The sequence below is a fragment of the Sphingomonas sp. AC435 genome, from assembly GCF_979253005.1.
In genome coordinates, this window is record NZ_CEEDCJ010000005.1 from 169,801 (window position 1) to 227,094 (window position 57,294).

General features: G+C 67.5%; 48 protein-coding genes (2 of these 48 cut by a window edge). 22 read left to right on the forward strand and 26 right to left on the reverse strand.

Going from position 1 to position 57,294, the window contains the following annotated elements:
- Window positions 1-587 carry the 5' end (the start) of a dihydroorotase gene (locus tag AC0CH8_RS12155; protein WP_465240115.1) on the reverse strand. 766 nt of this gene lie to the left of the window's left edge, so 587 of the gene's 1,353 nt are visible here — the first part of the coding sequence; its start codon is at window positions 585-587; its stop codon lies beyond the left edge, outside the window.
- A gap of 56 nt (window positions 588-643) precedes the next feature.
- Here AC0CH8_RS12155 and ygfZ point away from each other — a divergent pair, with 56 nt between their 5' ends.
- A complete protein-coding gene (ygfZ, locus tag AC0CH8_RS12160; protein ID WP_465240116.1) occupies window positions 644-1,354 on the forward strand; it encodes a CAF17-like 4Fe-4S cluster assembly/insertion protein YgfZ in 711 nt (236 codons plus the stop codon).
- 56 nt (window positions 1,355-1,410) lie between these two features.
- On the opposite strand, the gene AC0CH8_RS12165 is transcribed toward ygfZ, so the two are convergent.
- From AC0CH8_RS12165 to xseA, 4 genes are all read right to left on the reverse strand, one after another.
- Window positions 1,411-4,590: a TonB-dependent receptor gene (locus AC0CH8_RS12165; protein ID WP_465240117.1), complete on the reverse strand. Its 3,180-nt coding sequence runs from the start codon at window positions 4,588-4,590 to the stop codon at window positions 1,411-1,413.
- A gap of 204 nt (window positions 4,591-4,794) precedes the next feature.
- Window positions 4,795-5,679: a M23 family metallopeptidase gene (locus AC0CH8_RS12170; protein ID WP_239474952.1), complete on the reverse strand. Its 885-nt coding sequence runs from the start codon at window positions 5,677-5,679 to the stop codon at window positions 4,795-4,797.
- Window positions 5,679-5,879: a DUF2093 domain-containing protein gene (locus AC0CH8_RS12175; protein WP_465240118.1), complete on the reverse strand. Its 201-nt coding sequence runs from the start codon at window positions 5,877-5,879 to the stop codon at window positions 5,679-5,681. Before AC0CH8_RS12175 ends, AC0CH8_RS12170 begins: the two co-directional genes overlap by 1 nt.
- Window positions 5,880-5,897: 18 nt before the next feature.
- Window positions 5,898-7,301, reverse strand: a complete 1,404-nt coding sequence (gene xseA / locus AC0CH8_RS12180) for an exodeoxyribonuclease VII large subunit (RefSeq protein ID WP_465240119.1) — start codon at window positions 7,299-7,301, stop codon at window positions 5,898-5,900.
- Here xseA and purD point away from each other — a divergent pair.
- The 3 genes from purD (at window position 7,300) to AC0CH8_RS12195 (ending at window position 11,274) form a co-directional block, all read left to right on the forward strand.
- Window positions 7,300-8,568, forward strand: a complete 1,269-nt coding sequence (gene purD, locus AC0CH8_RS12185; protein WP_465240120.1) for a phosphoribosylamine--glycine ligase — start codon at window positions 7,300-7,302, stop codon at window positions 8,566-8,568. The genes xseA and purD overlap by 2 nt on opposite strands.
- A gap of 69 nt (window positions 8,569-8,637) precedes the next feature.
- On the forward strand, window positions 8,638-10,422 hold the full coding sequence (locus AC0CH8_RS12190) for a vWA domain-containing protein (RefSeq protein WP_465240121.1): 1,785 nt from the start codon (window positions 8,638-8,640) through the stop codon (window positions 10,420-10,422).
- A gap of 57 nt (window positions 10,423-10,479) precedes the next feature.
- Complete coding sequence (locus tag AC0CH8_RS12195) at window positions 10,480-11,274, forward strand: hypothetical protein (RefSeq protein ID WP_465240122.1); 795 nt, start codon at window positions 10,480-10,482, stop codon at window positions 11,272-11,274.
- Between the two features lie 272 nt (window positions 11,275-11,546).
- On the opposite strand, the gene AC0CH8_RS12200 is transcribed toward AC0CH8_RS12195, so the two are convergent.
- Window positions 11,547-12,845: a hemolysin family protein gene (locus AC0CH8_RS12200; protein WP_465240123.1), complete on the reverse strand. Its 1,299-nt coding sequence runs from the start codon at window positions 12,843-12,845 to the stop codon at window positions 11,547-11,549.
- A 162-nt stretch (window positions 12,846-13,007) separates the two neighbouring features.
- Here AC0CH8_RS12200 and AC0CH8_RS12205 point away from each other — a divergent pair, with 162 nt between their 5' ends.
- Window positions 13,008-13,682, forward strand: a complete 675-nt coding sequence (locus AC0CH8_RS12205) for a YiaD family glycine zipper/OmpA-like lipoprotein (RefSeq protein ID WP_211534567.1) — start codon at window positions 13,008-13,010, stop codon at window positions 13,680-13,682.
- Window positions 13,683-13,969: 287 nt separating this feature from the next.
- Here the strand turns inward: AC0CH8_RS12205 and AC0CH8_RS12210 are convergent, their stop codons facing one another.
- Complete coding sequence (locus tag AC0CH8_RS12210; RefSeq protein ID WP_465240168.1) at window positions 13,970-14,398, reverse strand: nucleoside deaminase; 429 nt, start codon at window positions 14,396-14,398, stop codon at window positions 13,970-13,972.
- Between the two features lie 61 nt (window positions 14,399-14,459).
- Window positions 14,460-14,678 (reverse strand): hypothetical protein, encoded by a 219-nt coding sequence (locus AC0CH8_RS12215; protein ID WP_204200062.1) that lies wholly within the window; start codon window positions 14,676-14,678, stop codon window positions 14,460-14,462.
- Between the two features lie 156 nt (window positions 14,679-14,834).
- Here AC0CH8_RS12215 and rpmB point away from each other — a divergent pair, with 156 nt between their 5' ends.
- The gene (rpmB, locus tag AC0CH8_RS12220) at window positions 14,835-15,134 is read left to right on the forward strand and encodes a 50S ribosomal protein L28 (RefSeq protein WP_204200063.1); all 300 of its coding nucleotides are present in this window, start codon (window positions 14,835-14,837) and stop codon (window positions 15,132-15,134) included.
- 77 nt (window positions 15,135-15,211) lie between these two features.
- Here the strand turns inward: rpmB and AC0CH8_RS12225 are convergent, their stop codons facing one another.
- A complete protein-coding gene (locus AC0CH8_RS12225; protein ID WP_465240124.1) occupies window positions 15,212-16,261 on the reverse strand; it encodes an esterase-like activity of phytase family protein in 1,050 nt (349 codons plus the stop codon).
- A gap of 90 nt (window positions 16,262-16,351) precedes the next feature.
- Here AC0CH8_RS12225 and AC0CH8_RS12230 point away from each other — a divergent pair, with 90 nt between their 5' ends.
- Window positions 16,352-16,717 carry a glycine zipper 2TM domain-containing protein gene (locus AC0CH8_RS12230; RefSeq protein ID WP_204200065.1) on the forward strand — a complete coding sequence of 122 codons (366 nt, stop codon included), beginning with the start codon at window positions 16,352-16,354 and terminating at the stop codon, window positions 16,715-16,717.
- A 127-nt stretch (window positions 16,718-16,844) separates the two neighbouring features.
- Window positions 16,845-17,693, forward strand: coding sequence for a hypothetical protein (locus AC0CH8_RS12235; RefSeq protein WP_465240125.1), 849 nt, complete (start codon window positions 16,845-16,847; stop codon window positions 17,691-17,693).
- Between the two features lie 418 nt (window positions 17,694-18,111).
- Here AC0CH8_RS12235 and phbB read toward each other — a convergent pair whose 3' ends face one another.
- From phbB to AC0CH8_RS12255, 4 genes are all read right to left on the reverse strand, one after another.
- On the reverse strand, window positions 18,112-18,834 hold the full coding sequence (gene phbB, locus AC0CH8_RS12240) for an acetoacetyl-CoA reductase (protein ID WP_204200067.1): 723 nt from the start codon (window positions 18,832-18,834) through the stop codon (window positions 18,112-18,114).
- A 30-nt stretch (window positions 18,835-18,864) separates the two neighbouring features.
- Window positions 18,865-19,884, reverse strand: a complete 1,020-nt coding sequence (hemH, locus tag AC0CH8_RS12245) for a ferrochelatase (protein ID WP_465240126.1) — start codon at window positions 19,882-19,884, stop codon at window positions 18,865-18,867.
- A gap of 2 nt (window positions 19,885-19,886) precedes the next feature.
- A complete protein-coding gene (locus AC0CH8_RS12250) occupies window positions 19,887-22,070 on the reverse strand; it encodes a xanthine dehydrogenase family protein molybdopterin-binding subunit (RefSeq protein WP_465240127.1) in 2,184 nt (727 codons plus the stop codon).
- A 101-nt stretch (window positions 22,071-22,171) separates the two neighbouring features.
- A complete protein-coding gene (locus AC0CH8_RS12255) occupies window positions 22,172-23,860 on the reverse strand; it encodes a class I adenylate-forming enzyme family protein (protein WP_465240128.1) in 1,689 nt (562 codons plus the stop codon).
- A 65-nt stretch (window positions 23,861-23,925) separates the two neighbouring features.
- Between AC0CH8_RS12255 and lgt the strand changes: the two genes are divergently transcribed.
- From lgt to AC0CH8_RS12280, 5 genes are all read left to right on the forward strand, one after another.
- Window positions 23,926-24,810 (forward strand): prolipoprotein diacylglyceryl transferase, encoded by an 885-nt coding sequence (gene lgt, locus AC0CH8_RS12260; protein WP_465240129.1) that lies wholly within the window; start codon window positions 23,926-23,928, stop codon window positions 24,808-24,810.
- A gap of 78 nt (window positions 24,811-24,888) precedes the next feature.
- Window positions 24,889-25,860: a class I SAM-dependent methyltransferase gene (locus tag AC0CH8_RS12265; protein WP_465240169.1), complete on the forward strand. Its 972-nt coding sequence runs from the start codon at window positions 24,889-24,891 to the stop codon at window positions 25,858-25,860.
- Between the two features lies 1 nt (window position 25,861).
- Entirely contained in the window at window positions 25,862-26,368 is a 507-nt protein-coding gene (locus AC0CH8_RS12270; protein WP_465240130.1) for an N-acetyltransferase family protein, read from the forward strand.
- A gap of 8 nt (window positions 26,369-26,376) precedes the next feature.
- Complete coding sequence (gene pgeF / locus AC0CH8_RS12275) at window positions 26,377-27,135, forward strand: peptidoglycan editing factor PgeF (RefSeq protein WP_465240131.1); 759 nt, start codon at window positions 26,377-26,379, stop codon at window positions 27,133-27,135.
- Window positions 27,136-27,201: 66 nt separating this feature from the next.
- Window positions 27,202-28,533, forward strand: a complete 1,332-nt coding sequence (locus tag AC0CH8_RS12280) for a cystathionine gamma-synthase family protein (RefSeq protein ID WP_465240132.1) — start codon at window positions 27,202-27,204, stop codon at window positions 28,531-28,533.
- A gap of 44 nt (window positions 28,534-28,577) precedes the next feature.
- Here AC0CH8_RS12280 and AC0CH8_RS12285 read toward each other — a convergent pair whose 3' ends face one another.
- The 3 genes from AC0CH8_RS12285 to AC0CH8_RS12295 form a co-directional block, all read right to left on the reverse strand.
- On the reverse strand, window positions 28,578-29,996 hold the full coding sequence (locus AC0CH8_RS12285; protein WP_465240133.1) for a glycoside hydrolase family 125 protein: 1,419 nt from the start codon (window positions 29,994-29,996) through the stop codon (window positions 28,578-28,580).
- A 371-nt stretch (window positions 29,997-30,367) separates the two neighbouring features.
- On the reverse strand, window positions 30,368-32,815 hold the full coding sequence (locus AC0CH8_RS12290) for a glycoside hydrolase family 3 protein (RefSeq protein ID WP_465240134.1): 2,448 nt from the start codon (window positions 32,813-32,815) through the stop codon (window positions 30,368-30,370).
- 98 nt (window positions 32,816-32,913) lie between these two features.
- Window positions 32,914-33,939: a LacI family DNA-binding transcriptional regulator gene (locus AC0CH8_RS12295; RefSeq protein ID WP_465240135.1), complete on the reverse strand. Its 1,026-nt coding sequence runs from the start codon at window positions 33,937-33,939 to the stop codon at window positions 32,914-32,916.
- Between the two features lie 413 nt (window positions 33,940-34,352).
- Between AC0CH8_RS12295 and AC0CH8_RS12300 the strand changes: the two genes are divergently transcribed.
- Window positions 34,353-37,382, forward strand: coding sequence for a TonB-dependent receptor domain-containing protein (locus AC0CH8_RS12300; protein ID WP_465240136.1), 3,030 nt, complete (start codon window positions 34,353-34,355; stop codon window positions 37,380-37,382).
- A 63-nt stretch (window positions 37,383-37,445) separates the two neighbouring features.
- On the opposite strand, the gene AC0CH8_RS12305 is transcribed toward AC0CH8_RS12300, so the two are convergent.
- On the reverse strand, window positions 37,446-38,468 hold the full coding sequence (locus tag AC0CH8_RS12305; RefSeq protein WP_465240137.1) for a cupin domain-containing protein: 1,023 nt from the start codon (window positions 38,466-38,468) through the stop codon (window positions 37,446-37,448).
- A gap of 137 nt (window positions 38,469-38,605) precedes the next feature.
- On the opposite strand from AC0CH8_RS12305, the gene AC0CH8_RS12310 reads away from it, so the two are divergent.
- The 4 genes from AC0CH8_RS12310 to AC0CH8_RS12325 all read left to right on the forward strand — a co-directional run bounded on the left by AC0CH8_RS12310 (window position 38,606) and on the right by AC0CH8_RS12325 (window position 41,511).
- On the forward strand, window positions 38,606-39,070 hold the full coding sequence (locus AC0CH8_RS12310; RefSeq protein WP_465240138.1) for a hypothetical protein: 465 nt from the start codon (window positions 38,606-38,608) through the stop codon (window positions 39,068-39,070).
- A gap of 80 nt (window positions 39,071-39,150) precedes the next feature.
- Window positions 39,151-40,077 (forward strand): cupin domain-containing protein, encoded by a 927-nt coding sequence (locus AC0CH8_RS12315; protein ID WP_465240139.1) that lies wholly within the window; start codon window positions 39,151-39,153, stop codon window positions 40,075-40,077.
- A 20-nt stretch (window positions 40,078-40,097) separates the two neighbouring features.
- The gene (locus AC0CH8_RS12320) at window positions 40,098-40,514 is read left to right on the forward strand and encodes a 3'-5' exonuclease family protein (RefSeq protein ID WP_204200083.1); all 417 of its coding nucleotides are present in this window, start codon (window positions 40,098-40,100) and stop codon (window positions 40,512-40,514) included.
- Between the two features lie 16 nt (window positions 40,515-40,530).
- Complete coding sequence (locus tag AC0CH8_RS12325) at window positions 40,531-41,511, forward strand: SMP-30/gluconolactonase/LRE family protein (protein ID WP_465240140.1); 981 nt, start codon at window positions 40,531-40,533, stop codon at window positions 41,509-41,511.
- 1 nt (window position 41,512) lies between these two features.
- On the opposite strand, the gene AC0CH8_RS12330 is transcribed toward AC0CH8_RS12325, so the two are convergent.
- The 3 genes from AC0CH8_RS12330 to AC0CH8_RS12340 are packed head-to-tail and all read right to left on the reverse strand — an operon-like array spanning window position 41,513 to window position 44,290.
- Entirely contained in the window at window positions 41,513-42,040 is a 528-nt protein-coding gene (locus AC0CH8_RS12330; RefSeq protein WP_204200085.1) for a gamma carbonic anhydrase family protein, read from the reverse strand.
- Window positions 42,040-42,384: a c-type cytochrome gene (locus tag AC0CH8_RS12335; protein ID WP_465240141.1), complete on the reverse strand. Its 345-nt coding sequence runs from the start codon at window positions 42,382-42,384 to the stop codon at window positions 42,040-42,042. Before AC0CH8_RS12335 ends, AC0CH8_RS12330 begins: the two co-directional genes overlap by 1 nt.
- A gap of 10 nt (window positions 42,385-42,394) precedes the next feature.
- On the reverse strand, window positions 42,395-44,290 hold the full coding sequence (locus AC0CH8_RS12340; protein WP_465240170.1) for an outer membrane protein assembly factor BamB family protein: 1,896 nt from the start codon (window positions 44,288-44,290) through the stop codon (window positions 42,395-42,397).
- A 165-nt stretch (window positions 44,291-44,455) separates the two neighbouring features.
- Here AC0CH8_RS12340 and AC0CH8_RS12345 point away from each other — a divergent pair, with 165 nt between their 5' ends.
- Window positions 44,456-45,643, forward strand: coding sequence for a CaiB/BaiF CoA transferase family protein (locus tag AC0CH8_RS12345; RefSeq protein WP_465240142.1), 1,188 nt, complete (start codon window positions 44,456-44,458; stop codon window positions 45,641-45,643).
- Complete coding sequence (locus tag AC0CH8_RS12350; protein ID WP_465240143.1) at window positions 45,640-46,440, forward strand: enoyl-CoA hydratase; 801 nt, start codon at window positions 45,640-45,642, stop codon at window positions 46,438-46,440. The genes AC0CH8_RS12345 and AC0CH8_RS12350 overlap by 4 nt, the downstream gene beginning before the upstream one ends.
- 4 nt (window positions 46,441-46,444) lie before the next feature.
- Here AC0CH8_RS12350 and AC0CH8_RS12355 read toward each other — a convergent pair whose 3' ends face one another.
- From AC0CH8_RS12355 to AC0CH8_RS12365, 3 genes are read right to left on the reverse strand one after another with little or no spacing between them, the layout of a single operon-like run.
- Window positions 46,445-48,010: a glycoside hydrolase family 43 protein gene (locus tag AC0CH8_RS12355; RefSeq protein ID WP_465240144.1), complete on the reverse strand. Its 1,566-nt coding sequence runs from the start codon at window positions 48,008-48,010 to the stop codon at window positions 46,445-46,447.
- Complete coding sequence (locus AC0CH8_RS12360; protein WP_465240145.1) at window positions 48,007-49,059, reverse strand: alpha/beta hydrolase; 1,053 nt, start codon at window positions 49,057-49,059, stop codon at window positions 48,007-48,009. The genes AC0CH8_RS12355 and AC0CH8_RS12360 overlap by 4 nt, the downstream gene beginning before the upstream one ends.
- 12 nt (window positions 49,060-49,071) lie before the next feature.
- On the reverse strand, window positions 49,072-51,423 hold the full coding sequence (locus AC0CH8_RS12365; RefSeq protein WP_465240146.1) for a glycoside hydrolase family 95 protein: 2,352 nt from the start codon (window positions 51,421-51,423) through the stop codon (window positions 49,072-49,074).
- Window positions 51,424-51,699: 276 nt separating this feature from the next.
- Here AC0CH8_RS12365 and AC0CH8_RS12370 point away from each other — a divergent pair, with 276 nt between their 5' ends.
- Window positions 51,700-54,225 carry a glycoside hydrolase family 9 protein gene (locus AC0CH8_RS12370; RefSeq protein WP_465240147.1) on the forward strand — a complete coding sequence of 842 codons (2,526 nt, stop codon included), beginning with the start codon at window positions 51,700-51,702 and terminating at the stop codon, window positions 54,223-54,225.
- Window positions 54,222-55,859 (forward strand): glycoside hydrolase family 43 protein, encoded by a 1,638-nt coding sequence (locus AC0CH8_RS12375; protein WP_465240148.1) that lies wholly within the window; start codon window positions 54,222-54,224, stop codon window positions 55,857-55,859. The genes AC0CH8_RS12370 and AC0CH8_RS12375 overlap by 4 nt, the downstream gene beginning before the upstream one ends.
- 102 nt (window positions 55,860-55,961) lie before the next feature.
- Here AC0CH8_RS12375 and AC0CH8_RS12380 read toward each other — a convergent pair whose 3' ends face one another.
- The 3 genes in view from AC0CH8_RS12380 to AC0CH8_RS12390 are tightly spaced (at most 40 nt apart) and all read right to left on the reverse strand, a layout consistent with a single transcriptional unit that may run on beyond the window.
- A complete protein-coding gene (locus AC0CH8_RS12380; protein ID WP_465240171.1) occupies window positions 55,962-56,237 on the reverse strand; it encodes a hypothetical protein in 276 nt (91 codons plus the stop codon).
- Window positions 56,234-57,247, reverse strand: coding sequence for a chemotaxis protein CheB (locus AC0CH8_RS12385; protein WP_465240149.1), 1,014 nt, complete (start codon window positions 57,245-57,247; stop codon window positions 56,234-56,236). The genes AC0CH8_RS12380 and AC0CH8_RS12385 overlap by 4 nt, the downstream gene beginning before the upstream one ends.
- Window positions 57,248-57,287: 40 nt before the next feature.
- Window positions 57,288-57,294, reverse strand: partial view of a chemotaxis protein CheW gene (locus AC0CH8_RS12390; protein WP_204200097.1) — the end only. 434 nt of this gene lie beyond the right edge of the window; 7 of the gene's 441 nt are visible here — the last part of the coding sequence; the start codon falls outside the window, past its right edge; its stop codon occupies window positions 57,288-57,290.

Genomic DNA, 57,294 nt, shown 5'->3' on the forward strand with positions numbered 1-57,294 from the left:
GCCTGCATCCGCGCCTCGTCCTCGGCATGGATCGCGACGCGGCGGTGGCCGGATGCCAGCACATCGGCCAGCGACGAATCCTCGGACACCAGCAGATCGCCGGTCGATGCGCCCATGAAGATCTTGACGCCCGCCGTACCCGGCAGCCGCTCCAGCTCCGCGAGTTCGGCCGCATTGGCGTTGGTCGCGCCGACGTAAAAGGCATGATCGCACCACATCGCGCCGCCGGTCGAACCCGATCCGGGCGCTCCCGCCGCCCGCGCCAGCTTGTCGGCGATCGCCGCCGCGCTGTCGGTATTGGGTTTCGTATTGGGCATCTCGAACACCGCCGTGACGCCGCCCAGCACCGCGGCGCGGCTGCCGCTCGCCAGGTCTTCCTTGTGCGTCAGGCCGGGCTCGCGAAAATGCACCTGCGTGTCGATGACGCCCGGCAGCACGTCCAGCCCGGTGCAGTCGATCGTGCGCCCCGCATCGCCGATGCTGCCGATCGCCACGATGCGGCCGTTCGTCACGCCGACATCCACCCTGGCGGGGCCACCGGGCAGATGGACGGTGCCACCGGACAGCTTCAGGTCGATCGTCGCCATCGCGCGGGGCTCCTTCGGGTGTTTCGCTTGCGGTTGCGGCTCCCTACCTTGGCGCCATGACAGACACCACCCCGGGGATGCTGGAGGATCGCGCCGTGCTGCGCATCGCCGGCGACGACGTACGCGGTTTCCTGCAGGGACTCGTCACCAACGATGTCGCCGCGCTGGCGCCCGACCGACCGATCTGGGCGGGGCTGCTGACCCCGCAGGGCAAGGCGCTGTTCGACTTCATCCTATGGGACGGCGGCGAGGATACGGTCCTGATCGATTGCGAAGCGGCGCAAGCCGATGCTCTGTCGAAGCGCCTGACGATGTACCGCCTCCGCCGCGCGATCACGATCGAACGCTCCCCGCTGGCGGTGCACTGGTCCCCGGACGGCAGCCTCGGCGTCCCCGACCCCCGAGTGGCCGCGCTGGGCGGCCGCTGGCTCGGCGAGCCGGGCGAGCCGGCGCAGGGATGGTTGGCCCACCGCCTGTCGCTCGGCGTGACCGAAGGCGTCGCCGAACTCGGCAATGGCGATACGCTATGGTTGGAATGCAACGCCCGCGAGTGCAACGGCGTCAGCTTCACGAAGGGCTGCTACGTCGGCCAGGAAAACACGGCCCGCATGCACCACCGCGGCAAGGTCAACCGGCATCTGGTCGTGGTGCCCCTCGGCGAGGCCGGCGACCGGACGCGGATAGCGTATCCGGCGACGGGGGTGATGGTGGAGCATCGGCGGGTGGACGCTGTTGCGTCCCGGATCAGCCCCGGCGACGATGCTTAACTCGGCAAAAAAAGGGGCCGGCAAGCCGACCCCTTGTAAACGACTGAAGCTAGTTTTTAGAAGTTCACACCGAACTGCACGCGAACCGATCGCGGTGCCTGATAGCCGGTGATCGCGCGGTAATCGGCGCGCGGCGCACCGCCACCTGTTGTCCCGATTTCCTGATAGTCGAGTGCCTGCGACATGTTGAAGACGTTCAGCACCGATACTCGCAGGAAGCCATCGAACAAATCGGAAGGCACCTTCAAGGTAGCATCAAGGTTCAAATTATACAGCCACTCCGAATTGAACGCCGTGCCGCGGCGCACGATCTGACGCGGAGGCAGTACTTCACCTGGCGTCGCCGGATTGGTTCGAACCGAGCCATCGGAGTTCAGATTACAATAAGTCCCGTTCGCTCCATAGAAGAGCGACGCGTCCCGATCCCGGGAAGCCGGAACCGTTCCCAAACAGCCGAACTTACGAGGTGATACAATCTGGGCGTTTAGGCCAAGCGTAAGCCACTCGGTAGGAGCGTAGGACCCGAACAACTTGAAATTGTGAGCACGGTGATTCGGCGAGTAGCCGTACGTGCCGTCCGCCAGACCAGGAAGGTCGAAGTCGACGGTCGCACCGGTATCATCCTGACCGTTATCCGAACGAACGCCACCCTCGGTGTTTCCGACGTTAGAAGAGTAGGTGTACGAGAATTCGCCGCCCCACTTTCCGTCGAAGTCACGCTGAACCTGGAACGTCATTGCCCGGTAACGGCGCTGGGCCCGCGGATAACCCAAGGCCGCAGCCGACAACTCGACGGTGCGTAGGCTCGTCTCCCCGTTAACCGGATCGCTGAGAGTGACGACCGCGTTGTTACCGGGATTGATCAGAACGTACTGGTGAGTGCCGCTAAAGATGGACTGGCACGTACTGCCATCGGCATTCGCTCCGTTGAGGTTGTTGGCCGTGCAATAGGCCCGAACCGCCGGATCAACTGCTGAGTCTTCCAAGCTCGCATTGAGATCGCGCCATGTCCCGAAAACATTGAAACGGAACTTTCCGACCCGCCGCTCAAAGCCGATGATGTATTCGTCGACAGATTGCGACTCCAGGTTACCCGCAATGAGCGAGGTCGGGTCGCCCGGCTGCCCATCATTGCGGATCACACAGGACCCGGCCAATCCTTCCAGGCACGGCCGGCTGCCATCCGGGGTTAGCTGCGCGCCCAAGATCGGCTGATTGGCGGCAGTCAGCCCGCTGAAGCGGAACACCCGCTCTTGATCCAGTTCGGCGCCGCCCAACCGGTTGTTAGTGCTTGCTGCGATCGGAAGGAAGTAACGTCCGAACGAACCATAAACTTTCGTCGACCCGTCGCCGAGCGGATCGCCGCTCAGTCCCAGCCGTGGACCCCATTGATTGCCGGACCGATAATATGGCGTTCCATCGATCGTGCGATTGGTAAAACGATCATTACGCAAACCAGCTTGGACGTTAAGGCGGCTGTTGAACATCGACCACTCGTCCTGGATGTAAAACGCTTCGTTCGCGGAACGGAACGTTCCGCCGTTCCGGAAGAAGCGCACGACCGCATACTGCCCCGTCGTGATGCCATATTGATCGTCGGACGATCCATCGGCGAGAGTAACCTGTCCGATGCCATTGGCCTGGGTGACGATGTCCGACCGGAGGTTCTCCCGGTCATAGCCACCACGGACGTGATGCGACCCAAAGAGATTGAAGAACAGGTCCACGTCACCGCGATAGAATTCGCGCCTGTCGTAGTTGGTCTCCGAGTTTGCGATTGGGCTACCGATAGAGTTGTTCAGGCCTCCACGGGTATCGACCACACTTGACAAACTCGAGTCACTTGGCTCGGTCGTGTCCCGATCCTTGTTCTGGCCATATGCACCAGAAACTGTGATCCACGGGGCGAACGTTCCTGTGTATCGACCGACGTAGTTGATACCACCGGTGCGGAACACTGTCGTCGAGTCGTACGCGCCTGGGTCGTTCGTCGTAGGATTGTAACGGCGACCGCTTGCCGGGGTGCCAAATACATCGCGCGTAACCAAATTACGCGTGTCGAAGAACGTGCCTTCTAGGCGATGGCCGTCGGTAATGATGGCATCAACCTTAAACGCATAATACGGGCTGGACTGCTTCTCGCGAAAATACTGGCTGCCCACGATGGTCGGGTTCTGGAGCGTACCGCCACCCAAGGCCGTCACGGCCGTGGATGACGTCACGTTGCGGGCATTGTACAAACCGTAGAAGAACAGCCGGTCCTTGATGATCGGACCGGAGAGCTGAACTATTGTATCCTTCCGGTCGAACTCCCGCGCATCATTGTCGCGTACCAAAGTATTTGGAGAATTGCTGAGAAGATCATTCACCTCCCAGTTGAACGTGATCCCACCGTGGAACTCGTTCGATCCCGATTTTGATACGGCATTGATGATGCCACCGGTCGCGCGGCCAAACTCAGCCTGGAAGCCGCCGTTCTTGATTTCGACCGACTGGTAGAAATCGAAAGGAATCGTGACGGCACCCAAGCCGGTCCGAAAGTTCGTGACGTTGAGGCCGTTCACAAAGAACGCGTTCTCGGCCACGGAAGAACCCGATACGTTCGGCAGATTGCCGAATGCCGTATCGCCGGCCGTCGTTCCGGGCGATAGCTGAACGATGGAACTGATATCGCGGGCAACGGGCACCCGGGTTGCCAGTTCGCCCACGTTGATGACAGTACCCACCGTGTTGCGGCTAAAATCGGCGACCTGAACGCGGCCGGCCGTCACGATGATATCGCCGCCCGCCTCGGCACCTTCCGGCTGCAGCGTGAACTGGTTAGCGGCGCGCTGCAAGGTCAACTGAATGCCGGCTTCCGTATAGGACTGGAAGCCAGGGGCTGTGACTGTGAAGGTGTAGCTGCCTTGAGGCAGCTGCGCGACCCGGAAAGATCCGGAGGCGTCGGTTACGACGCTTCGCGTGAAACCCTGATCATCCGACCTGACCTCGATAGTCGCCCCGCCAATACCTTGGCCGCTTGTTCCCTGAACGCGGCCAGACGCTGTGACGTTCGTGTAATCTTGCGCCGCCGCCGGAGCAACCATGCCCACCGCGCCGACACCGGCGCCGAGCAGCGCCAGCGCGTGTAGCGCGGTACCGCCGCGCAGCATCTTGCGTGCGAAATCGAAATTGTTGGTCACGTGAAGCCATCCCCTTTGCTGCGACGGCAACGGCTGCTTTGCAGTCCGCGCCATGCCTGAGCGCTCCTCCCCGAACGCCTGTCGGCGCTGCGAATTGGAACATGAAGGGAAGATGACGGGACAAGTTGCCTTGTGTAAAGGCGGGCATTCACAATGGGTTCAAGTTTGAACGGTGGGTGTAACGTGAAAGCCACATCCACCTGCTACAGAGCCGGGTTTGCTGCCCATGCGGCGATCACGCCTGAAGAACCTGCCCGTTCAACGAGCAACGGGTGGCGGTGAGCCGGCGATCAGCAGCGGGTCGAGCTTGGCGCCCTGCCATTGCAGGCTCCAGTGAAGGTGCGGGCCGGTTGCACGGCCGGTAGCTCCCGACAGGCCGATCGGCTGACCCTGCCGCACGCGTTGTCCCACCGCGACATCAATCCGGGATAGATGCAGCAGCGCGCTGTTCAGGCCGGCACCGTGATCAAGCATCAGCAGATGCCCTTCCAGCGTGAAGGGTCGTGCCGCCGCCAAAATCACGACGCCGTCCGCCGGAGCGGTCACGACGGTGCCGGTGGGAACGGCGACATCCGCCCCGCCATGATAGCTGCCGGGCTTGCCCTGATACACGCGTTGGGCGCCGAACCGGCCCGACAGTCGCCCCGCCGCGGGCCAATGCAGATCCTGGCGCCAGCCTTTGGCGTCGGTGACCATCGCCCGCGCGGCGACGATCTGGGCGAGTTCGCCGGGTCGGAGTGCCGCGAACTCGGCGTCCGTCTTGCCGGCACGGTAAGGAGCGTCCACCCGTTCGATCGGCCAGTCGCGCGGTGCAACCGAGATGGGGCGCTCCATCCGGGTACCGTCCGGCGAAGTCAGCAGCAGCAGCGCCGCCGGTCCGGCATCGCGGTCGAACGCGATCAGGAACGCGCCGTCCGCGGCGACCGCCACCGGCCGACCGTCCAGCGTCAGTATACCGCCCAATGCGGTGCCACGCAGGATGCCGCCTTGCATGGCCTGTCCGCCGACCGTCAGGCGCGGCGCCGGCACCGGGGCTTGGGCGGACGGTGGCGTCGCGGGAGCGGGGTCTGGCTCGACGACGACCGGCGCGCCCACACACCCGGTCGATACGCCGACCAACATCGCGATACACCAAGTCCGCATCATTGCGGCGCAAGCGCCTCGCCGGCGATCGCCGCGGAGGCATAGGCAGCCTGCTCGCCCACGCTCCAATAGCGCAGGTCCTCCAACCGGATGCGAGCACCGGTCACCGCGCAGACGACGTGATCGCCCGGCGACAACACGCGGAAACCGTTCGCCATATAGTGGAGGCGCGCAGGCCGGTCGGTGTTGGACATCAGCATCTCAGGAGACTTTCCGGATCAGAGCAGCGTCGGCTGCGCATCGGGAGCGACATAGGCGCGGGTCCCACCGCGCTCAACCCGCGGGCGTGGTGCGGAGGGCGCACCATCCACCCGCGCATCGACCGCACCATCCCGGAAGCGCAGCGTCACCGCGCCGGCCGCCTTCGCCGCCGCGCTGGACGACAGGGTCGCACCGCCGTCGCTGGCGGTGATGCGGGCATAGCCGCGCTCCAGCACGTTATCGGGGTTGAGCGTCTGGACGAGCCGCCACGTCGCCGTCAGCCGGTCCCGCGCGGAGGCCACCTGCCGCTCCAGCACCGCTGGCCGCAACGCCCCGGCCGCCCGGTCGAGCGTACCCCGCGCCGCAACCACGCGCCGCTCCAATCCCCGGTCCAGCCGCTGCGCCGCATCGTCGGCGCGCTGCCGCTGAGGTCCGAGCAGCGCCTCCCGCTTCGGCAGCAGCCGCGCCAGTCCGTCCAGCCTCTGACGGCCATAGTCGACATAGCGGCGGGCGCAGCGCTCGATCCGCTGGTGGTGGCTGGCGACGGTCAGGCGCAGGTCGGCAATCACCGGCACCGCGATCTCCGCGGCTGCGGTCGGCGTCGGCGCGCGCAGGTCGGCGGCGTGATCGCACAGACTGGTATCGGTCTCGTGGCCGACCGCGGAGATGATCGGGATCGAACAGTCGGCGACGGCGCGGACCACGACCTCCTCGTTGAAGGCCCACAGGTCCTCGATCGAGCCGCCGCCGCGCGCGACGATGACGAGGTCGGGGCGCGGTACCGGTCCGTCAGCGGGCAAGGCGTCGAAGCCGCGCACCGCTGCGGCGACCTCCCCCGCCGCACCCTCGCCCTGCACCTTCACCGGCCACACGACAACATGCGTCGGGCAACGATCCTCCAGCCGATGGAGGATGTCGCGGATCACCGCGCCGGTCGGGGAGGTCACGACGCCGATGACGCGCGGCATGAACGGCAGCGCCTGTTTGCGGTCGCGGTCGAACAGGCCCTCCGCCGCTAGCTTGGCGCGCAGCTTCTCGAACAGGGCCATCAGCGCGCCGGCACCGGCCAGCTCCATCCGCTCGATCACGACCTGGTATTTGGAACGTCCGGGATAGGTGGTGAGCTTGCCGGTCGCGATCACCTCGATCCCGTCCTGCGGGCTGAAGGCGAGGCCCGACGCCGCCCCCTTCCACATCACACCGTCGATCACTGCCGCTTCGTCCTTCAGGCAGAGATAGGCATGGCCCGACGCGGCGCGCTTGTAGCCGCTGATCTCGCCGCGCAGGCGGACATGGCCGAACTCGCCCTCCACCATCCGCTTCAGCTTCATCGACAGCTCGCCGACCGACAGCGCGAGCGCGTTGTCGCCGGGCACGGCCTCCGCTACGAGCCGGGCTTCATCGGAAAAGGGGTCTGGCATGAACGTCCTGCTATTGGGCTCGGGGGGGCGCGAACACGCATTGGCGTGGAAGCTGGCCCAGTCCAAGTCACTGGATACGCTGTATGCCGCACCGGGCAACCCCGGCATTGCCGGGCATGCGACGATCGTGGCGCTGGACGCGACCGATCACGCCGCCGTGGTCCGCTTCTGTCGCGACCATGCGATCGGCCTTGTCGTGATCGGGCCGGAGGCACCGCTGGTCGACGGTCTCGCCGACTCGCTGCGCACGGTCGACGTGCCGGTGTTCGGCCCTTCTAGAGCGGCTGCGCAGCTGGAGGGGTCGAAGGGCTTCACCAAGGATTTGTGCGCGCGCGCGGGCATTCCGACCGCAGGGTACATCCGCGTCACCGACCGCCCGACGGCGGAAGCGACGTTGGCGGGAACCTTCGGCCTACCGGTCGTCATCAAGGCGGACGGGCTGGCGGCGGGCAAGGGCGTGACCGTGGCGATGACGAAGGACGAGGCGATCGCCGCGATCGCGGACCTGTTTGCGGACGACGGTGGCGAGGCGGTGATCGAGGAGTTTCTCGACGGCGAGGAAGCCAGCCTGTTCGTCCTGACCGACGGCAGGACGCTGATGCCGTTCGGATCGGCGCAGGATCACAAACGGGTCGGCGACGGCGATACTGGCCCGAACACCGGCGGCATGGGCGCGTACAGCCCGGCCCGCGTGCTGACGCCAGAACTCGAGGCGCTGGCGATCGATACCATCGTCCGTCCTACCGTGGAGGCGCTGGCGGCCGAGGGAATGCCGTTTGTCGGCGTCCTCTATGCCGGGCTGATGCTGACGCGGAGCGGACCGAAGTTAATCGAATACAACGCCCGCTTCGGCGATCCGGAGGCGCAGGTGCTGATGCCGCGGTTCGAGGGCGATCTGGTGCAGGTGATGCTCGCCTGCGCCACCGGCACGCTGGCAGAGGTTGCGCCGCCGGTCTTCTCCGGCCGATCGGCCTTGACCGTCGTCGTCGCGGCGGCGGGATATCCCGCCGCGCCGCGAACCGGCGGGCGGATCGAAGGGCTGGCCGAAGCGGAGGCGACCGGCACGTTCGTGTTCCAGGCGGGGACCCGCGCCGATGGCGACACGCTGCGGACGAGCGGCGGGCGGGTCGTGGCGGTGACGGCGCTGGGCGACAGCGTCGCCGCGGCGCAGGCCGCCGCCTATCGCGGCGTCGCGGCGCTGGCGGTCGAGGGCGGTTTTCACCGCACCGACATCGGCTGGCGGGAGGTGGAGCGGGAGACGCGTTGATCGCTCACCAGTGATGTGACAATGTTGCATCGAGGCGCGGGTCGACTCGTTGCGCCGGGAGGGTTCATCATGCGTCTTCGTGCCGCCGTCGCCGCCGCCTCGCTGCTGGTCACCACGTCGGCGGCCCCGCCGCCGTTATCGTCGGCGCTGCTTCAGCGGACCGGCGGAGCGACCAGAACGATCGCCCGCCACCCCGACACGCGATCACCGGTGCACTGCCGTATCGGTGATGACCGATCCGACCTGGTGCAGTTTGCACCGGGAGCGCCCATCGCCCCACCGCCGCCACCGCCGCCGCCGCCGCCGCCGCCTCCCTCCCCGTCGCCGGCCGCCACGAACAGCGAGATCATCGTCACCGGCGCATCGCGGGCGACGACCTCGGCTATTATCCCGCCGACGATGATCCGCGGACCCGCACCCTATGGCGCGCCGGGCAATACCGAACGCTATGCCGGGAACGCCGTGGCCGCCGTCCACAGCGTCGCCGATACGCCCGTCTCCACCTTTTCGGTCGACGTCGACACGGGATCCTATGCCAATGTCCGCCGCTTTCTGAAGGAGGGGCAACCGGTTCCGGCGGAAGCGGTCCGGACCGAGGAACTCATCAACTATTTCCGCTACGACTATCCGCGACCGACTGATGCCGCACAGCCGTTCAGCGTCACGACGAATGTCGCGCGGACGCCGTGGAATGCGGATACGCGGCTACTGCGGATCGGTCTGCGCGGCTACGACGTGACGACAGCGACACGACCGCCCGTCAATCTGGTGTTCCTGGTCGACGTATCGGGATCGATGGCCAGCCCCGACAAGCTGCCGCTGGTGAAGGCGGCACTGTCCGGGCTCGCCGATCGGCTGACCCCGCGCGACCGGGTGTCGATCGTCGTCTATGCCGGTGCGGCGGGCATCGTGCTCGATCCCACGTCGAGCGCGGACTACGTCAAGGCCGCGCTGTCGTGCCTGTCGGCGGGCGGCAGCACCGCCGGCGGACAGGGGCTGGAACTGGCCTATGCCACGGCGCGCGCGGGCTTCATCAGGAACGGCGTCAATCGCATCCTGCTGGCGACGGACGGAGACTTCAACGTCGGCGTGGCCAGCAACGACGCGGTCGAGGCGATGGTCAAGCGCAACCGCGACGACGGCATCACCCTGACCACGCTGGGGTTCGGGACCGGCAACTACAACGAGGCGATGATGGAGCGCATCGCCGATGTCGGCAACGGCAACTACGCCTATATCGACAGCGCAATGGAGGCCGAGAAGGTGCTGGGCCAGGAGATGGCCGCAACGCTCGTCACGATCGCCAAGGACGTGAAGGTGCAGGTCGAATTCAACCCAGCCGTCGTCGCGCGGTATCGGTTGATCGGGTATGAGAATCGGGCGCTGCGGGACGAGGATTTCACGAACGATGCGGTCGATGCCGGCGACATGGGCGCGGGCCATCAGGTGACGGCGCTGTACGAGGTCGTGCCCGTGGGCGCGAAGGGTTGGATCGAACAGCGGCGCTACGCCGGCAATCGGGCCCTCGCGACGTCAGGATCAGGGCTAGGCGGCGAGATGGCCTATGTCCGGTTGCGCTACAAGCTGCCCGCCGGCGGGGCGTCGCGCGAGATGGATCGGCCCGTGTCCGCCGCATCGCTGCGCCGGGCGGTGCTACCGGCAGGGGACATGGCCTTCGCGGTGGCGGTCGCGGCTTACGGGCAGCGGCTGCGCGGCGACCCGCTGCTGGAGCGATATAGCTTTGCCGATATCCGACAACTGGCCGGCGATACACCGGATTACTGGCGGCAGGAGTTCGGCCAACTTACCCGGCTGGCAGATCGCGGCGCGGGCCGGTCCGGTGGCAGCGACTGAGCGGTGTGCGCGGATTAGCACTCGCAGGTGTCGGAACGGCGGGTTAGACGCGGTGTTATGAACGAGACCAGCGCCGCCACCTCCGCACCCGGCTCCAGCCTGCTGCCCGACGGCACGGGGGTCATCACGACGATCCACCTCGTGCTGATCGTCCTGATCGCCCTCGCGGCGGTTGCGGTCATCGTCATCGGCGCGCGGCGCAAGCGGGCGCGACGCCAGGCTGAAATCCAGGTCGAACGCAATGCGGAGCAGGCGGGTATCGAACCGGCCGCGCCTGCGCCTGTCGCGGGTGAGGAGGTGAGCGTTACGCCGCCTCCACCACCGCCTCCGCCCTCACCGGCAGTCGAGCAGGTCCAGACGCAGTCTCAGGTATCTGCACAGTCCTTCGCGGCCGAGCCCATGCCGGTCGTGACGCCGCCTGCCGATCGCCTTCCTGCAGTCGATTCCCGGCCTGTCGATCCCCAGCCGGCCGATCCCCAACCGGCGGATCCCACGTCGCTATCGGACGAACCGATTCCGGCCGCCGCGCCGCTGGACGCCAGCCCGGCGACGCTCGCAGGCGACTTGCCGGGTCCGGACCTCGTCAAGCGTGACGCCGCGACGCCGGTGTCGGCGGATGCGCCGGTGACGACCCTGAAGGGTCTCGGCCCGAAGGTCGCGGCACGACTGTCGGAACTGGGCGTCACGACCGTGGGTCAGATCGCTGCGCTGACGGATGCCGAGGCAGAGGCGCTGGATGCCGAGCTCGGCGCGTTCCGGGGTCGGATGAGCCGGGATCGCTGGATCGAGCAGGCGCGCTTGCTGTCGGCGGGTGACCGGGCCGGTTTCGAGGCGGCGTTCGGCCGGCTTTAGATCGGAAGGTTAGGCTAAGGTTAGTCCAACGCGCATCTTTCGGCATGCGCGCTTTGGGGTGTACCGGCGAGTTCAAGGAGCGAGGCCGCGGTATAGCCGATGCGAGGGTTGTAGGACAGCGTGACGCGTCCTGCCGCCCTCGACACCTCTTGCTCGATATACCGGCGATCGAGTGCGTCCGCCTCCTCGTCAAGCCGGGACGGGCCCGGCACGACGTAGACCGTTGCTCGCGAGTGCTGCCGACGGCGCGAGCGACGGTCAGCCCCCGTGCCCTACACCGCGCTGACGAGCAGCTTGTCGATGCGGCGACCGTCGAGATCGACGACCTCGAACCGCCAGCCCTGTTCGACGAAGCTCTCGCCCTCCAGCGGCAAATGGCGAAACGCGGCAAGGGCGAGGCCGGCGGCGGTGGCGTAGTCGCGGTCCTCGGGCAGGTCGATGCCGAGCCGTTCCGCCAGCGCGTCCGCCGACGCGGTGCCCGCGACCAGCAGCGATCCGTCGTCGCGTTCGACGACCGGCGGTGCTTCGTCGGGGTCCGCGTCCGAGGCGAAGGTGCCGCCGATCGCGGACAACAGGTCGGCGGGCGTGACGATGCCTTCGAAATGGCCGTATTCGTCGTGGATCAGCGCCATCGGCACCTCCGCCTGACGCAGCGCCAGCAGCGCATCCGGCGCGTCGATGACGTCGATGACGACCGGCGCCTTGCGCATCAGCTTCGCAAGATCGAGCGGCTCGCCGCGCAGCAGCGTCGCGGCGATGTCGCGCGACTGCACCACACCCTCTACCGCATCGATCGACCCGCGCGCCACCGGCAGGCGGGTATGCTGGCTGGCCATCAGCTTGGCGCGCAGCGCGTCGTCACCGGCATCGAGGTCGAGCCAGTCGACCTCCGTCCGCGGCGTCATGATCTCCCGCACTGGCCGGTCGGCAAGGCGAACGACGCCGGAGATGATCGATCGCTCATGCTCCTCGATCACGCCCGATTTCGACGCCTCCGCGACGATCAGGTGCAGTTCTTCCGCCGTCACCTGATCCTCGTTCTCGCGATCGAGGCGCAACAGATGGAAGATCAGCGCGCTCGACTTGTCGAGCAGCCAGACGAGCGGCGCGGTCAGGATGGCGAGCCAACCCATCGGCACCGCGACCAGCGCAGCAACTGCCTCCGGCGAGCGCAACGCGAACTGCTTGGGCACGAGTTCACCGATGATCAGCGATGCATAGGTCGTCAGCGCGATCACCAGCGCATAGCCCACCGTCGATGCGGTTTCCGCGGACATGCCCAGCATCTGCAATCGCGCGGCCGTCGGCGTGCCGAGGCTGGCACCGGAATAGGCGCCTGCGATGATGCCGATCAGGGTGATGCCGATCTGCACCGTCGACAGGAACTTGCCGGGATCGGCGGACAGCGTCATCGCCGCGCGCGCGCCGCGCTTGCCGGAGCGGGCCATCGCCTCCAGCCGTGCCTTGCGCGAGGAGACCAGGGCGAGCTCGCTCATCGCGAACACGCCGTTCAGCGCTACGAGCGCCAGGATGATGAAGACATCAATCCAGGGAAAGGGAGGAAGTGCCATCGGCTTGGGTGCTTCCTTAGCCGGGATGATCCGGCCGCCACAACCGTTCATGTCACGATATGGGTCAGGCGACTTCAGGGTCAGCTTCGGTTCAGTGCGCAACCGGAACAAGGGGGCATGCGCAGGGTTGACCTGCCGAGATCGCAAAAGAGGGGATCGCCCATGAAGACCCGTCCGTTACTGCTCGCCAGCCTGACCGCGCTGCTGACCACCACCGCCTGCGTCACCGATCCGGAGACGGGGCAGCGCACGATCAGCAAGACCGCGATCGGCGGCATCGGCGGCGCACTGGGCGGGTACCTGCTGGGCGATCTGGTCGGCGGCCGGCGCGACCGCACCGAGAAGATCCTGGGCGCGGGCATCGGCGGCCTCGCCGGGGCCGGCATCGGCGCGTACATGGACAAACAGGAGCGTGAGTTGCGGGCCCGCACCGCCGGCACCGACGTTCAGGTGATCCGCCGCGGCGACGATCTGGTGCTGAACATCCCGTCGGGCATTACCTTCGCCTATGACAGCGCCGACGTGCAGCCGCAGTTCAAGCGGACGCTGGATCAGGTCGCGTCGACGCTGGCCGAATATAACCAGACCTATATCGACGTATACGGCCACACCGATTCGACCGGCAGCGACGCGTATAATCAGACCCTGTCGGAACGCCGCGCGCTGTCGGTAGCGAACTATCTGGCGTCGCAGGGCGTGCAGCAGGCGCGGATCGGTACCCGCGGCTATGGCGAGACGCAGCCGATCGAACCGAACGACACCGATGCGGGCCGCGCGGCGAATCGGCGCGTCGAAGTGAAGATCGTGCCGATCACGCAGAACGATTTGCGGCAGTAGGGCCGGCGCGGGTCGGGGTGGCGGCTTGCCTTATCGGGGCGCAAGTCCGTGATTGGAGCACGCTCCTTCCCCCCCCCCTGAGGGATCGGTGCAAAATTTCTTCGGCCACCCGGCGAAGGTCGGGGTCCAGTCGCGTTATCGGCGGTAACATCCTGAAACCGCTACCCTACCGGGCCGCGGCCTCCGCCGAGTTGGGGTATTTACTAAAGGGAAGCGGCGCTGTTTCGCTGCGATCCCTTTGGAGAAAGACGTGCGTGGGGCACGCGGCGGGTTCTCCAAGACCTGCATCACCGTCGTGCGGCAAAGAACTCCCTCAGCAACTCGCCGGCTTCACGCTCACCGATGCCCGAGTATACGTCCGGCCGATGGTGGCAGGTTGGCTGCCCGAACAGCCGCGGTCCGTGCTCGACCGCCCCGCCCTTCGCGTCGGGAGCGCCGTAATAGAGCCGCCGGATCCGCGCATGCACGATCGCACCGGCGCACATCGCGCAGGGCTCCAGCGTCACCCAGAGGTCGCAATCCTCCAACCGCTCGCGGCCGAGCACCGACGCCGCGGCGCGAATCGCCAGCATCTCCGCATGCGCCGTCGGGTCGCTCATTCGCCGTGGCGCATTTCCGGCAACAGCCAGCGCCTCGCCACCGCGCATCACCACCGCGCCAACGGGCACTTCTCCCGTCGCCGCCGCGTCGCGAGCGGCGAGGAGCGCGGTGCGCATCGGTTCAGGGAGCGGGAACATCGCCGGCGTCATGCGGGCGACGTCCCCTCGCCTGCAAGGCTCAGTTCGGGGCTTGTGCGTTCGCCGGACGTTCGACGTTGATCGTCGGCACCGCCACGGTCTTGTTCTCCGTGCCCAACGACACCCGCGCGACATCGGCCTCGAACTTGGGGGCCTGCACGACGCCGCGTTGGGTCTGGTCGATCGAGACGATGTTGAAGTAGAGCAGACCGGCGACCACCAGCACGGCGATTGCAACCAGGACCAACAGCGCGCGCATTCTCGTCTCTCCCATCCGATTCGATGGCGTAACAACGCGCCTCGTCGACAAGCGTTGCACGGGTGGAAGCTTGACGGATCGACCGTTGCCCGATACGAGCGCGACCTTTCCGGGCCGACCCGAAAACCAGGCCAACACCGAGATAAGGTAGTCATCATGTCGCGCATTTGCGAGCTGACCGGCAAGGGCCGGCAGGTGGGTAACAACGTTTCCCACGCCAACAACAAGACCAAGCGCACGTTCCTGCCCAATTTGCAGAACGTCACGCTGATCTCCGACGCGCTGGAACAGGGCGTCCGCCTGCGCGTGTCGACGCACGGCCTGCGCTCGGTCGAGCACAATGGCGGTCTGGACAATTGGCTGGTGAAGACCAGCGACGACAAGCTGTCGCTGCGTTGCCGCCGCCTGAAGCGCAACATCGTCAAGAAGCGCGCCACGACCGACGTCGCCGCGTAACGCGCGTCCCCTATGGGTCACGAAAGGCCCGCGCATCATGGTATGCGCGGGCCTTTCGGCGTGTCCGGCGTGATCCGCTAGCAGGTCAGCCGGAACTTCAGCAGCAGGGTGCGCTGGATCGGCAGGTGATTATCGTCCGACACCAGCCAGACGACGGTCGAGCCGCCTTCCCGCCGGGCGGCGACGCCTTCGAAATTGTCCGTGATGAGCGGCGCGGCAAGGATGCCGATCGGCCGCGCCTGCACGCGCGCTTTTGGCCGAATCGCCTGCAGATCCACGATCCCGACGCGGAGCGACCATGAAAAGGGCAATGTGAACCCACGCTCCAGGATCAGCAGGCGGCCATCGGGCAATTGGGTCATGTCCGACGGATCGTCGTGATCGTTGGTCGGGGCATAGCCGAATCGGAACGCCGGCCGGGTCCGCGTCGGATCGCCCGGCCAGACCAGCCCCATCCGCAGCCGTGCTCCCACTTCGCGCGGCGGTGATTCCGAGATCGCGACGAAACGGCCATCCGCCAGACGAGCGAACGACTCGATCCCGCCATTGTCGCTCCAGTCCCGCATCGCCGCCGGCGCGATGCCGCGGTCGCCGCGACCGAAGCCGGGCGTATAGCGCCAGATCTGGTTATAACCCTCATACCCCACCCACGCGCGGTCCGTGACGGGATCGATCGCAAGCGACTCGGCGTCGCGGTGGCGTTTTTCCCAGCCGCTGGCAGGGCCGCCGGGCAGATCCTCGAACATGACGTCGCGCGGCGTCCAGTCGGCGCCCATTCGAAACCGGAGCACCTGCCCCCCGTCGCCGATCATCGTAAACCGGTCGCCACGGACCGCGAGCGCGGAGAAGCCGCCGAACGTGCGGTCGCTACCGGTCAGGGCGACACCACCCAGATAATCGAGGCAGCCGACGCGTCGTCGCGCCGGATCGCGGGCATCGAGTGGCACGCGTTCCGCCGTGACCGAGAGTTGGCCTGAGGGCACCGGTCGCCGTTCCAGCGTCGTCCACCGTGGCAGCACCGCGAGAGGGAAGAGGACGATCGTGGCCAGTAGAACGGGGCGTCGCACCCGCCGGCCATAGCGGACACTCCCCGCGCCGCCAGCCTGAACCGCCGATAACGGACGCATTCAGTATCCGCTCAACGCGAATCGGCGAAAAGCCTCTCATCGACGACGGGCCCACAACCCGCCGACGGGCCAGAAACGGGAGTAAGAAACATGTTCAGGAAGTTTTCCCTCGCCGCTGCCGCTCTCGCAATGGGCGCGTCGGCCTTGATCCCCGCCACCGCTGCCGAAGCGCAGCGCGGCCGTCATTATCGCAGCTACGACGATCGCGGTTACGGCCAGTCCTATCGCGGCTACGACCGTCGCGATTACCGTGACCGTCGCGACTATCGCGGGCGTCAGCGGTGCAAGGACGGCGCAGGCGGTGCCATCATCGGCGCCATTGCCGGCGGCCTGCTCGGCCGCACCGTCGACACCCGCGGCGACCGAACGGTCGGCACGCTGGGCGGCGCGGTGCTCGGCGGACTCGCCGGTCGCGAGATCGATCGGTCGGATCGTCCCGGATACTGCCGCCGCTAACGCCTGCGGCAGTTGCGTACCCCCCGCGTAGCGTTTGGGGGGCGGGGGGTCGGTTCCTGGCGGGGCCGGCCCCCTTGTGCGTGCGCCTGCATTGCGGTGTCAACGCCTCCACGCTACGGGTGAAAGCATGTTTCGTGCGATCATGCTGTCGGTGCAGGTGGCGGCCCAGGTGCCAGTTGCGCCGCCGACGGTGCCCGCGCCCGACATCATCGTTACGGGCGAACGTCCGGCGATCAAGGACGAGGTCCGACGGAAGGTGGAGCGCGTGCTCCCGCCCCTGTCGTTCGATCACCCGCTTGCGCGTTTCACCGTGCCGGTGTGCCCCGGCGTGGTCGGCCTCGCGCGTCCGTCCGCACAGGCGATCGTCGACAGGATCGGTGTCATCGCCGACGAGGTCGGCTTGCGCGTCGGCGAGCCCGGATGCGATCCGAACCTGCTGGTGCTGATCGTCCCCGATTCGCGGGTCACGGTACGCCGGCTCGCCAGTCGCCGGCAGGGGGTCGTCGCAGCGCAGTCGCTGGCGGACGTCCGACGGATCGTCGCGGAGCCGGGCGCCGCCCGCGCCTGGGTGGAAGCCGAGGTCCGCAGCCGCGACGGCACGCCGCTCTACCTTGGTGCAGGCGGACCGCCGGAACTGGCGATCGAGAGCCCCAGCCGCGTCGCGCTCTCGTTCCGCCGCGATATCGTCGCGGCCTATATCGTCATCGACGCGGCCAGTGTCGCGGGACGCGATACGACGCAGATCGCCGACTATGCCGCGATGAGGGGACTCGCCGACGGACGCTCGGGGCGGGCGGCGGCGGGCGACTCGATCCTTGCGACGTTCACGCCGGACGGCGATACGCGGGCACCGGCGACGTTGACGGCGATCGATCGTGGCGTGCTGCGCGGCCTGTACAGCGGACAGGGCAACCGGGCCTCGGTCAATACGAGCAGTTCGATCGTGGCGACGATCGTCGGTGGCGGCGGGAAATAGGCGGGCGTTGCGCGCCGAAATTCGGTCTCGCCGGCTTTGGCAAGTTCGAGAGGCCGCTCCGGGTGCAAGCGAACTTCACGTTGCTTTTTACCGCCGCGCGCCGACGGTAGTCAGTGACTGGCCCGGCTATGTCCGCCCTGGATACGTCGCCCCGGCTTGCGTCGGGGTCTTCTACGGCGGGGTTCTGATGACATCCCCGTGAACCGTTCGCCCTGACCCTGTCGAAGCACCGATGAGGCGCATGCCCTTCGACAGGCTCAGGCGAACGGAGCGGGCGGTTCGACGTCATGTCACCGCGTGCGACCGTTTCGATGCACACGATTGCCGCACCGCCGTTCGACGTCGACCGGTTCGGCTTGCGCCGACCCGCCGGCCGTGCCGGTGGTGGCGGCGCGGCAAGGCCGCGCTGCCGCCATCGTCAGTACATATGCTGGCCGCCGTTGATGCTCAGCGTCGATCCGGTGACGAAGCCGCCGTCCTCCGAGCACAGGAAGGCCACGCCGCGTGCGATTTCGTGAGCTTGGCCCAGGCGACCGACCGGAATTTTGGCGACGATCTTCTCCAGCACCTCGGGCGGGACTGCAGCGACCATGTCGGTGTCGATATAGCCCGGCGCGATCGCGTTGACCGTCACTCCGGCGCGCGCGCCTTCCTGCGCCAGCGCCTTGGTGAAGCCGTGGATACCGGACTTGGCGGCGGCGTAGTTGACCTGGCCGTACTGGCCGGCCTGTCCATTGATCGAGCCGATGTTGACGATGCGGCCCCATTTGCGGTCGCGCATGCCGGGGAAGACGGCCTTGGCCATGTTGAAGCAACCGCCCAAATTGGTGTCGATCACTTCCTTCCACGCCTGATAGGTCATCTTCAGGATCGTGCCGTCGCGGGTGATGCCGGCATTGTTGACCACCACGTCGACCGGACCGAGATCGGATGCGACCTTTGCGCACCCCTCCTGACAGGCGTCGTAGTCGGACACGTCCCACTTGTAGGCGGGGATGCCGGTCCGTTCGGTGAATTCGGCCGCGCGCTGTTCGTTGCCCGCATAGTTCGCGGCGACGGTGAAGCCGGCTTCCTTCAGCGCGAGGCTGATCGCCTCGCCGATGCCGCGCGTTCCGCCCGTGACGATCGCCACTCGTGCCATTCAACCTCTCCCGTTCTGGTTGTGCCGACGCTAGGGCAGGCGCACCCAGCCTTCAAGTTCCCGCGAGACGATGTTGCGCAACATTTCGATGCTCACATCCTCGTCGTTCAGGCACGGCAGATAGGCGAAATGGGTGCCCCCCGCCTCTTCGAACGACTCGCGGCCACGGATCGCCAGTTCCTCCAGCGTCTCCAGACAGTCGGCCGAAAAGCCGGGTGCGACGACCGCGACCCTGCGCGTGCCGGCCTTCGCCAGCGCCACCAGCGTCTCGTCGGTCGCCGGCCCCAGCCACTTGGCCGGTCCGAAACGGGACTGGAACGCGATCGTCACCGGCCGACCGAGCGCATCCGCCAGCAGGCGGGCCGTCTTCTGGCAGTGGCAATGATAGGGGTCGCCCAGCGCCAGCGTCCGTTTCGGCATCCCGTGGAAGCTCGCGATCAGCGTTTCCGGCTCGAAGTCGAGCCGCGCCAGCGACTCCGCGATCGAGGTCTTGAGCGCGCCGATATAGAGGGGATCGTCGTGATAGGGCGGCAGCGTGCGGATCGCCGGTTGCCAGCGCATCGTCGCCAGATGCGCGAACGCCTTGTCGTTGGCGGTCGCGGTCGTCGCCGCGCAATATTGCGGATAGAGCGGTGCGAGCAGGATGCGCTCGCACCCGGCATCCTTCATCGCCTGCAACCGCTCGGCGATGGCCGGGTTGCCGTAGCGCATCGCCCAGTCGACCAGCACGCCCGGCCCGAACGCGTCCTTCAGGCGCGTCGCCTGCGCTCGGGTGAAGGCGGCGAGCGGCGAGCCATCCTCGCGCCAGACCTGCTGATAGGCGTGCGCGGATTTCTTCGGCCGCGTATTCAGGATGATGCCGCGCAGGATCGGCTGCCACGCGATCGCCGGAATTTCCACGACGCGGCGATCCGACAGGAATTCGCCGAGGTAGCGCTTCACCGACTTTGCGTCCGCTCCATCGGGCGTCCCGAGATTCATCAGCAGCACGCCGATGCGCGGCTTCGCGATGGGCGGATGATCGGCGGGCGCGTGGACGGGAGGGTTCATGCTCAGGCTCTTAGCGGCAAGCGGCGGATGCGATAGCCCGTCGCGGCATGCAGCGCGTTGGCGATCGCCGGCGCGACGGGTGGAATGGCGAGTTCGGACACGCCGCCGGGCGCTTCGCCGGAGCGGATCAGCTCCACCGTGATATCCGGCGTATCGGCCAGTCGCGGCAGCCACAACCCGTCGAAGCCGCGCGCCGTCGCGAGATTGCGGTCGAACCCGGTCGCCCCGCCCAATGCCTGTGCGAGGCCGACGATCAGCCCGCCCTCGACCTGTTGACGAACGATGTCGGGATTGACCATCCGCCCGCAATCGACCGCCGCGACCAGCCGATCGACCACCGGGCGGCCGTCGTCCCCCATATGTGCCTCCGCCATGACGGCGACATAGCTGCCGCGAAACGCATGCGCGGCGATCCCCTGCCCGCTGCCCTGTACGCCGCCTTCCCACCCGCCGAGGGAGGCGGCGGTCGACAGGCAGCGCGCCAGACGCGGCTCGCCGCCCAGCATCCCGATGCGAAAGGATACCGGTTCGGACCGGCCCGCATGCGCGAGTTCGTCGAGGAAGCATTCGGTGAAGAAGCAGGTCAGCCCATGCGCGCCGCCGCGGAAGTGACCGGTCGGGATGCCGATGTCCGCGGGGTGATGATCGATCGCGACGGTCGGCAACCGGTACGGCGGCAGCGCGCCGCCCACCGCATAGGCATCCGCGCCGTCCGCGCTTTGCACCAGCCGCGTGCCGACGCCAGGCACGAGGCGCCGGGCGAGCACGAGGCCGGTGGCAGGCGCGGCGATCTTCGCCTGCCAGCCGAGGATCGCACCGCCCGCCCCGAGCCGCGCCGCCATCCGCGCGACCGCGGGCGGGCGGTATTCGTCATGCAGCATCGCCTCGCCACGCGACCAGGTCAGGCTGACGGGGCGACCGATCTTCACCGCGATCAAAGCGGCCTGTTCGGCGCATTGCGTGTCGAGCCCCTGCCCCACCGACCCGCCGATCTGCATCGGGTGAACCAGCACCGCCTCCTCCGCCAACCCGGCGGCGCGCGCCGCGGCGGCACGGGCGAGGCCGGGGGCTTGCGTCGGCAGCCACATCTCCAGCCGGCCATTGTCGTAGTGTGCGGTGGCGGCGGGCGTCTCGATCGCGGCGTGAACGCCTGCTGCGGCACGGTAGGTAGCGGTGAACAGCACCGCGCCCCTGAACACCGCGGACAGGTCTCCGGTCGCGGCCAACCGGTGGCCGTTCCCGTCGAGGGCGGTATCGAGCGCGCGGGCGATCGACGCGTCGTCGATCCGCGGGCCGTGCGTCTCGAACCGGGCGCCGAGCGCCTCCAGGCCCTGGCTCGCGGCCCACCATGTCGTCGCCACGTTGGCAACCCAACGCTGCGTCTCCACCACCGACAGCACCCCGCGCACGCGGTCGGCGGCGGCGCGATCGACCTTCACCAGCCGGCTGTCGCCCAGCGGTCCCTGATGGATGGCTACATGCACCATGTCCGGAAGCCGGATATCGCCGGCGAAGTTGACGGAGCCGTCGACCTTGGCCGGGGCATCGAGGCGCGGCAGGTCCTGCCCGATTAGCTTGCCCGCCCCCTGCACCCCGATCGGCAACGGATCGGGCGGGGTCAGCTTCGCCGCGGCGGCAGCGAGTTCGGCGAAGCGCAGGCGCTGCCGGCCGAGAACGACGAAGCCGGCCGCGGTGCTGCACGCGCGCCAGTCCGCGTCCCAGCGTTCGGCGGCGGCCATGCACAACAGCGCGCGGGCAGTCGCGGCGGCATCACGCGCGGGTTCCTCGAAGCGGCGGATCGCGCTGGAGGCGGCGGTGAGCATCGGTGCGGGGTTCGCGGCGGTGACGCCGGTCGGCATCCCCTCCAGCAGGTCGTCGAGCCCCAGCGCGTTGGCGTAGAGCGGGCTGAGCGGTGCGGCCTCCACCGCCACGGTGCGCCAATCCGCGCCGAGTTCGTCGGCGACGATCTGCGGCAGCGTGGTCCAGATGCCCTGCCCGTGTTCGGCTTGCGGCACGGCAACGGTGATATGGCCGTCCTCGCCGATCTTCAGATACGCACCGAACGGCGTCTCGCCAGCACTGGCGACCAGCGTCGGCGGATAATCGCGCGGCCACAGATTCCACGCGACGATCAGGCCGGTGCCGATGCCGCCGGCGACCAGGAGCTGGCGGCGGTCTATCGGCATGGGGTCGCGGGCGAGGTCATCGGATGGAGTTAGCGGGTTTTCGGGCGCGGCTTAAGTGTTTGCTGCGCCAACTTCACTCCTCCCCTGCAAGGGGATGAGTGTCACCCCGCCTCCGCCGCCGCGAGGGCGCGGTAGTGGGTTTTGAGGGTGACCTTGTCGATCTTCTCGGTACCCAGCCGCGGCAAGGGACCGGCGGCGTACCAGATGCGGGCGGGAATCTTGAACGCCGCGAGGTGCTCGGCGAGGAACTTCGTCAGATCGTCCGGCTCCAGCCCTTCGTCGGCATAGACGACCGCGGCGGGGACTTCGCCGAGACGCGCATCGGGGAGGCCGAACACCGCGGCCTCATGCACCGCGGGATGGGCGTAGAGCGCCGCCTCGACCTCCTGGCAGCTGATATTCTCACCACCGCGGATGATGATGTCCTTCTTGCGGTCGACGATGAACAGGTAACCGTCCTCGTCGAGGTAGCCGATGTCGCCCGACCGGAAGAACCCGTCCTGCGTATAGGCCGCCGCGGTCGCCGCCGGGTCGCGCCAATATTCGCGGAAATTGGCGATCGAGCGGATTCCGATCTCGCCGCGCTCGCCCTGTGCCAGATGATTGCCGGCATCGTCGAGAATCGCGAGTTCGACCAAAGGTGGCGAGGCACGACCGGCGGAGGCGGGCTTGGCGACATAGTTCGACCGCCAGTTGCCGGTACCGACGGCGTTGGTTTCGGTCAGGCCGAAGCCGATCAGCGGCGCGGGTCCGCCCAGTTCGTCGTCCATGCGGCGGACATGCTCCTCCGGGCGCGGCGCACCACCGGCGGCGAAGTCGGAGACGGTCGACAGGTCGTAGTCCGCACGGTCCGGGTGGTTGAGAATCTCGTAGCTCATCAGCGGCACGCCGACGAAATAGCTGACCTTCTCCTGCTGGATCAGTCGCATCGCTTCGGTCGCGTCCCAGCGCGGCATGATGACCAGCCGGCGGCCGATCGCGAAGCTCTGGAGGAAACAGGGGACTTCCCCCGTGACGTGGAACAGCGGCAGCGTCAGCAGCGTGACATGCTGCGCGGGCGGTGCCTTGCCGTCCTGCGTGGACAGGCCGAGCATGACGACGGCGGAGGCGAGGAAGTTGAAGGTCCCCTGCACCACCGCGCGGTGATCGGACAGCGCGCCCTTCGACCGGCCGGTCGAGCCGGAGGTGAACAGGATCGTCGCGGCGTCGTCCGGCAGCAGATCGGGCAACTCGCTCTCCGCACCCCCGAGCAGCGGCGCGATCGCCTGCGGCAGCGGCAGCGTGTCGTCGAGCACGACGACGGGCGTGGTCAGGCCCTGGATCGCGGCGAGGCGCTTGGCGCGCGGCGGATCGGCGAGGATCAGGGCGCAGTCGACGTCGCGGATCGCGACCGCCAGCTCGTCCGCCTGCCACCAGCCGTTGAGCAACGTCGCGACGCCGCCCGCCATGACGATACCCATGTAGCTGACGATCCACGACGGCGAGTTGCGCGCGGCGATGCCGACCCGGTCGCCCTTGGCGATGCCGCGCCCGGTCAGCGCCTTCGCGACGGATACCGCCGTCTGGAACACCTGCCCGAAGGTCAGCCGCTCCTCGCCCGCGACGATGAAACAGGCGTCGCGGTGCTGTTCGCAGAAATGCGCGAAATAGGCGGCGAGCGTGGGCGGGGCGGCGGCGATCACCGGCAATTGCGTGCCCCAGCGTTCGACCGAGGCCAGCGGCATCATGCCGCCTTCGCCCGTGATCGCCGCGAGCATGCCGTCCATCCGGCCATCCAGCTCCGTCCGCATCGCTCTCTCCACTTGGTCTTGTCGTTTCCGACCTTTATGCAGGCCCGATCCAAGAGGGGGAAGCCTTGATCCTGCCCATTCTCGCCGCGACCGTCGGCGATCATATCCGTTTCGAATCGTTGGGGCTTCACCCCGATGTCTTCTCGATCGGGTTCTTCACGCTGCGCTGGTACAGCCTGGCCTATATCGCCGGCATCCTGATCGGGTGGTGGTACCTGCTGAAGCTGCTCGCGCAGCCCGGCGCACCGATGGCGCGGCGGCATGCCGACGATCTCGTCTTCTACGCGACGCTGGGCATCATCCTGGGCGGGCGGATCGGCTACGTGATCTTCTACGCGCCGGAAATGTTCCTGCATCCGCTGCGCATCGTGCGGTTGTGGGATGGCGGCATGTCATTCCACGGCGGCGTGCTGGGCACGTCGCTGGGGATCATCCTGTTCGCGCGCAAGCACAAGCTCGACTGGCTGCGCATCCACGATTACGTCGCGTGCGTGGTGCCGTTCGGACTGTTCTTCGGGCGGCTGGCGAACTTCGTGAACGGCGAATTGTGGGGCAAGCCCGCCGACGTGCCTTGGGCGATCATCTTCCCGCACACCGTCCCCTATCCGATGCTCGACCCGGCCCGGCACCCGAGCCAGTTGTACGAGGCCGCGCTGGAGGGCGTGCTGCTGTTCGCGCTGCTCGCCTATGCGTTCTGGCGGACCAGGGCGCGCTATTATCCGGGGCGGCTCGTGGGGCTGTTCCTGGTCGGATACGGCATCGCGCGGTTCACGGTGGAGTTCTTCCGCGAGCCCGACCGGCAACTGGTCGCGTTCGCGGAGGCGACCGGCCTGCACATGGGTCAGTGGCTGTGCGTGCCGATGATCGCGGGCGGCGTGTATCTGGTCATGACATCGACGAAGCGGCGGACGCGGGTCGAGCCGATCGCCGGCGTCGAGAGCGTGGCCTGACGCGTGAGCGAGGACGCCCTGCCCGAACGGCTGGCGCGCGCGATCGCGCTGGCGGGACCGATCCCGGTGTCGCAGTACATGGCCGCCGCCAACGGGCATTATTACGCGACACGCGACCCGCTCGGCACGGACGGCGATTTCGTCACCGCGCCCGAAATCAGCCAGATGTTCGGCGAACTGGTCGGGCTGTGGGGCGCGGACCTGTGGGACCGCGCCGATCGGCCGGACGTGGCGTGGGTCGAGCTGGGGCCGGGGCGCGGCACGCTGGCGGTGGATGCGACGCGGGCGATGGCGCGGGCCGGACTGACGCCGGACGTGCATCTGGTCGAGACCAGTCCGGTGTTGCGGGCGATGCAGGCGGAGCGGCTGCCGAACGCGACCTGGCATGACGCGGTCGAGACACTGCCGACCGACCGGCCGCTGATCGTCGTCGCCAACGAGTTCTTCGACGCGCTGCCGATCCGACAACTGGTCAAGGGACCCGACGCATGGCGCGAGCGGCTGGTCGCGTGCCAGGATATCCTGTTCCTGCCGATCGCGGGCAAGCCGGTGCCGGACGCCGTGATCCCCGAACCGCTGCGCGCGTCGCCGACGGGGTCGGTGCTTGAGGTGTCGCCCGCAGGCGTAGCGATCATCCGCACCTTGGCGGCGCGGATCGCCAAGCAGGGCGGTGCGCTGCTGGTCGTCGATTACGGGCACGAAGGGCCGGTGCTGGGCGAGACGCTGCAGGCGGTGAAGCGGCACGGCTTCGCCAATCCGTACGAGCATCCCGGCGAACACGACCTGACGGCGCATGTCGACTTCACGACGCTGGCCGCCGCCGCGCAGGCGTCGGGTGCGGTCGCATGGGGACCCGTCGAGCAGGCCGAGTGGCTGGTGACGCTGGGTATCGACCCGCGCGCCGCCGCCCTCGCCCGCGCAACACCCGATCAGGCGGAGCGGATCGCGGCGGACCGGATGCGGCTGGTTGGCGAGATGGGGCGGCTGTTCAAGGTGCTGGCGGTGACCGCGACGGACTGGCCGGTGCCGGCGGCGTTCGACAGAGGATGACATGATCGAATATCGCGATGCCGTGACCGGCGATGCGGCGGCGCTGTCGGTGCTGAGCCGGCAGAGCTTCACCGAAACGTTCGGCCATCTGTACCGTCCGGAAGATCTGGCCGCGTTCCTCGACACGCTGTCGGAACAGGCCTGGGCAGCACAATTGGGCGATCCCGGTTTCCGCATCCGCATCGCCGAGGACGACGGCGTCGCCGCCGGCTTCGCCAAGCTGGGACCACCGGCGCTGCCGGTGGAGCGACGCGGACCATCGGCGGAGTTGCGGCAGCTGTATGTGTTGGGGGCGTGGCACGGCACCGGCGTCGCCGCGACGCTGATGGACTGGGCGATCGAGACCTCGCGCGCGGAGGGTGCGCAGGACCTGTACCTGTCGGTGTTCATCGAGAATCACCGGGCGCGACGCTTCTACGAGAAGCGCGGGTTCGAGCGGGTCGGGACCTATACATTCATGGTCGGCGAGCAGGCGGACGAGGACGATCTGATGCGGCTGGCCCTGTGAACGACCGCATGACGGATGTGGACGTGATCCGGGCGCGGTCACTGCACGGCGTGGCGCACGGGTTCCTCGGGCGGCGCGGCGGCGTGTCGGCGGGTATCCACGGCGGGCTGAACGTCGGGCTGGGGTCGGTGGACGATCCGGCAGCGGTGGCGGAGAATCGCGCGCGCGCCGTCGCCGCGGTGTTGCCGGGCGCGGCGCTGACCACCTGTTACCAGATCCACTCCGCCGACGCGGTCACCGTCACCGCGCCGCTCGGCGATATCCGGCCGCATGCGGATGCGCTGGTGACGAACCGGCCGGGGCTGCTGCTCGGCATCCTGACCGCGGACTGCGCACCGGTGCTGCTCGCCGACATCGAGGCTGGCGTCGTCGGGGCGGCGCATGCGGGATGGAAGGGCGCGATCGGCGGGGTCACCGACGCGACGATCGCCGCGATGCGCGCGCTGGGCGCGCAGCCGGAGCGGATCGTCGCGGCGATCGGCCCGTGCATCGCCCGGCGCAGCTACGAGGTGGACGACGCGTTCCTGACGCGCTTCGCCGCCGCCGACCGGGCGAACGAGCGGTTCTTTTCGGAGGCGCGGCCGGGGCATCATCGCTTCGATCTGGAGGCGTATGTCGCGCATCGGCTGGCGCAGGCGGGGGTGACGCGGGTCGAGGCGCTGGGGCTGGACACCTATGCCGACGAGGCGCGCTTCTTCTCCTATCGGCGCGCGACCCACCGCGGCGAGCCCTCCTATGGGCGGCAGATCGCCCTTATCGGTTTGTAATTCGGGTTGAACTAGTTTCCCACGATACGGGTTGGCTGATAGCATCCTTCGCAAAGGAGACGGATCATGCCGAACACCCCTACCCCGCCCTCGACCCCTACCGAAGCCGACCTGACCGGCGTCGAAGCGCGGATCAGCCCCAAGGCCGAGGTCGAGGCGATCGGCGGCCGCAAGCTGAAGCCGTCGACGCTGATGATGGGGCATGGCTATGACCCGGCGCTGTCCGAAGGCGCGCTGAAGCCGCCGATCTTCCTGACCTCCACCTTCGTCTTCCCCAACGCCGCCGCCGGCAAGCGTCATTTCGAGGGCGTGACCGGCAAGCGGCCGGGCGGTGCCGAGGGGCTGGTCTATTCGCGCTTCAACGGCCCCAACCAGGAGATCCTGGAGGATCGGCTGGGCGTTTGGGAGGAGGCGGAGGACGCGCTGGCGTTTTCCAGCGGCATGTCCGCGATCGCGACGCTGTTTCTGGCCATGACCAAGCCGGGCGACACGATCGTCCATTCCGGGCCACTGTACGCCGCGACCGAGACGCTGATCGGCCGCATCCTCGGCAAGTTCGGGGTCAAGTGGCTCGACTTCCCGGCGGGCGCGACGCGCGAGGAGATCGACCGCGTGCTGGAGGAGGCCGCGACTGGCAACGTCGCGCTGATCTATCTCGAAAGCCCTGCGAACCCGACCAACGCGCTGGTCGACGTGCAGGCGGTGGCCGCCAGCCGCGACGCGATCTTCGCCGACAAGGCAGAGAAGCCGCCGATCGCGATCGATAATACCTTTCTCGGGCCGCTGTGGCATCAGCCGCTGAAGCACGGCGCGGACATCGTGGTGTATTCGCTCACCAAATACGCCGGCGGCCACAGCGATCTGGTCGCAGGCGGCGTGCTGGGCAAGAAGGAGCAGATCAACACGATCCGCGCGATGCGCAACACGATCGGCACGATCTGCGACCCGAACACCGCCTGGATGCTGCTGCGGTCGCTGGAGACGCTGGAACTGCGGATGAGCCGCGCGGGCGAGAACGCGGCCAAGGTCTGCGCCTTCCTGCGCCAGCATCCGAAGGTCGACAGCATGAGCTATCTCGGCTTCATCGAGGATGCGCGGCAGAAGGATATCTTCGACCGGCATTGCTCGGGTGCGGGATCGACCTTCTCGTTGCTGGTGAAGGGCGGCGAGGCGGAGGCGTTCCGGTTCCTCGACGCGCTCCGGATCGCGAAGCTCGCGGTGTCGCTGGGCGGGACCGAGACGCTGGCAAGCCACCCGGCGGCGATGACGCACCTGTCGGTGCCGGATGCGCGCAAGCAGGCGCTGGGGATCACCGACAACCTCGTCCGGATATCGATCGGCGTCGAGGACGCGGACGATCTGATCGCCGACTTCGATCAGGCGCTGGCGGCGATCTGATCTGCGCGTCTCCCTTCCCTCAAGGGGGGAGGGAGGCGTACGCGTCACCCCAACAACTGCGGTCGTGTCGTCGCAAGATGCACGATCAACTGCCCGAACAGCCCGTTCGCCCAGGCGAACCAGCTGCGCGTGAAGGTCTTCGGATCGTCCTGATCGAACGATTCGTGCATGAAGCCCGTACCGCCATGCGTCGCCTTCAGCATCGCCAGGCATCGCCGGATCGTCGCATCGTCGGTGGCGGAAAAAGCGCGCATGATGATCGACATCGGCCAGATCTGCCCCTCGCCGACATGCGGCCCGCCGATCCCCTCTGCCGCCTTGCCGCGGAAGAACCACGGGTTCGCATCGCTCCACGCTGCCGCTGCGGTCGCGCGCCACAGCGGGTCATCGGCGCGGACGCAGCCGAGGAACGCCAGCCCGGACAGCGACGGCACGTTGGCGTCGTCCATGAATGCCGCGTTTCCGAACCCGTCGACCTCGTACGCCCACACCCTGCGCCCGTCGCGCAGCGTCATCGTGCCGTATTCGCGCAGCGCCCGCTCGACCTCGTCCGCCAACGCGCTCGCGTCCGCCGCCAGCCCAGCATCCTGCCGCGCTCCCTGCGCCACCACCGCCAGTTCGCGCAGCGTCGTCACCGCGAACACATTGGACGGGATCAGGAACGGATAGGTGCAGGCGTCGTCGGACGGGCGGAAGCCGGAATGGATCAGCCCGACCTTGCGGGTCGGCGCGCCGTACCCGGCCTGTAGCGTCTCGCTCGGCTGCGGCGCACTGCGCTGGAACCGGTATGGCCCCGGTCCGTCCTTGCGCTGCTGCTCGCGAAACGTACGGACGATCGCCCGCGCGCTCTGTGCCCAGGTCGCGTCGAAGGGTCGCGGATCGCGCGTCGTCGACCAGTAATCATGCGCCAGCCGCATCGCATAGCAGAGCGAGTCGACCTCCCATTTGCGCTCGCCGACGCCCGGCTTCATGTCGGTCCGGTCCGACTGCGACCATTCCAGATCGCTCTTCGCGGTCGGATCTTCCATGAACGCGTTGGCATAGGGATCGATCAGGATCGACCGCGCCTGCCGTGCGATCAGGCCGCGGAACAGCTCCTTTAGCTTCGGGTCGGTTTTGACGAGGTGCAGATAGGGCCGCACCTGCGCTGCGGAATCGCGCAGCCACAGGCACGGGATGTCACCGGTGATGACGAACGCGTCGGGCTTGCCGTCGACGACGCCCATCTTCACCGTCGTGTCGAGCGTGTTCGGATAGCAATTCTCGAACATCCAGCGCAGCTCGGGATCGCCGATGCGCCGGCCGACGCGCACGATCTCCCGCTCCACCGCCGGGCTGACGAAGCGGCGGTCCTGCGCTGCCGGGCGCTGGCTCGCCAGAGCCGCGTCGGCCGCCCAGCCCACACGCGGCATCGCGGCCAGCAGCCCGCCCGTCGCCATCACCGCCCGCCGCGTCATCGTCATCGTTACCGCCCTTCGATTGCGAAAGGCTCCATCACCCTTCGCGCCCGAAAAGCCCAGCGTGGGATGCGACGCTTCGCTCATTGCAAGCGCAACACTCGTCCTTTCATTCAGGCGATCTTTGCAAAGTAGCTCCGCAGCCTCTCAGGATACCACCACCCCGGCGAAGGCCGGGGTCCAGTTGGGCTAACGATCTCAGTCTATTACCGCCAACGACCCAACTGGACCCCGGCCTTCGCCGGGGTGGTAGAAGAAGTGTTGCATCGATCCTCTCCAAGAGGCCTGAAGGCGGCGCCCTAAGCATGCCGTGCAACGAGCCTCCCCGCCCCAACCTGCTTTCCAAGGGATAGGAGCGAGTTATCCCCCAGCCTACCTCACGAACACGGCAGCACCCGGTCCGCGCTCGTCCCCAGCGCGACCCGCGCCAGCGAGAAGGTCATGCGCCCCGTCGTCCGGATCACAAACGGCCGCGTTACGTCGGTCATCGTGCCGAAGCACTTCAACGGAACACCCACCGTCAGCCATTTGCCCACCGGCAGCGTCTTCGGCAGCGCCGCTCCGCCCTTGCACCCGCCGCCGCAGTCGGCGACGATCCGCGCGTCGGCGGCGGGGGCGGTGTCGAAGCGGATCGTCGCGACCGTCATCACATCGCCGTTCGCCTCCCGCGTCAGGTCGCGCGAGCCGGCCGGGCTCAGCGACACTTCCGTCACGCCACCACCGCGCAGCGCGAACTCGCGGCCACCCTCCTGCACGCGCGCATCGACGGCGCGCACCGTGACGCGTCCGCCAAGCGCCGCCAGCGGCACGCTCGTCACCCGCGTCTGGTCGGCAGCACCGTCGCTGACGTGCAGCGACCAGGCCGCGGACGGGACACCGTCGGCGAAGAACACGCCGCCGTCGTCGACCGCCGCTACCCCGGAGTCCTCGGACACCGGCGTCCACGCGCCCGCTCGCTCACGCCCGGTCAGGCCATAGCCGAGCGGGTACAGAACCGGGCCGTCCGCCTTTGCCGACATCGGCCACGGCATCGACAGCCGGCCGGTGAATCCCGCAGAAGACGAGAACAGTCGATCCGCCACGCCCGCGCCCTCGCTGCCCGGCAACCATGCGACGACGAACGCGTCGGCGGTGTTCAGCTCCTCGCCGGTGAACAGCGGTCGGCCGGTCAGCATCACCGCGACCACAGGAATGCCCTGCGCCTTCAGCCGCTTCATCGTCGCGAGGGGTCCGACCTGATCGCTGCGCAATTGCAGCGTCTTCAGGTCGCCCTGAAACTCCGCATAGGGCGTTTCGCCGAATACGACGATCGCGGCATCGGGCCTGGTGGTGAACTTGCCGTCCGGCGCGAGCTGGGCCTTGCCGCCCGCCTTCTTCACCGCGGCATCGATGCCGCCCCAGATCGACGTCGCACCGGGGAAGTTGGCGTTGGTCAGGCCGGTGCCCTGCCATGTCAGCGTCCACCCGCCCGACTGGCGCGCGATGTCGTCCGCACCGTCGCCCGCGACCAGGATGCTGGCGCCCGGCTTCAGCGGCAATACGCCCTGGTTCTTCAGCAGCACCAGCGACTTGCCGACCGCTTCGCGTGCGATCGCGCGATGCTCCGGCGCGCCGAGCAGCTTATACTGTCCCGACAGTGGCCGCGACGATGGTTTGCCCGCCTCGAACAGCCCCAGCCGCATCTTCACGCGCAAGATGCGCGCGACCGCATCGTCCAGCCGCGCGGCGGGAACGACGCCCGACTTCGCCTGCGCGAGCAGCGAATTGTACAGCGGCTTCCAGCTGTCCGGCGCCATGTACATGTCGACGCCGGCGAGCAGTGCCTGCGGACAACTGGCGTTGGTGCAGCCGGCGACCTGCCCGTGCGCGTTCCAGTCGGTGACGACGAAGCCGCCGAAGCCCATCCGGCCTTTCAGCACGTCGGTGACCAAGCCCTTGTTCCCGGCCATCTTCACGCCCTGCCAGCTCGAGAAGCTGGTCATGACCGTGCCCACGCCGGCGCGGATTACCGGGCCGTAGGGGGCACCGTGGATGTCGCGGAGCTGCGCCTCGGTGATCTTCGCATCGCCCTGATCGCGGCCCTCGAACGTGCCGCCGTCCGCCAGGAAATGCTTGGTGCTGGCGAGCACGTACGGCCCCTTGAGCATCGGCTTGCCGTTCACCGGCCCCTGCAATCCCAGCACCATGCGATCGGCATAGCGCGCGACCAGCGCGGGGTCGGACGAGTAACCCTCATAGGTGCGACCCCAGCGTGCGTCCTGCGGCACGGTGATCGTCGGCGCGAAGGTCCACTCCTGCCCGGTGACACGGATTTCCGCCGCGGTCGCCGCCCCGATGCGCTGGATCAGGTCCGGATCGTTCGCCGCGCCCAGCCCGACATTGTGCGGGAACAGCGTCGCGCCGACGATGTTGCTGTGCCCGTGCACCGCATCCGTGCCCCAGATCAGCGGGATGCCGACGCCACCGCCGCTTCGATCCGTCGACGCGGCGTAGAACGCGTCCGCCAGTTCCAGCCACTTCGGTGCCGGTGCCAGATCGTCGCCATACGGTCCGGAATTGCCGCCGTTGAGCACAGACCCCAGATGATATCGCTTCACGTCCTCGGGCCTGACGCTGGCGATGTCGGCCTGGATCACCTGCCCGACCTTCTCTTCGACCGTCATCCGGGCGAGCAGGTCGGCGATGCGACGTTCCGCCGCGGCATCGGTACGCACCGGCCAAGCGATCCTGGGCCACGCCTCCGGGTGGACGATGCCGGTCTGCGCCGCCACCGGTGCCGGCCACCCGATCGCGGTCGCGCACGCCAGCATTGCAACGATAGGCAACGCGCCTGACCTCATCATCCCCTCCTGTAGCTCTATGGCTCGCGAACGATCCAGCACACCTGTGTCAACGTTGTCAACGTCGGACAGACCGACGAGCTTCAGGAGCGTGGCGGTGCGGCGGTCGATGCCCGGATCAGCAGGTCGTGGGGATGATCGTGCCGCTGCAGGGGCGGGCGGTCTTCCAGCTGGGCGATGACCATATCTGTCGCTTCCCGTGCCATTTCGAAGACCGGCTGGCGAACGGTGGTGAGCGGGGGCCAGCATATCCGGGAGATTTCGGAATCGTCGAAGCCGACCAGCGTCAGGTCGTCGGGAACCGTCAGCCCCCGCTCGCGTGCCGCGAGCAGTGCTCCGACCGCCATGTCGTCGTTCTGCGCGAGAATGGCCGTTGGTGCTTCGGCCCGCGCCAGCAGGCGTTCGGCCGCGGCATGGCCACTCTCCCGCGTGAAATCGCCCTGCTCGACCAAATCGAGCCGCATCGGCAGTCCCGCTGCGTAGAATGCCTGACTATAGCCCATCGTCCGCGCCTCACTGGCAGCGTGCGACGCATGTCCCTTGATGATGCCGATCGTACGATGACCGAGCTCGATCACATGGGTCGCGATCTCTCGCGCCGCCGTGATGTCGTCGACGATATTGCTCGGTGCCAATTCGATCGCGCGCGACGGCCCGATGCGCGCACACGCGATCCCGGCAGACGCCAGATCGTTCAGGATGCGCAGATCGTCGGCAGCAGGCGGTGCGAGAACGACGCCGTCCAGCCCCGCCGATCGCAGCAATCCCGCGACCTCGCCGCTGCGTTCGATGATCGACGCGATCGGAAACACCACCAGGCGGTAGGGCGTGTCCGCCAGTCGGGTGAGCATGCCGCGCTGAAGTTCGACCACGTAACTCGCCGAAGGATTCTCATAGACGAGCCCGAGCAGCATCGACCGCTGCCGCACCAGGGCACGGGCGAGCATGTTGGGATGGTAATGCAGGCTCGCCGCCGCATCGCGGACACGCTGCTGAACCGCAGGACTGACATGCGGCTCTCCGTTCAGGACACGCGACACCGTCTTGGCGGACACTCCCGCGTGCCGGCCCACATCGATGATCGTTGCCCGTCGGCGCGCCTTTTCCAACACGTGTCCTCGTTAAATGCAGTGGCTGTCGACGATCGGCCGACGGCGGTCAGGGGATTATCACGGCGTGTCCTGCCATTGATAACGTACCACAACGGCGCGGGGCTACCGCAGGTGAATAGGAAGGCTGGGTCGAGAAGAGCGCCAAGCAGCGGTGCCGCATGGCCAAGTTGAACGATTGCTGCCTCACAATGACAGTTTGCGATCGTCACCGCAAATGTCCGACCAGACCGCGCCCGGCACGGGAATTACGAGCGGCAAAGTCCCGCGCCATTGCCGCCCATGAGGATGTTTGCCGTCGCCGGGCCTCCCTAGAAATCACAAAAATACGAGTGCGTTGACCGGGCGCTTCCGAAGGCATATCCATAAGCGAATCATATACGATACGATATGTGATCATAAAGGGGAGTGATATGCGAAAGGGACTGAACCACAGGATCATTGCGTCCGGTGCCGCTCTGGCATTGGCGTTGATGTGGAGCGAAGCCGCACTGGCGCAGGCCGGTGCCCCACAGGCGACCACGCCGCCCACACCGGCAGCGGACGAGCAGGCGGAGGAGGATCGCCCCGCCGTCGCGACTCCCGTCGTCAATCCGCAGGACACCGCGGACGGCGGCGGCGCCGACATCATCGTCACCGGCAGCGCCATCCGCGGCGTCGCGCCGATCGGCTCCAACCTCGTTTCGGTCGGGCTGGAAACGATCGAGAAGACGGCACCCGTCAACGCGTCGCAACTCGTCAACACCGTGCCCGCGATCTCGACCGCAGGCTCCGTGTCGCAGGGCGAGAACGGGTTCTCCTACTACGCACCGCAGATCCACAGCCTGGCAGGATCGTCCTCGAACACCACGCTGGTGATCGTCGACGGCTTGCGCCTGCCCGGCGGCGGCACCCAGTTCTCGCAGACCGATCCCAACATCATCCCGATCAGCGCGATCCAGCGTGTCGAGGTGCTCGCGGACGGCGCATCGTCGGTCTACGGATCGGACGCGGTCGCGGGCGTCGTCAACTTCATCACCCGCCGCACTTTCGACGGGCTGGAGGCGAACATCCAGACCAGCTTCGCGGACAATTACCGCGACTTCCAGAGCAACTTCATCTGGGGCAAGACATGGGAGACGGGCGGCGTCTACGTCGCCGGATCGTACAGCGACCAGTCGAAGCTGCTGAACCGGGATCGCGAATTCGCCAGCCGCGGCGATTACCGCGCGGTCGGCGGCAGCGTGAACCAGAGCTTCCAGTGCAGCCCGGCGACGATCATCGTCCCCGGCGTGTCGGGCGTATTCACCTCTCCCGGCGCCACCACCACGGTCGCCAACACGCCCAGCAACGCGCCGTGCAACAACTCCATCTACGCGACGCTGCTGCCCGCGCAGTTCCGCGCCAATTCGTTCGTGAAGGTCACCAACGACTTCGGCGACCGACTGACCGTGACCGCGACGATGAACTATAATCGTCAGGAGACACACGCCCCCAACGGACCCGGCGGGATCAGCAACGCCACCGTGTTCGGTCCGGGATCCGGCCGCGGCGGGCAGATCAATCCGTTCTTCGTCGCCCCCGCCGGTGCCCCGAACGCGACGCAGGAAAGCGTCAGCTTCCTGTTTCCCACCACCGACGGCAATTACGGCGAGACGGAGTCGCAGGCGGACTCGATCTACGCCACTGCCGTCGCCGGCTACAAGCTGACGGAGGACTGGACGATCACGTTCAGCGACGCGTTCGGCTGGAACCGGTCGGCACTGAACACCGTCAACGGCTTCTGCACCTCCTGCGCGCTGCTGGCGCTGAACGGCACCGCGCAGCTCAGCGGCAGCACGACGGCGACCAACATCGCCGGCCAGAACGTCATCGCGCTGAACCTGCCGCTGACCACCGCCAACGCGCTCGACGTGTGGAACGGCCTCGGCACCAATCGCACGCCGGATTCCGTGATCCGGCAGCTGTACCGGGCCAACAGCGAGAACACGAACTACAACACGTTCAATCAGGTGAAGCTGGACCTGCAAGGGTCGCTGTTCGACCTGCCCGGCGGCACGGTGAAGATCGCGGTCGGCGGCGAATATTACTGGCAGGAGCAGACGCAGAAGATCACCGGGTCGAACAACACCGGCCCGACCACCACCGGATCGAACTTCCGCGTCTACAACTACGATCGCGACACGAAGTCGGTATACGCGGAACTCTACATCCCGGTGATCTCGCCGGAGATGAACATCCCATTCGCCCACCGGATCGACGTCAGCATTTCCGGCCGGTACGACAGCTACAGCGACGTCGGCGACACCAGCAACCCGAAATTCGCGGCGAACTGGGAACCGTTCGAGGGGTTCAAGCTGCGCGGCAACTATTCGCGCTCGTTCGTGGCGCCGCCGATCGGCGTGATCGGCGATCCGACGCAGGGATACCTCTACGCGTCGGGCAGCGTCGGCGTGAACGGCACGCAGATTTCCGTGCCGATCGCCAACTACCCCGATGTCGCGCAGATCCCGGGGGTGCAGTGCGGCAGCACCACCTGCGTCATCGGCACCTCCGCCATTCAGGGTCTGCGGCGGCAGCTTGGCGGCGGCTTCACCAACGAAGTCCCGCAAAAGGGGCGGAGCTGGTCGGTCGGCGCGGATCTGTCGCCACGTTTCCTGCCGGGCTTCGTCGCGGCGGGTACGTTCTTCCACAACACCTTCATCGGTGGCGTGAGTTCGCCCAGCCCCAGCGCGATCGTCAATTCGGCGGGGCTACGGCCGCTGCTGACGATCTGCCCCACCACCTGCACCGCGGACCAGATCAATAGCTTCGCCAACATCGCAAACGGCGCGTCGATCTCCGGCGCGGTCCCGCCGCAGGTGTATTTCCTGATCGACCAGAGCTCGCGCAACGCCCTGAACCTCGTCGTGGAGGGGATCGACGGCCAGTTCAGCTATCGCACCCCGGCCACCGACATGGGCCGCTTCACGATCGGCAGCGCCTTCACCTACTTCACGAAGTTCAAGCAGAATTTCGGTGGCGGCACGACGTTCAGCATCCTCAACACGTCGGGCTACAACACCACCTTCCCCTCGGTGCAGTTCAAGAATCGTGCGCAACTGGGGTGGGAGTGGAGCGGCTTCTCCGCCGACCTGTTCTGGAACCACACCGGCGGTTATCGTAACTGGATCAGCACTTCGGTCGCGCCGATCACCGTCGATGCGGTGGGCAATCCCACCGGTGGCGGCGACAAGGTCAAGAACAACGACATCTTCGACATCCACCTGCAATATACGTTCGGTGGGGAGAACATGCTGCGCGGCTGGCAGCTGTTCGTCGACATGCAGAACATGTTCGACAAGGACCCGCCCTTCTACAACGGCAACACCAACGGCATTCTGGGCGGGGCATGGGGCTATAACGGCTTCGTGTCGAACCCGATCGGCCGGCTCACGACGCTGGGCCTGCGCATGAAGTTCTGAAGAGCCCCCTCTGCCGCCCCCGCGACCATCCGGTCGCGGGGGCGGTCTTTTTGTATCCGGCTGCTACTGACGTCCCCGCGATTCCAGGCTGTAGCCGTGCAGGCCCGAGGGATAGGGATTCACCGCCACGCGCGTGCCCATCTGCCCCTCCGGCCCGCCGAAGCTGGCGCGGTGCCAGCGGCCCTGCTTCGCCGTCAGCACGTCGCCCGGCGACGCCGCCTTGATCAGCGGCTCACCCTCGATCTGAAGATCGATATTGCCCTCCATCACGAACCAGAACTCGTCATAGCCGACGTGGAAATGACCAAGGTTGCTGGACGGTGGCGTCGGTGTCGCCTTGCCGCGAATGTTGTTCACGAACAGGTGCTGTGCCGCGATGAACGCGCCCGCCCGCGCGCCGCCGCCGACCACATCCTTGTAATAGTCGAGGAACGGGCGGTTCTGCGCGTCGTGCGTGCCCGGCCCGCCGGAGATCAGGCGACGCTCGTACTGGAAGCCGGCGACATCCTTCGGCTGGTTCGGCGTGGTGCCCACCGGATAGAGCGGCACGTCGCTGGCGGCATGCACCTCGAACCACAAAGCGGGTTCGTTACCCACCGTCTCCAGCGTGAACGGCACACGCAGCGGCACGTCGATCTCGAAACCCTTGGTGGCGACGAACGGCTCGACGCCGGCCATATTGACGCGCAACTGCCCGCTCCAGACGATGATCGCGGAGCGGTTGTCGGGATAGGCGAGCTCCGGCGTCCTGCCGCCCGCCGCCTGCTGGTGCCAGTCGGCGACGATATCCTTGTTGCGGATGATCGGCTGCGACCAGTTCGCCTTGCCCTTGTGCATCGCCACCACGTCCGCGAGCTTCCACCACGGCCGGTTCGGCGCGTCATAAGCGGCATAGGGCGTCTTCTTCGGCGTCCACATTTCCACCGGCGGCGGCGGCACGAAGCGGCCGGCCGGCGGCGGTCCAGACGATGCGCCGGGGCCGGGGGCACCGGGGGCTCCCGCCTGCGCCAGCAACGGTGCGGCACAGGCCATGCCCATCGCGAGCGCCGTCGCGCCCGCCAGCAGATAGGTTCGGTCGATCATCATATCCTCATCCTCCACGACGCTCGGACGGCGCCTATCGTTTCCGATAATATAGGATATGATGCAGGCTTGCCGGTCAACCGGATTTGCAACAGACTGGCATCGGTGAGCCGCAACGTCGGCAGGAGAGGATCGCGTATATGATTGTAACTGCCGCTTTCGAAACGGTATCCGCACTTCTCGCCGTGATGTCACCGATAGCCTTGCCAGAACCGCAGGACTGTCGCGCGATCACCGAGCCCTCGAAGCGTCTCGCCTGCTACGACGCACGGAACACGCCGACGGAGCCGGCCGTAGCCCGCCCCCCGGCGGCACCACCGCGCCGTCCGTCCATCCCACCCGTCTCCAGCTACGTCCCGCCTGCCGCCAGCATCGTGGCGGATCGCACCGGCCGAATCGTCACCGTCGAGCGTCTGCGCTACGGTCGCTACCGCGTCGCGCTGGACGATGGTCGCGCGTTCCTCACGTCGACCAACACCGCCGCCCCCCCACGCGTCGGCGAAAGCGTCTCGCTGCGCCGCAGTGCGATCGGAACGACCTTTCTGGACATCCGCGGGCGTCAGCCGATCACGGTCCGCCCGACCAAGGCGCGCCAGATTCGATAATATCCTATATGATTCTTGCAAAGGCTTGATATAGTCCCTGCACAAGCCGGCACATACCGGCGGCAGATGGGGAGAGTTACGTGGCGCATGCTCGCACAGTCGCGCGATGGCTGGCACTGGTCGGCGCCATCGCCGTCGCCGCTCCGGCTGCCGCCCAGGTTTCCCGCACGCTGGCGGAGCGTATCGGCCACACCGATCCGGGCAAATACCGCGAAGCCAGGGGCGTGCATGCCGGCGCGGGATCGATGGCCTTCGCGCCCCTGCTCGGCCCCGACGCACTCAGCACCAATCTCATCTTCGTCCACCGCGGCGTGATCGCCCCGCACAGCGGCATCGGCCAGCATTTCCATAACCAGTGCGAGGAGATGTTCGTCATCCTCGACGGCGATGCCCAGTTCACGATCGACGGGCGCACCGCGACGCTTCCCGGACCCGCCGCGGTACCCGACCGGATGGGTCACGCACACGGCGTCTATAACCCTACCGACCGGCCGATGCAGTGGCTGAACATCAATGTCGGCATGACGAAGCGCTACGATAATTTCGATCTCGGCGATCCGCGTGACACCGCCGCGCTGGATCCCGTGCCGCAGTTCATCAGCCTTCGTCTGGACCGCAGCAAGCTGAAGCCGGTGGAGAGGATGGATGGCGGCACCGGCACGGTCCGGTATCGCCGCACGCTGGAGCCTGCCGTCTTCGCGACGCCGTGGACCTTCGTCGATCACCTGCTGATCCCGCCGGGTGCCTCGGTCGGCACCGCGACCAAGCCCGGCATCAGCGAAGTCTATTATGTCGTGGGCGGCGCCGGCGAGGCGACCGTCGCCGGTCAGACGGCGCCGCTGCGCACCGGCGACGCGCTGCCCGTCGACATCGACCAGCCGCGCGCGATCCGCGCCACCGGCACCGCGCCGCTCGAACTGATGGTCGTGGGTGTCGCGAAAGATCTCGCGGCCAAGGCCGCCTACGCCGCCGCCACCGCCACCGCCACCGCTCCACGGCCACGCTGACACTCGAAGGGGAGAATGCCATGCATCGTCGCAACCTGTTGAAACTCATCGCCGCGGCCGGCTCCGGGCTGGCCATGCCGGCCGTCGTTCGCGCCCAGCGCAGCCGTCGCAAGCCGATCGTCCTCTATTGCGACCTCGCCGTCGATCCGGCGCGCGAGCAGGAGATGCTGGACGCCTTCCACACCCACTTCCTCCCGGCCGCACAGAGTTTTCGCGGGCGTGGGTTTGTGGACCTGAAGATGCTGAAGCTGCGCTCCGTGATCCAGGGCGGCCCCGCGCCGGCGACCGGCATCAACTACCGTTTCCAATTGACCTATGAGAGCGAGGAGCAGCGGCAGGTGTGGATCAAGTCCGACATCCATCAACGCAACTGGCCGCTGATCGAGAACACCGTCCTGAACAAGGATTATCTCGTCCTGCTCACCGACGCCGTCTGACGGGGAGACACGGATCATGCGCAACACGATCATAGCCGCCCTGCTGGTGGCCGTGGCCGCCCCGGCCGCGGCGCAGGACCTGCGCGTCGAGCGGCTCGACCCGAAGCTCGACGCGCTGATCGCGCCGGGCACCGCGATCGAGCGGGTGGCGACCGGCTTCACCTTCACCGAGGGGCCGATGTGGCACGACGGCCGCCTCTGGTTCTCCGACGTCAACGGCGACAAGATGCGCGCCGTCGACCCGACCGGTAAGGTCGAGGAGCTGATCGCCAATTCGGGCGGCCTGCCCAACCCGCCGGCCGGCAAGAGCATCGGGTCCAACGGCATGGTCACCGACCGTGACGGCACCGTGCTGATGGCGCAGATGGGCGCTCGCCAGATCGCCCGCGTCGGCAGCGACTACCGGCCGGTCGCGTTCCTGACCGATTATCAGGGCAAGCGGCTGAACAGCCCCAACGACCTGGTCTTCGCGCGCGATGGGTCACTATGGTTCACCGACCCCCCATTCGGGCTGTTCAACGGCATGGACCGCGATCCCGCCAAACAACTGCCGTACAACGCGGTATTCCGGTACGCGAAGGGCACGCTGACGCCGGTCATCACCGACCTGAAACTGCCCAACGGCATCGGCTTCTCCCCCGACGGCAAGACGCTGTACGTCACCGATTACGGCCCGCCGGGCACCATCTACGCCTATAAGGTCGGCGCGAACGGGGCGGTGTCCGACCGGCGCGTGCTGATCGCCTTCCCCGCGGGCGGCGGCGGCGGTGCGGACGGGCTGAAGGTCGATACGCGCGGCAACATCTGGGCGACCGGGCCCGGCGGAATCCGGGTGATCTCGCCGCAGGGCAAGGTGCTGGGGCAACTGAAGCTGCCGGAGGTCGCCGCCAACCTGGCGTTTGCGGAGGACGGTCGCACGCTCTACATCACCGCGTCGACCAGCGTGTACCGCCTGCGCACCAAGGTTGCCGGGGTGCTGCCGCGATACACGCGGTAGATCAGTCGGGCAGGCGCTCCAGCGCCGTCGCGAAGTGCGCCTGCCGCGTGGCATAGCCCGCGGCGGACGCCTTCAGCCCGGCGATCACCTCCGGTGACAATTCCTTCACCGCGCGCGCGGGCGAGCCGATGATCAGGCTGCCGGCGGGGAAGCTCTTGCCCTCGGTCACCAGTGCGCCCGCGCCGATCAGGCAATCGTCGGCGATCACGGCGTTGTTCAGCACGGTCGCGCCCATTCCCACCAGCACCCGGTCGCCGAGCGTACAGCCATGCAGGATAGCGTGGTGCCCGACCGTGCAGTCCGCCCCGATCGTCAACGGCGTGCCGGGATCGGAGTGGAGCATCGCGCCTTCCTGGATATTGGTGCGATCGCCCAGCACGATCGGCGTGTTGTCCGCGCGGATTACCGCGCCGAACCAGACGCCCACCTCGTCGCCCAATTGCACATCGCCGATCAGGTCAGCGGACGGCGCGATCCAGCTCGACGCCGGGACCTGCGGTTCCTGCCCGTCGATGCGATAGCGCGGCATCAGTGCGCCGCCGCGCCCGATGCGGCGGGCCCGGCGGCGGCTTTGTCGGTGGCGTAATGCGCGACGAGATAGTCGTTCACGGTCTTCTGCTCCTCCGGCGACAGCTCGGCGCCACGATCGATCATCGACTGGACGATCGCCGGCCATTCTGCCGAAGTCTTGCGCGCTGCAAAGACCTGATTCGTGGTGTGGCAGAATCCGCATCGCTCGTTGACCAGGTCCAGCCCCGGTCCGGGCGGCGGCGGCGCGGCCTGTTGCGGCATCCCCGCCGCCAGCGAGGCGGCCCCGATCATCGCCGCGGCGGCGGTGGTCAGGACCAGGCGATAGGGGCGGGTACGCGACATACGGAACTCCTCAGCGAACGGCATAGGCGACCACCTGATCGCTGGTGGCGGGCTGGAACGCGAAGCCGCCGGTCGCCACGGTCGCCAGCATCTGGCGGCCATCGGCGGCACGGTAGGTCATTGGCGTGCCGTAGTTCGACGCGGGCAGGGTCGCACTCCACAGCAGTGCGCCTGTCCGCGTCTCGAACGCGCGGATCATCGAATCGCGGGTCGCGCCGATGAAGGTCAGGCCGCTGGCGGTGGTGATCGGGCCGCCCGCGCTGATGACGCCGGCGTCCGCGAACAGCGGGTCGTCGTTCTTGCCCAGCACCTTGCGCCACGCGATGTCGCCGGTGTTGACGTTCACCGCGACCAGCTCGCCCCAGGGCGGCTTCTGGCAGGGATTGCCCGTCTCCGGATCGAGGAAATAGGCGTAGCCGGCCTTCATTCCCCAGCTTCCGTCCGGCTGCTGCGCCAGTTGCTGCGGGCTGGCGAGGTTGTTGACGTTGATGACGTACAGGCCCTGCTTCGGGTCGAACGCGCCCCCGCCCCAGTCGACTCCGCCCAGGCTGCCGGGGAAGAAGTTGACCGACGAGTCGGCGCGCAGCGGCTGGAACAGCTTGCTGGGTGCGATCTTGAGGTCCGTGACCATCTTCTCGCACGCCGAGCGCAGGGCTGGTGGCCCGGCGACGAGGTCCGCGGCGTCATAGGTCAGTCGGCCGAGCGGCGCCGGCTTCACCGGCATCGGCTGCGTCGGCCAGGGCTGCTCGCCCGCGACATCGGTGTCGGTCGGCACCGGCACCTCGCGCACGTCGTACAGCGGCTTGCCGGTGACGCGGTCGAGGATGAACATCATCGCCGTCTTGTTCATCACCGCGATCGCCGGGATCGTCCTGCCGCCGCGACGCACGTCGATCAGCGTCGCGGTCGGCAGGTCGACGTCCCAGATGTCGTGATGCACCGTCTGGAAATGCCAGAGATACTTGCCCGTCGCCGCCTCCACCGCGACGATCGAGTTGCCGTACAGGTTCGCGCCCTTGCGGTCCCCGCCCCAGCGGTCGAAGGTCGGTGCGCCCACCGGCAGATAGGCGATGCCGCGCTTGTCGTCGACGACCACGAACGTCCAGACGTTGACGCCCGACCGGTTCTTCCAGCTTTCGCCTTCCCACGTGCCGAAATTCGCTTCGCCCGGCTGCGGAATCGTGTGGAACGTCCAGACCAGCTTGCCCGTGCGCGCGTCCCAGGCGCGCACGTCGCCCGCCGCGCCCTTGGTGGGCATTTCCTGCACGCGGGATCCGGTGATGATCAGGTCGCGGTAGACGGCGGGCGGACTGCTCAGCCCCAGCGGCGCGCGAGTCCCGTTCATCACCTCCGGCGTCTTCATGTCCACCGCACCGGCCGTACCGAAACCATCGACCGGCTTGCCCGTCGCGGCATCGAGCGCGAACAGCTTGCCGGTGCGCGATCCGAACACGATCCGCGGGCCGGCGCCCTTGCCGCCCGGCCAGTAGGCGACACCGCGCGTCGACGGCTGGTCGTTGCCCGGCAACGCGAACACCCACAATTCGCGCCCGGTCGCGGCGTCCAGCGCAACGACCCGGCGATAGGGAGTCGCGAGGTACATCGTCCCCTTCACCACCACCGGCGTGGCTTCGGACGCGGAGAAACCGGTGCGGAACTTCGCCGGCACGCTGTCGGGCATCGGGATGCTCTCGCCCGATGTCCCGGCCGGACGCATGTGATAGCTCCACACATGTCGCAGCTTGCCGACATTGGCGGGCGTGATTTCCGTCAGCGGCGAAAAACGCGCATGACTTTCGTCGCGGCCATAGCTCGACCAGTCACCACCGGCCTGCGCCAGCAACGGCGCGACCGGCAGTGCAGCGATCACGATCGCCGCGACACGCCTGAACCGGCGCGCATCCATCCTCGACAAGCCTACTCTCCCACATCGCTAGGCCGGGCGCGCCTGTTGACGGTCCGCGGCGTTGTCGCCTTATCGGAATGATGCTAGCAAGCCGTTCGATCATATACAATATGATCCGTCAGCGGCGGGGATGTCGAACGACGGATCACGTGAGAGGAGTTGACGATGCCGACCTTGCCGCTAGCGGGCCTGAGGGTCCTCGACATATCGCAGGTCATGGCAGGGCCGTTCTGCTGCATGCTGCTGGGCGACATGGGCGCGGACGTGATCAAGATCGAACCGCCGCACACGGGCGATTCGACGCGCCATTCGATGGGGTTTCGCCTGAAGGGAGAGGACAGTCCCGGCTTCCTGGCGCTCAACCGCAACAAGCGCAGCATCACGCTGAACCTGAAGGACGAGGCCGACCGCGAGGTCCTGTACGCGCTGGTCAAGACCGCCGACATCGTGGTCGAAAATGCGCGACCGGGCGTGTCGCAGCGGCTGGGCATCGATTACGACACGCTGTCGGCGATCAATCCGGGGCTGGTCTATGCCAGCATCTCCGGTTTCGGCCAGACCGGCCCGTGGGCGCAGCGTCCCGGCTTCGACCTGATCGCGCAGGCGATGTCGGGTGTGCTCAGTTCCAACGGATTTCCGGGTATGGAGCCGGCGAAGAACTCGATCGCGGTCGCCGATCTCGGCGCGGGCCTGTTCTCCGTCTACGGCATCCTCAGCGCGATCATCGGTCGCCAGACCTCCGGCAAGGGCCAGTATATCGATGCATCGCTGCTGGAGGCGGCGCTGGGTCTGTCGATCTGGGAGACGACCGAGCTTTGGGGCACCGGCAAGCCGCCGACGCCGATCGGCTCCGCCAACCGCATGTCCGCCCCGTATCAGGCGGTGCTGGCATCGGACGGCTGGTTCGTCATCGGCGCGGCCAATCAGGGCTTGTGGCTGACCTTCCTGAAAGTCGTCGGGCGGCCCGGGTTGCAGGAGGACGAGCGCTATTCGACCAACGCCGCGCGCGTCGCCAATCGCCTGCAACTGATCGACGATCTCGCCCCGACCTTCCTGACCCGCACCAAGCAGGAGTGGATCGACGCACTGCTCGCGGCCGGCGTACCCGCCGCCCCCATACTCGATTACGGCGAAGCGGTGGCGAGCGAGCAATCGGTCGCGCGCGACATGGTCATGCAGGTGCCGCACCCCATCGAAGGCGAGTTCAAGGCGCTCGGTTTTCCCGTGAAGATGCGCGGCACCCCACAGGAGGTGCGGCTGCCGCCGCCGCTCATCAACGAGCATGATGCGGAGATCCGGCAGGAGCTGATCGACAAGGGCCTGCTGCCCGCCCGTGCCGAGGCCGCGGAATGAGCGACGCGCCCGCTTCCTCTCCGGGCCGGATCGTCGTCGAGCGCGACGGCCCCGCCGTGCATGTCCGCTTCGACAACCCGTCCGCCTTCAACGCGCTGACCGGCGAGATGTGGCTGGCGCTCCGCGATGCGGCGCGGGACATCGCCGACGACGCCTCCGTGCGCGTCGCGACGTTTCGCGGCACCGGCGGCAAGGCGTTCATCTCCGGCACCGATATCGCGAAGTTCGCCGACTATACCGACGGCCGGCAGGGTATCGATTATGAGCGCGAGATCGACGAGTGCATGGCCGCGGTCGACGCGATCCCGTGCACCACGATCGCCGTAATCGAGGGTTGGGCGGTCGGTGGCGGCCTGAACATCGCGTCGTCCTGCGATTTCCGCATCGCCACACCCGACGCGAAGTTCGGCTCCCCGATCGGCCGCACGATCGGCAATTGCCTGTCCGCCGCCAGCGTGGCGCGGATCGGCGGCGCCGTCGGCATCCAGTTCGCCAAGCGCATGGTCCTGCTCGGCGAATTCCTGACCGCCGACCAGTTGCTGGCCAGCGGATTCCTGCTGAACATCGTCGAACGCGGCGAACTGGACGCGGAGGTCGCTTCGCTCTGCGCACGTGCCGCCGCCAATGCGCCGCTGACGACACGCACGACCAAGGCCACGATCCGGCACATGACCTACGACGCGCTGCCCGACATCGAACCGCTGATCGCGCAGGTCTACGGCAGCGCCGATTTTCGCCGCGGCGTCGCGGACTTCCTCGCCAAGACCAAACGCGTGCCCGACTGGACCGGCGAGTAGCCGGTCATTTTCGCGCCCGCCCGGCGGGCGTGAGCGCGGACAGCCTGAAATGGTCGACATCGACCCAACCCTTGCTGGTGCCGGGTGCGTAGCAGAACAGCGCGAACTGTTCGCCCTGGAAGGTGCCCGTTCGCCACGCGAACGCCAGCGGGAAATCGCCGCCGAGCCCCGTCCAGCGCCGCCCGTCCATGCTGTACGCAACACGGCCGCGATCGGTCGTGAAGTCCATATCGGTGCGCAACCACATGGCGTCGCCGGCGGGCACGGTCGCGCTCGCGCGCACCTCCGTTCGCGCGCCGTCGATAGTGTCTTCCGTGACCTCCATCGTCACGGCGGCGCGGCGGCCGTCGCCGCGCGTCAGCGTCAGATTGGCGCTATACTGGCCCAACGTCCCGAAGCCGCACCGATCGCCCGGCGTCAGATGACCGATGTCGAGCTTCACCTCCGCCCGGCTGGCCGGCCCCTGCCCCTTTTGCGTCAGCGTGTTGCGGGCGGTCCAGAACCGCTCGGCCTGGGTCGGCCGCAGCCGCAGCCAGCCGGGACGCTCAACCAGCGACCAGCGCGTCGGATCGGGGTTGTGGTTCCATTGCCATTGCAGCCCCAGTCGTCGTCCTGCAAAACCGTCGGACGTCGCCGGTTCGGCGAACGGAGCACCGGCGATCGGCTTCGCCGCACGCGCGGGCACCCGACCGGGCGCCGCCGGCGTGCCCCAGATCGGCCAGTCGTCCTGCCAGAAGACGGGGCTGATATTGGTCATCCGGCCGATCGCGCCGCTGTCCTCCATGACGAAGCCGAACCAGCCGCCGTCGGGCAGGTCGACCAGCGCACCCTGATGCCCGCCGGTCTTGTCGTCGATCTGGTCGCGCGTCTCCCACGGGCCGAACAGGCTGCGCGCGCGCGACACGGACAGCGCCAGCCGCGGCGGCAGTGCGTTGAACATGTAGTAATAGGCGCCGCGCCGGATGATCTTCGATCCCTCCGCGCCCTTGATATAGTGGATCTTCCGCGCATCGGTGACGTGGGCCAGTGCGGCGTCCAGCGTCAGCAGCGTGATCGTCCCGTCCGCCGTACTGGCCGTCGCCAGATAGGCGCGCCCGTCCGGCTCGATGAACAGTCCGGGATCGAACGCTTCCCGATCCAGTTCGTGGAAGCGCCACGGCCCGCGCACGTCATGGGCGTACCAGATGCGCGTCTTCTGCCCGACCGGCGTGTTCGCGAGATAGTAGGTGCCACGGTGATGGCGCAGGCTGGAGGCGTACAGCCCCTTCCGATACGCCGTACCGCCCGTCAGGTCGTATTGCGGCAATCCTTCCAGCCGGTTGGCGAGATGCGACGCGATCGTCCAGTTCACGAGGTCGCGGCTGTGCAGGATCGTGATCCCCGGCACGTTCGCGAAGGTCGTGCTCGCCATGTAGTAATCTTGCCCGACCCGGATGACGTCTGGGTCCGGATAATCCGCGTACAGGACGGGGTTGCGGAACGTCCCGTCGCCCTGATCCGACCGCCAGACCTGCGCCGATGCCGATACGGCGAGCATGAGGGCGGCAAGGCTCGCGGTCCGCGCCCTCACCGCGCGAACGCCAGCGCGCGCGAGAAGAACGGCAGCATGTGATCCTGAACGCGTCCGGCGACGCCGCTCGTATGATCGCCCGGATAGACCTGAAAGCTGTTGGCGATGCCGTAGCGGTCGAGCCCGGCGTGCAGCTTCTCGGCATCGTCCTTCAACCCGTCGCGGTCGCCGACGTCGATGCCGATCGCGGCGTAGCGCTTCAGATTGGCCGCATACTGGTCGAGCATCGCCAGCGGTGCGTTGGCGGACCAGCGGGCCAGCACATCCGGCTGCGGCTGACCATCCTTGATCGGCAGGTCGAGATAGAGCGGCGGCGCCTTGGGGTTCGGCGACCACGCCGCCGCCGTCGCCAACTGCGCGCGCAGGCCCCAGGACAGGCTTGCACTGTCGGCCGGGGACTTCAACGCACGCAGCGTCGCCTCCGTCGTCGCATCGGGTGTGCCGAGCGCGCGCGTCGAGAGGCAGCACGGGCTCATCATGTACAGCGCGCCGAACACGTCCGGATGCTTCATGCCGATGCGCGCGGTGCCGTATCCGCCCATCGAATGCCCGGCGAGGCCGCGGCTGCGCCGGTCGGCAATCGTCCGGTAATGCCCGTCGATATGGGCGACGAGGTCGCGCGCCACGAACGTTTCGAAATCGCCGACCGTCACGGAGCTGGAGTAGAAGGAGCCGTTATGCGCGGTCTTGCTGTCCGGCAGCACCACGATCACCTCGCGGGCGCCCTTTGCGAATGCACCCTCGATCGTCTGCGGCACGTGGATCTCACCGACCCACTGCTCCGCGCCGATCGAATAGCCGTGCAGCGCGTACACCACCGGATAGCGCCGCTTCGCCTCCGTGCGATAGGACGGTGGCAGCACCACCAGCACGGCGCGATCCGGGCTTTCGCCCTCCAGATTGCCCTCGATCGCGGGAGAGTGGACGGTGATTCGCTCGATCGTGACGGGCTTCGCGCCCGCGACCGGTGGCGGTGCGGGCGTCTTCACCTGCGCCGAGGCCGAACCAGCGAACGACAGGGCGAGCGTGACCGCCAGCAACTTCATCATGATAGGATTCCCTTAAGTCAGATCGGAGCCGCGCACCCGAACGGCACGGCCCGGTGTCAGCGTTATCGTCTTGGTCCGCGCGCCCAGCCGAACGGTGCGCCGCCCGGCGATGTCGCCGCGGATCGATGCCTCGATCAGCGTGCCGTCCTGCCAGTGCACGTCGACGCTGCACCGCCCGCGCGCGCGCAGACCGGTGATCGACCCGCGTGGCCACGCCTTGGGAAGCGCCGGCAGCAGCAGGATATCCTCGCCGCGGCTTTGCATCAGCATCTCCGCCATCGCCCGCGCGCCGCCGAAATTGCCGTCGATCTGGAACGGCGGATGCGCGTCGAACATGTTGGGATAAGTGAGCTTCGGCCCCAGCAGCAGTTCGATGATGCGATAGGCATGCTCCCCGTCGCGCAGCCTGGCCCACAGGTTCGCGCGCCATGCCGTCGCCCAGCCGGTCGACTCGTCGCCGCGAATGTCCAGCGAACGCCGGGCCGCCCGCGCCAGCGCCGGCGTCCGATCGACGTCGATCTGATCGCTGGGAAACAGGCCGTACAGGTGCGAGACGTGACGGTGATGCTGTTCGGGGGCCGCCGCATCCCAGTCGGCCTGCCACTCCTGCAACTGGCCCTGCGCGCCGATACGATCCGGCGGCAGCCGCTTGCGCGCGGCCGCGACCTCTGCCGCGAAGGCGCCGTCGGTGCCGAGCAGCGCCGCCGCCTGCCCCACCTGATCGAACAGGTCGCGCAGGATCTGCATGTCCATCGCCGGGCCGGCGCAGATCGACGCGCCCTTGGGGTGGATATTCTCCGGCGACAGCGACGGGGTGGTGACCAGCGCGCCGGTCTTCGGATCGGTCTGGAGCGTGTCGAGGAAGAACAGCGCCGCGCCGCGCATCACCGGATAGATCGACCGGAGATACGTCGGGTCCCGCCCGTAATCGTAATGCTCCCACAGATGCGTGCACAGCCATGCGCCGCCGGTCGGCCACAGGCCCCATTCCGCGCCGTCGACGGGCGCGGTTGCCCGCCACAGGTCGGTATTGTGGTGGCACACCCAGCCGCGCGCGCCGTACATGCGCTTCGCCGTCACCGCTCCGGTTTCCGCCATCTCGCGCACCATCCGCACCAGCGGCTCGACGCATTCGGGCAGCGCCGTGACCTGCGCCGGCCAGTAGTTCATCTCGGTGTTGATGTTGATCGTGTACTTCGATTCCCACGGCGGCTGAACCTGATCGTTCCAGATGCCCTGGAGGTTCGCTGGCTGGCTCCCGGCGCGCGACGACGCGATCAGCAGGTACCGGCCATAATCGAAGTACAGCGCCGCCAGCGCGGGATCGTCGCCCAGACGATTGGCGCGGATACGCTCGTCGGTCGGAAGCTCCGCTGCGGCCGATCGACCGAGGTCCAGGCGCACGCGTCCGAACAACGCCTGATGCGCGGCGACGGCATCCGTCCGCATGCGATCGAAATCGCGACGGGCGGCGCGACCCAGCACCGCCAGCGTCGCCGCTTCAGGATCGCCGCCGGTATCGTCGAAGCGGCGGAAGCTCGTCGCCATCGCCACGAGGATCGTCACCGATCGCGCGCCCGTCACGCGCAGCCGGTCGCCCGTTGCGACGATCGTGCCGCCCTGCGTCGTCACATGGGCGCGGGCGGCGAAGCGCAACGTTGCAGCGATGCCCGCCTGGTCGCGGTTGCGCCCGGTCAGCGTCAGCATCCCCGCCGCGACGGCGACCGCGACTTCGGCTTGGGGGGAGGTCAGGCCGACGATCAGGTCGAACGGCCTGTCGCCGTGGAGTTGCACCGCGATCACCTGATCGTCGGGGGAGGCGAATACGTCCCGCGAGTAACGCGTGCCGCCGGCGACGAAATGGGTCGTCGCGGTCGCCGTATCCAGATTCAGATGCCGGCTGTAATCGGTCACGGCCTCGGTCGCGCCGGGCAGGTCGAGGATCAGGTCGCCGACCGGCTGATACGCCATCTGCTTGATCGGCACCGCCATGACCCTGGCATTCGCCAGCGCCTGCGCCGCCGCGAACTCGCCCGCGTCGATCAGCCGGCGAACCTCGGGCAACGCCGCCCGTGCGTTCGGGTTGATCGGGTCGTAGGGACCGCCGGCGTAGAGCGTGTCCTCGTTGAGTTGCAATCGCTCCTGCGCGACGCCGCCGAACACCATCGCGCCCAGCCGGCCGTTGCCGATCGGCAGCGCCTCCGTCCAGACTTTGGCCGGCTGCCGATACCAGAGCTGCCGGTCGTCCGGCATCGGCGTGGCGGAAGCGGGGATCGGCAGCGATACGACGGCGGCGATCGCCGCGCCGCCCTCCAGCAACTGGCGGCGTGTCGGCTGGTGCGCGCGGCTATGGAACGGGTCCATGCTCTCCCTTCGCGCACCCTCCGTTCGGGTCCGCAATGTTGTTATCGTTAACAGATACCGTATCGGGATGGACCGTCGGGCGTCAACGACGAAGCGGGCGATCCTCACAGCCTGGCCCGCATGGTTACCGCTACCGGCCTGCACCCGCTCAGGTAATCAGAGGCATCAACGTGCCTGCGCCCAACGATCTCCGCCTCTGGCGCCGTTCCGTGTTAGCGCTATAGTCATCCTCAGACAGGCGCGGACAGCGTCGCGAACGACGAAGAGAGGGTGACGATGGCGGTCAAGATCGCATGCGGCATGATGGCGATGCTCCTGACGGGCGCGAGTGTCGCCGGGGCACAAACCGCGCCGCGAGCCACACCGGCGATGACGCTCGGGGCGGCGGGCTATTACGAAGTGCCTGCCGCGAACGTCCTCGTCTTCTCGAACTGGTATGACGGCCTGTTCGCGGATTCAAAGATCAGCGGCGTCGAGATCATCCAGCAGGGCACGCGCATCGCCACGAATGGCGACGTGCGGCTCTCCTCCACGCCGGGACAGTGGGACGCAATCGGGCGGCTGGTCGACCGCAAGGTCGATGCGGCGACCGGCACGATCACCGTGACGCTGGAGTATCCCGACTATAACTGGCGCTATCGCATCCGCTCCGAACGGCGCGGTGGCGCGGTCGCGGTGGCGGTGATCCTCGATGCGCCCGTCCCCGCGGCGCTGGCGGGCAAGGCCGGCTTCAACCTGGAATTCCTCCCGACCGCCTATTTCCACCACAGCTATATGGCGGACGGACGCACCGGCACCTTCCCCATCTACCCCGCCGACGCGATGACCGCTACCCCGGAGCGCAACGTCGCCAGCGGCCGTAACGAGGGTCCCGGCGCGGAGCCGACGCCGATCGCACAGGGCAACCGCTTTGTTCTCGCCCCCGAGGATCCGGCACGGCGCGTCACGATCTCGTCGACCGCGCCGGTGCAATTGTTCGACGGCCGCAATCAGGCGCAGAATGGCTGGTTCGTGCTGCGCTCGCTGCTGCCGACGGGCCGGACCGGCACCGTGCTGGAATGGACGATCCAGCCGAACAGCGTCCCCGGCTGGCTGCGGCCACCGGTGATCGCCCACTCGCAGCTCGGCTACACCCCGACCGCGCGCAAGATCGCGACGATCGAGCTCGACCGCAACGACCGGCGCACGCTGCCCGCGCGCCTGCTGCGCATCGGCGACGACGGGCGGATGACGCCGGTCCGCACCCCGCCCGCGAAGCGCTGGGGCGATTACCTGCGCTACAGCTATCTCCAGCTCGATTTCAGCGCGGTCCGCGATCCCGGCCTGTACGTACTGGAATACGGACCCACCCGCACCGCCCCGTTCCGTATCGCCACCGATGCCTATGCAGGCGCGTGGCACCCGACGCTCGACGTGTATTTCCCCGTCGCGATGGACCACATGTTCGTCAACGAAGGCTACCGCGTGTGGCACGGCGATGCGCACCGCGACGATGCGCGGCAGGCGCCCGTCGATCACGAACATATCGACCTCTATCGACAGGGGCCGACCACCGACACCCGCTTCAAGCCGGGCGAGCACATCCCCGGCCTGGCGATCGGCGGCTGGTTCGACGCGGGCGATTTCGACATCCGCACCCAGTCGCAATATCAGGTCGTGCGTTCACTGGTCGATACGTGGGAACGCTGGCGGCCGACGCGCGACACGACCGCGGTCGACTGGACGCGGCGGCGAACCGAGATGCATGTGCCGGACGGAACCCCCGACCTGCTCCAGCAGATTCGCCACGGCGCGCTGCAACTGGTCGCGCAGTTCGATGCGGTCGGTCATGCCATCCACGGCATCGTCGAGCCGGATGTCGCGCAATACACGCACCTCGGCGATGCCTCGACCAAGACCGACGGCCTCATCTACGATCCGTCGCTGAAGATCGGCGAGGAGAAGAATGGGCGCAGCGGGACGCCCGACGATCGCTGGGCCTTCACCAGCAAGGTTTCGGCGCTCAACTACGGCTCGATCGCTGCGCTGGCCGCGACGTCCCGCGCGCTGGCGGAGATGGACCCGGCGCTGTCGAAGAAGGCGCTGGGCATCGCCACCAAAATTTGGGCGGAGGAACAGGGCCACGCCCCCGATCTCTACAGCCACGGCAACACCACCGGTGGGCCGCTCGACTCCGAACGGTTCGCCGCCGCGGTCGAACTGCTGCGCACCACCCGCGATCCGCGCTATGCGGCGGCGGTGCAGTCGCTCTGGCCGTCGATCGAGGCGAAGTTCGGCGCGAACCTGCGCGATGCGGTCGCGGCGATCCCGGCCATGCCCGCCAGCTACCGCGACGCGATGATCCCTGCCGCCCGCGCCTATGCCGCGGCCGTCCGGAAGGACGCCGCCGCCAACCCCTTCGGCGTGCCGATCACCACCGGTGGCTGGGCCGGCAGCGGCACCGTGCTCGGCACGGCGCTCAACGCCTATGCACTGCACAAGGCGTTCCCGGACGTTATGCCCGCCGCCCCGGTGCAGCGCGGGCTGGAGTTCCTGCTGGGTCATCATCCCGGCTCCGACATCTCGTTCGTGTCCGGCGTCGGTACGGTGTCGAAGGAGGTCGCCTACGGTAACAACCGCGCCGATTTCTCCTTCATCGCCGGCGGCGTGGTACCGGGGGTGCTGGTCATCAAGCCCGACTTCCCGGAGAATCACGAGGACTGGCCGTTCTTCTGGGGGGAGAACGAATACGTCATCCCGGAAGGCGCGATGTGGATCGAACTGGCGCACGCCGCGCAGGACCTGACGGGAGAGACGAAATGATGCTGCGTGTTCTGGGTCTGATGCTGGCCGGTGCGTCCGTCGCCGCGACCGCGTCCGAACCCGCGCGGTTCAGCCGGTTCACGTACGAGGGACGCACCGAGGAACGCGTCGCAGCGGGGCTAGGCGAATACCGCAACCCGATCCTGTCGGGCTATTATCCCGATCCGTCGGTGACGCGCGTCGGCGAGGATTACTACCTCGTCAATTCGTCGTTCGCGCACTTTCCCGGCCTGCCGGTCTTCCATTCGAAGGACCTCGTCCACTGGACGCAGATCGGCAACGCGATCGATCGCCCCGGACAGCTCGACTTCATCGGCCGCAAGACGTCGGAGGCGGTGTTCGCGCCCGATATCTCGTTCCACGACGGCGTCTTCTACATCGTCAACACCTGCGTCGCCTGCAAAGGCAATTTCGTCATTACCGCCAAGAACCCCGCGGGGCCGTGGTCCGACCCGATCTGGCTGCCGTTCGAGGGGATCGATCCGTCGATCTACTGGGAGGGTGACAAGGCCTATATCGTCAACAACCGCGCGCCGGACGAGCCCCCGCGCTACGACGGGCACCGCGCGATCTGGGTGCAGGAATATGACTGGCGCGCGGGCAAGATGGTCGGGGAGAGCACGCAACTCGTCAACGGCGGCGTCGACATCAGCAAGAAGCCCGTCTGGATCGAGGGTCCGCACATCTTCCGCAAGGACGGCTGGTATTACCTGACCGCCGCAGAGGGCGGCACCAGCGTCAACCATTCGCAGGTGGCGCTGCGCTCGCGAGCGCTGCGCGGGCCGTACGTGCCGTTTGCCGGCAACCCGATCCTGACGCAGCGCGATCTCGATCCGGGGCGCGCGCATCCGATCACCTCGGCCGGCCATGCCGAACTGGTGCAGACGCAGAACGGCGACTGGTGGGCGACCTTCCTCGCGGTGCGACCCTATGAGGGCGATTACTACAATATCGGGCGCGAGACGTTCCTGCTGCCGGTTACGTGGAAGGACGGCTGGCCGATCATCCTACCCAAGGGACAGACGGTACCCTTCACCGCGAAGGCGCCGAGCCTGCCGGCCTCGACCGCAAAGCTGCCGACCGCCGGCGACTTCGGCTATATCGACGAATTCGCGGGCGACCGGCTGGCGATGCAGTGGATCGGTATCCGCAACCCCAAACAGGCGTTCTACCGCGTCGCGGGCGGCGACCTGATCCTCCCGCCGGGGCCACGGATCGGCGACCTGGCCAGCGTTCCGGCCTTCGTCGCACGCCGCCAGCAGCACCACGTCGCTACGGTATCGACCACGGTCCGCTTCTCACCCGACGCGGATGGCGAGCGCGCGGGGCTGGCCGCGGTGCAGAGCGACGAGAACTACCTCGTGTTCGGGATCACGCGCATCGCGGGGAAGCCGGTGGTCGCCCTGTACACGGCCGACAAGGGACGCGAAACGCTGGTCGCCTCCGCACCGATCGCGGCGGGCAGCCCGCTGACCCTGACGATCCGCGCCACCGGCGGCACGATGGCGTTCGACTACGGAAGCGGCGCGAGCCCGCGCACGCTGGCGAGCAATGTCGACGCGCGTCTTCTCAGCACCAAGTCTGCGGGCGGCTTCGTCGGAACGCTGATCGGCCCCTACGCCGCCCGGCGCTAGAGCGGTTCCGATCGAGGCACATCATTGGCACGGAAGCGACTTCGCCTGCCGCGTAGCGGGCCTCAGAAGGGCGACGCCGGTGCAACATGGTCGGAAACCGGTCTAGCCCATCGCCGCGCGCAGCCGTTCCGCCATCCCCTCCAGCGTGACCCCGGCGAGCCGCGTATCCGTCTCGTCGCGGTTGCGCAGCAGGTCGGCGACCGCAAGCTGGATCTGGGTGATGTGGTCGACCTTTTGCAGGCTGGCCATGTGCCGACGCAGCGTGGCCTCGTCACTCCCCAGATCATAGGCGAGGTCGTTGAGCATGCGGGATGCGAGGACGAGCTCGTCCGCCAGCGCATCGGCGAGCGGAATGGTGGCCGGCGCGACCATGCTCATTTCGAACACATCTTGAGGATTCCTCCCGGCAACGCATCGCGCGTCGTCGGCTGGGTTACCATGTTGCGCGCGAGCGTGTAGCCGCCGCCCTCGCCCGCGGGCGAGAACACGTAGGTGCCTGCGCCGAGCATCGCCTTCATCCCTCCACCGCCATCCTCGCTGCCGTCGAGCAGCAGCACGCCGACCGCATTGGCGCCGGCCGCCTTCGCCACGGCGGCGAACAGCAGCGAAATCGATGGCCGCTCTCCCGCCACCGGATCGCGCGGCAGCAGGCGCAGCTTTCCCGCCGGCCAGCTGTCGACGATCAGGTGGTGATCGCCGGGGGGCGCGAAATAGATCGTGCCCTGTTCGATCGCCATGCCGTCAGTGGCCACGACGACCTTCGGCGCGACCTTTTCGTCGAGCTGTGCGACCATGCTCTCGACCAGACCCGGACCGAGGTGCTGGACGACGACGGTGGGCGGACAATTGGCCGGAAACGCCCCGAAAATCTCGAACAGCGCCGCAGTGCTCGATGCATCGCCGCCGACGGCGAGCAGCCGCCCGTTCCAGTCGATCGGTCCGGCGGCGACCGGAACGGCAGGGGCCGCCGTCGCCGACCGCAGCGCCGCCGTACGCGCCGCCTTCAGCCGCTTGCCCAGCTTGGCGATGATGACGTCGAGTTCGGCCGGCGCCGCGACGCGCGGCTTGGGGAAGCAGTCGATCGCCCCGAGCCGGAGGGCCTCGATCGACTCCGCCGCACCGTCGGTCGTGCGGGTGGAGAACATGATGACCGGCATCGGCCTGGTCGACATGATCTCCGCCAGATACTCGATCCCGCTCATCCCGGGCATCTCGACGTCGAGCGTCATGACGTGCGGCTTGAGCTGCTCGACCATCGCCCGCGCTTCCGCCGCGCCGTCCGCCAGCCCGACAACCTCGACATTGGGTATCCGTTCGAGCGCGCCGGAGATGAGCGCACGCATCGTGAGAGAGTCGTCGACCACGAGAACCTTGGTGGTGGCAGCCATCGCGTTGATCTTTCCTGTCGGGGCAATAATCGGGTGGAGTTCAGGCG

What these genes read in the sequence shown, in the direction of transcription:
- AC0CH8_RS12165 (WP_465240117.1), bottom strand. Translation starts at nt 4,590, where the DNA reads ATGGCGCGGACTGCAAAGCAGCCGTTGCCGTCGCAGCAAAGGGGATGG.
- AC0CH8_RS12365 (WP_465240146.1), bottom strand. Translation starts at nt 51,423, where the DNA reads ATGGACCCGTTCCATAGCCGCGCGCACCAGCCGACACGCCGCCAGTTG.
- AC0CH8_RS12360 (WP_465240145.1), bottom strand. Translation starts at nt 49,059, where the DNA reads ATGATGAAGTTGCTGGCGGTCACGCTCGCCCTGTCGTTCGCTGGTTCG.
- AC0CH8_RS12310 (WP_465240138.1), top strand. Translation starts at nt 38,606, where the DNA reads ATGATTGTAACTGCCGCTTTCGAAACGGTATCCGCACTTCTCGCCGTG.
- xseA (WP_465240119.1), bottom strand. Translation starts at nt 7,301, where the DNA reads ATGCCAGACCCCTTTTCCGATGAAGCCCGGCTCGTAGCGGAGGCCGTG.
- AC0CH8_RS12380 (WP_465240171.1), bottom strand. Translation starts at nt 56,237, where the DNA reads ATGAGCATGGTCGCGCCGGCCACCATTCCGCTCGCCGATGCGCTGGCG.
- AC0CH8_RS12300 (WP_465240136.1), top strand. Translation starts at nt 34,353, where the DNA reads ATGCGAAAGGGACTGAACCACAGGATCATTGCGTCCGGTGCCGCTCTG.
- AC0CH8_RS12230 (WP_204200065.1), top strand. Translation starts at nt 16,352, where the DNA reads ATGTTCAGGAAGTTTTCCCTCGCCGCTGCCGCTCTCGCAATGGGCGCG.
- AC0CH8_RS12280 (WP_465240132.1), top strand. Translation starts at nt 27,202, where the DNA reads ATGCCGAACACCCCTACCCCGCCCTCGACCCCTACCGAAGCCGACCTG.
- AC0CH8_RS12340 (WP_465240170.1), bottom strand. Translation starts at nt 44,290, where the DNA reads ATGGATGCGCGCCGGTTCAGGCGTGTCGCGGCGATCGTGATCGCTGCA.
- AC0CH8_RS12325 (WP_465240140.1), top strand. Translation starts at nt 40,531, where the DNA reads ATGCGCAACACGATCATAGCCGCCCTGCTGGTGGCCGTGGCCGCCCCG.
- AC0CH8_RS12235 (WP_465240125.1), top strand. Translation starts at nt 16,845, where the DNA reads ATGTTTCGTGCGATCATGCTGTCGGTGCAGGTGGCGGCCCAGGTGCCA.
- AC0CH8_RS12210 (WP_465240168.1), bottom strand. Translation starts at nt 14,398, where the DNA reads ATGCGCACCGCGCTCCTCGCCGCTCGCGACGCGGCGGCGACGGGAGAA.
- ygfZ (WP_465240116.1), top strand. Translation starts at nt 644, where the DNA reads ATGACAGACACCACCCCGGGGATGCTGGAGGATCGCGCCGTGCTGCGC.
- AC0CH8_RS12370 (WP_465240147.1), top strand. Translation starts at nt 51,700, where the DNA reads ATGGCGGTCAAGATCGCATGCGGCATGATGGCGATGCTCCTGACGGGC.
- AC0CH8_RS12270 (WP_465240130.1), top strand. Translation starts at nt 25,862, where the DNA reads ATGATCGAATATCGCGATGCCGTGACCGGCGATGCGGCGGCGCTGTCG.
- AC0CH8_RS12345 (WP_465240142.1), top strand. Translation starts at nt 44,456, where the DNA reads ATGCCGACCTTGCCGCTAGCGGGCCTGAGGGTCCTCGACATATCGCAG.
- AC0CH8_RS12375 (WP_465240148.1), top strand. Translation starts at nt 54,222, where the DNA reads ATGATGCTGCGTGTTCTGGGTCTGATGCTGGCCGGTGCGTCCGTCGCC.
- AC0CH8_RS12285 (WP_465240133.1), bottom strand. Translation starts at nt 29,996, where the DNA reads ATGACGATGACGCGGCGGGCGGTGATGGCGACGGGCGGGCTGCTGGCC.
- AC0CH8_RS12200 (WP_465240123.1), bottom strand. Translation starts at nt 12,845, where the DNA reads ATGGCACTTCCTCCCTTTCCCTGGATTGATGTCTTCATCATCCTGGCG.
- AC0CH8_RS12350 (WP_465240143.1), top strand. Translation starts at nt 45,640, where the DNA reads ATGAGCGACGCGCCCGCTTCCTCTCCGGGCCGGATCGTCGTCGAGCGC.
- rpmB (WP_204200063.1), top strand. Translation starts at nt 14,835, where the DNA reads ATGTCGCGCATTTGCGAGCTGACCGGCAAGGGCCGGCAGGTGGGTAAC.
- AC0CH8_RS12265 (WP_465240169.1), top strand. Translation starts at nt 24,889, where the DNA reads ATGGCCGCCGCCAACGGGCATTATTACGCGACACGCGACCCGCTCGGC.
- purD (WP_465240120.1), top strand. Translation starts at nt 7,300, where the DNA reads ATGAACGTCCTGCTATTGGGCTCGGGGGGGCGCGAACACGCATTGGCG.
- AC0CH8_RS12175 (WP_465240118.1), bottom strand. Translation starts at nt 5,879, where the DNA reads ATGCTGATGTCCAACACCGACCGGCCTGCGCGCCTCCACTATATGGCG.
- AC0CH8_RS12330 (WP_204200085.1), bottom strand. Translation starts at nt 42,040, where the DNA reads ATGCCGCGCTATCGCATCGACGGGCAGGAACCGCAGGTCCCGGCGTCG.
- AC0CH8_RS12170 (WP_239474952.1), bottom strand. Translation starts at nt 5,679, where the DNA reads ATGCGGACTTGGTGTATCGCGATGTTGGTCGGCGTATCGACCGGGTGT.
- AC0CH8_RS12190 (WP_465240121.1), top strand. Translation starts at nt 8,638, where the DNA reads ATGCGTCTTCGTGCCGCCGTCGCCGCCGCCTCGCTGCTGGTCACCACG.
- AC0CH8_RS12255 (WP_465240128.1), bottom strand. Translation starts at nt 23,860, where the DNA reads ATGCGGACGGAGCTGGATGGCCGGATGGACGGCATGCTCGCGGCGATC.
- AC0CH8_RS12335 (WP_465240141.1), bottom strand. Translation starts at nt 42,384, where the DNA reads ATGTCGCGTACCCGCCCCTATCGCCTGGTCCTGACCACCGCCGCCGCG.
- AC0CH8_RS12385 (WP_465240149.1), bottom strand. Translation starts at nt 57,247, where the DNA reads ATGGCTGCCACCACCAAGGTTCTCGTGGTCGACGACTCTCTCACGATG.
- AC0CH8_RS12250 (WP_465240127.1), bottom strand. Translation starts at nt 22,070, where the DNA reads ATGCCGATAGACCGCCGCCAGCTCCTGGTCGCCGGCGGCATCGGCACC.
- AC0CH8_RS12320 (WP_204200083.1), top strand. Translation starts at nt 40,098, where the DNA reads ATGCATCGTCGCAACCTGTTGAAACTCATCGCCGCGGCCGGCTCCGGG.
- pgeF (WP_465240131.1), top strand. Translation starts at nt 26,377, where the DNA reads ATGACGGATGTGGACGTGATCCGGGCGCGGTCACTGCACGGCGTGGCG.
- AC0CH8_RS12195 (WP_465240122.1), top strand. Translation starts at nt 10,480, where the DNA reads ATGAACGAGACCAGCGCCGCCACCTCCGCACCCGGCTCCAGCCTGCTG.
- AC0CH8_RS12305 (WP_465240137.1), bottom strand. Translation starts at nt 38,468, where the DNA reads ATGATGATCGACCGAACCTATCTGCTGGCGGGCGCGACGGCGCTCGCG.
- AC0CH8_RS12215 (WP_204200062.1), bottom strand. Translation starts at nt 14,678, where the DNA reads ATGCGCGCGCTGTTGGTCCTGGTTGCAATCGCCGTGCTGGTGGTCGCC.
- hemH (WP_465240126.1), bottom strand. Translation starts at nt 19,884, where the DNA reads ATGAACCCTCCCGTCCACGCGCCCGCCGATCATCCGCCCATCGCGAAG.
- phbB (WP_204200067.1), bottom strand. Translation starts at nt 18,834, where the DNA reads ATGGCACGAGTGGCGATCGTCACGGGCGGAACGCGCGGCATCGGCGAG.
- AC0CH8_RS12205 (WP_211534567.1), top strand. Translation starts at nt 13,008, where the DNA reads ATGAAGACCCGTCCGTTACTGCTCGCCAGCCTGACCGCGCTGCTGACC.
- AC0CH8_RS12225 (WP_465240124.1), bottom strand. Translation starts at nt 16,261, where the DNA reads ATGCGTCCGTTATCGGCGGTTCAGGCTGGCGGCGCGGGGAGTGTCCGC.